General features: G+C 66.8%; 48 protein-coding genes, 1 tRNA gene, 3 rRNA genes and 1 pseudogene (2 of these 53 running past the window's edge). 37 read left to right on the top strand and 16 right to left on the bottom strand.

Going from position 1 to position 57,671, the window contains the following annotated elements:
- Nucleotides 1-121: the beginning of a cutinase family protein gene (locus N415_RS05630; protein WP_068178028.1), read on the bottom strand. 659 nt of this gene lie to the left of the window's left edge; only the first 121 of its 780 coding nucleotides appear in the window; the start codon lies at nt 119-121; its stop codon lies off the left edge, out of view.
- A gap of 107 nt (nt 122-228) precedes the next feature.
- Between N415_RS05630 and N415_RS05625 the strand changes: the two genes are divergently transcribed.
- Together N415_RS05625 and N415_RS05620 are read left to right on the top strand one after the other, a co-directional pair.
- Complete coding sequence (locus N415_RS05625) at nt 229-534, top strand: DUF732 domain-containing protein (RefSeq protein ID WP_068178025.1); 306 nt, start codon at nt 229-231, stop codon at nt 532-534.
- 222 nt (nt 535-756) lie between these two features.
- Complete coding sequence (locus N415_RS05620) at nt 757-1,002, top strand: tyrosine-type recombinase/integrase (protein ID WP_068178022.1); 246 nt, start codon at nt 757-759, stop codon at nt 1,000-1,002.
- A 144-nt stretch (nt 1,003-1,146) separates the two neighbouring features.
- On the opposite strand, the gene N415_RS05615 is transcribed toward N415_RS05620, so the two are convergent.
- The 3 genes from N415_RS05615 to N415_RS05605 form a co-directional block, all read right to left on the bottom strand.
- Complete coding sequence (locus N415_RS05615; protein WP_068178017.1) at nt 1,147-1,917, bottom strand: alpha/beta hydrolase; 771 nt, start codon at nt 1,915-1,917, stop codon at nt 1,147-1,149.
- A gap of 245 nt (nt 1,918-2,162) precedes the next feature.
- Nucleotides 2,163-2,238, bottom strand: a tRNA-Arg gene (locus N415_RS05610).
- Between the two features lie 74 nt (nt 2,239-2,312).
- Nucleotides 2,313-3,281 carry a helix-turn-helix domain-containing protein gene (locus N415_RS05605; RefSeq protein WP_068178012.1) on the bottom strand — a complete coding sequence of 323 codons (969 nt, stop codon included), beginning with the start codon at nt 3,279-3,281 and terminating at the stop codon, nt 2,313-2,315.
- Nucleotides 3,282-3,388: 107 nt separating this feature from the next.
- On the opposite strand from N415_RS05605, the gene N415_RS05600 reads away from it, so the two are divergent.
- The 24 genes from N415_RS05600 (at nt 3,389) to N415_RS05485 (ending at nt 28,103) form a co-directional block, all read left to right on the top strand.
- A complete protein-coding gene (locus N415_RS05600; RefSeq protein WP_068178008.1) occupies nt 3,389-3,835 on the top strand; it encodes a hypothetical protein in 447 nt (148 codons plus the stop codon).
- A 2-nt stretch (nt 3,836-3,837) separates the two neighbouring features.
- Nucleotides 3,838-4,974 (top strand): DSD1 family PLP-dependent enzyme, encoded by a 1,137-nt coding sequence (locus N415_RS05595; RefSeq protein ID WP_068178006.1) that lies wholly within the window; start codon nt 3,838-3,840, stop codon nt 4,972-4,974.
- Between the two features lie 93 nt (nt 4,975-5,067).
- Complete coding sequence (gene argS / locus N415_RS05590) at nt 5,068-6,720, top strand: arginine--tRNA ligase (RefSeq protein WP_068178002.1); 1,653 nt, start codon at nt 5,068-5,070, stop codon at nt 6,718-6,720.
- Nucleotides 6,717-8,135 (top strand): diaminopimelate decarboxylase, encoded by a 1,419-nt coding sequence (lysA, locus tag N415_RS05585; RefSeq protein WP_068177999.1) that lies wholly within the window; start codon nt 6,717-6,719, stop codon nt 8,133-8,135. Before argS ends, lysA begins: the two co-directional genes overlap by 4 nt.
- Before the next feature lie 3 nt (nt 8,136-8,138).
- Nucleotides 8,139-9,464, top strand: coding sequence for a homoserine dehydrogenase (locus tag N415_RS05580; protein WP_068177996.1), 1,326 nt, complete (start codon nt 8,139-8,141; stop codon nt 9,462-9,464).
- Nucleotides 9,461-10,543 (top strand): threonine synthase, encoded by a 1,083-nt coding sequence (thrC, locus tag N415_RS05575; protein ID WP_068177994.1) that lies wholly within the window; start codon nt 9,461-9,463, stop codon nt 10,541-10,543. The genes N415_RS05580 and thrC overlap by 4 nt, the downstream gene beginning before the upstream one ends.
- 3 nt (nt 10,544-10,546) lie before the next feature.
- Nucleotides 10,547-11,494 carry a homoserine kinase gene (gene thrB / locus N415_RS05570; RefSeq protein WP_152531252.1) on the top strand — a complete coding sequence of 316 codons (948 nt, stop codon included), beginning with the start codon at nt 10,547-10,549 and terminating at the stop codon, nt 11,492-11,494.
- 260 nt (nt 11,495-11,754) lie between these two features.
- Nucleotides 11,755-13,593 (top strand): transcription termination factor Rho, encoded by a 1,839-nt coding sequence (rho, locus tag N415_RS05565; protein WP_068178164.1) that lies wholly within the window; start codon nt 11,755-11,757, stop codon nt 13,591-13,593.
- A gap of 12 nt (nt 13,594-13,605) precedes the next feature.
- A complete protein-coding gene (gene fadD1, locus N415_RS05560) occupies nt 13,606-15,186 on the top strand; it encodes a fatty-acid--CoA ligase FadD1 (protein ID WP_068177991.1) in 1,581 nt (526 codons plus the stop codon).
- A gap of 143 nt (nt 15,187-15,329) precedes the next feature.
- Entirely contained in the window at nt 15,330-15,572 is a 243-nt protein-coding gene (gene rpmE, locus N415_RS05555) for a 50S ribosomal protein L31 (RefSeq protein WP_067148709.1), read from the top strand.
- 78 nt (nt 15,573-15,650) lie between these two features.
- Nucleotides 15,651-16,724, top strand: coding sequence for a peptide chain release factor 1 (gene prfA, locus N415_RS05550; protein WP_068177987.1), 1,074 nt, complete (start codon nt 15,651-15,653; stop codon nt 16,722-16,724).
- A 28-nt stretch (nt 16,725-16,752) separates the two neighbouring features.
- Complete coding sequence (gene prmC, locus N415_RS05545; RefSeq protein WP_068178161.1) at nt 16,753-17,616, top strand: peptide chain release factor N(5)-glutamine methyltransferase; 864 nt, start codon at nt 16,753-16,755, stop codon at nt 17,614-17,616.
- Nucleotides 17,613-18,266: an L-threonylcarbamoyladenylate synthase gene (locus tag N415_RS05540; RefSeq protein WP_068177984.1), complete on the top strand. Its 654-nt coding sequence runs from the start codon at nt 17,613-17,615 to the stop codon at nt 18,264-18,266. The genes prmC and N415_RS05540 overlap by 4 nt, the downstream gene beginning before the upstream one ends.
- Before the next feature lie 46 nt (nt 18,267-18,312).
- The gene (locus N415_RS05535; protein ID WP_173817323.1) at nt 18,313-19,494 is read left to right on the top strand and encodes an MraY family glycosyltransferase; all 1,182 of its coding nucleotides are present in this window, start codon (nt 18,313-18,315) and stop codon (nt 19,492-19,494) included.
- A 248-nt stretch (nt 19,495-19,742) separates the two neighbouring features.
- The gene (locus N415_RS05530) at nt 19,743-20,210 is read left to right on the top strand and encodes an ATP synthase subunit I (protein WP_068177980.1); all 468 of its coding nucleotides are present in this window, start codon (nt 19,743-19,745) and stop codon (nt 20,208-20,210) included.
- Nucleotides 20,203-20,958, top strand: coding sequence for a F0F1 ATP synthase subunit A (atpB, locus tag N415_RS05525; protein ID WP_068177976.1), 756 nt, complete (start codon nt 20,203-20,205; stop codon nt 20,956-20,958). The genes N415_RS05530 and atpB overlap by 8 nt, the downstream gene beginning before the upstream one ends.
- Before the next feature lie 46 nt (nt 20,959-21,004).
- The gene (locus N415_RS05520; RefSeq protein WP_066928722.1) at nt 21,005-21,250 is read left to right on the top strand and encodes a F0F1 ATP synthase subunit C; all 246 of its coding nucleotides are present in this window, start codon (nt 21,005-21,007) and stop codon (nt 21,248-21,250) included.
- A 9-nt stretch (nt 21,251-21,259) separates the two neighbouring features.
- Nucleotides 21,260-21,778: a F0F1 ATP synthase subunit B gene (locus N415_RS05515; RefSeq protein ID WP_068104764.1), complete on the top strand. Its 519-nt coding sequence runs from the start codon at nt 21,260-21,262 to the stop codon at nt 21,776-21,778.
- Between the two features lie 5 nt (nt 21,779-21,783).
- On the top strand, nt 21,784-23,124 hold the full coding sequence (locus tag N415_RS05510; RefSeq protein ID WP_068177973.1) for a F0F1 ATP synthase subunit B/delta: 1,341 nt from the start codon (nt 21,784-21,786) through the stop codon (nt 23,122-23,124).
- Nucleotides 23,125-23,177: 53 nt separating this feature from the next.
- Nucleotides 23,178-24,851, top strand: coding sequence for a F0F1 ATP synthase subunit alpha (gene atpA, locus N415_RS05505; protein ID WP_068177971.1), 1,674 nt, complete (start codon nt 23,178-23,180; stop codon nt 24,849-24,851).
- A gap of 6 nt (nt 24,852-24,857) precedes the next feature.
- The gene (locus N415_RS05500) at nt 24,858-25,775 is read left to right on the top strand and encodes a F0F1 ATP synthase subunit gamma (protein WP_068177968.1); all 918 of its coding nucleotides are present in this window, start codon (nt 24,858-24,860) and stop codon (nt 25,773-25,775) included.
- 19 nt (nt 25,776-25,794) lie between these two features.
- Entirely contained in the window at nt 25,795-27,261 is a 1,467-nt protein-coding gene (atpD, locus tag N415_RS05495) for a F0F1 ATP synthase subunit beta (RefSeq protein ID WP_068177966.1), read from the top strand.
- 26 nt (nt 27,262-27,287) lie between these two features.
- Nucleotides 27,288-27,653: a F0F1 ATP synthase subunit epsilon gene (locus N415_RS05490; protein WP_068104759.1), complete on the top strand. Its 366-nt coding sequence runs from the start codon at nt 27,288-27,290 to the stop codon at nt 27,651-27,653.
- A gap of 6 nt (nt 27,654-27,659) precedes the next feature.
- A complete protein-coding gene (locus N415_RS05485; protein ID WP_068104757.1) occupies nt 27,660-28,103 on the top strand; it encodes a DUF2550 domain-containing protein in 444 nt (147 codons plus the stop codon).
- A 77-nt stretch (nt 28,104-28,180) separates the two neighbouring features.
- Here the strand turns inward: N415_RS05485 and N415_RS05480 are convergent, their stop codons facing one another.
- On the bottom strand, nt 28,181-28,762 hold the full coding sequence (locus tag N415_RS05480) for a cob(I)yrinic acid a,c-diamide adenosyltransferase (protein ID WP_068177963.1): 582 nt from the start codon (nt 28,760-28,762) through the stop codon (nt 28,181-28,183).
- Nucleotides 28,763-28,834: 72 nt separating this feature from the next.
- On the opposite strand from N415_RS05480, the gene murA reads away from it, so the two are divergent.
- The 4 genes from murA to rrf all read left to right on the top strand — a co-directional run bounded on the left by murA (nt 28,835) and on the right by rrf (nt 35,566).
- Complete coding sequence (murA, locus tag N415_RS05475; RefSeq protein WP_068177959.1) at nt 28,835-30,088, top strand: UDP-N-acetylglucosamine 1-carboxyvinyltransferase; 1,254 nt, start codon at nt 28,835-28,837, stop codon at nt 30,086-30,088.
- A gap of 378 nt (nt 30,089-30,466) precedes the next feature.
- Nucleotides 30,467-31,986 (top strand): 16S ribosomal RNA (locus N415_RS05470).
- A gap of 286 nt (nt 31,987-32,272) precedes the next feature.
- Nucleotides 32,273-35,372: ribosomal RNA gene (locus N415_RS05465) — 23S ribosomal RNA — on the top strand.
- Between the two features lie 81 nt (nt 35,373-35,453).
- Nucleotides 35,454-35,566 (top strand): 5S ribosomal RNA (rrf, locus tag N415_RS05460).
- Together the 16S, 23S and 5S rRNA genes form the textbook arrangement of a ribosomal RNA operon.
- 46 nt (nt 35,567-35,612) lie before the next feature.
- Here rrf and N415_RS05455 read toward each other — a convergent pair.
- The 4 genes from N415_RS05455 to N415_RS05440 form a co-directional block, all read right to left on the bottom strand.
- Complete coding sequence (locus tag N415_RS05455) at nt 35,613-36,104, bottom strand: methylated-DNA--[protein]-cysteine S-methyltransferase (protein WP_068177957.1); 492 nt, start codon at nt 36,102-36,104, stop codon at nt 35,613-35,615.
- Entirely contained in the window at nt 36,101-37,588 is a 1,488-nt protein-coding gene (locus N415_RS05450; RefSeq protein ID WP_068177952.1) for a DNA-3-methyladenine glycosylase 2 family protein, read from the bottom strand. The genes N415_RS05455 and N415_RS05450 overlap by 4 nt, the downstream gene beginning before the upstream one ends.
- A 68-nt stretch (nt 37,589-37,656) precedes the next feature.
- Nucleotides 37,657-38,961: an amidohydrolase family protein gene (locus N415_RS05445; protein ID WP_068177948.1), complete on the bottom strand. Its 1,305-nt coding sequence runs from the start codon at nt 38,959-38,961 to the stop codon at nt 37,657-37,659.
- Nucleotides 38,962-38,973: 12 nt separating this feature from the next.
- Nucleotides 38,974-39,528 (bottom strand): pyridoxamine 5'-phosphate oxidase family protein, encoded by a 555-nt coding sequence (locus N415_RS05440; RefSeq protein WP_068177946.1) that lies wholly within the window; start codon nt 39,526-39,528, stop codon nt 38,974-38,976.
- Nucleotides 39,529-39,720: 192 nt separating this feature from the next.
- On the opposite strand from N415_RS05440, the gene N415_RS05435 reads away from it, so the two are divergent.
- Nucleotides 39,721-40,374 carry a TetR/AcrR family transcriptional regulator C-terminal domain-containing protein gene (locus N415_RS05435; protein WP_239645458.1) on the top strand — a complete coding sequence of 218 codons (654 nt, stop codon included), beginning with the start codon at nt 39,721-39,723 and terminating at the stop codon, nt 40,372-40,374.
- Here N415_RS05435 and N415_RS05430 read toward each other — a convergent pair.
- Nucleotides 40,331-41,218, bottom strand: coding sequence for a LysR family transcriptional regulator (locus N415_RS05430; RefSeq protein WP_068178158.1), 888 nt, complete (start codon nt 41,216-41,218; stop codon nt 40,331-40,333). The two genes, N415_RS05435 and N415_RS05430, sit on opposite strands and share 44 nt — an antisense overlap.
- A 90-nt stretch (nt 41,219-41,308) precedes the next feature.
- Between N415_RS05430 and N415_RS05425 the strand changes: the two are divergent.
- Nucleotides 41,309-42,517, top strand: a pseudogene (locus N415_RS05425) (MFS transporter); the annotation flags it as partial.
- 125 nt (nt 42,518-42,642) lie between these two features.
- Here N415_RS05425 and N415_RS05420 read toward each other — a convergent pair.
- Together N415_RS05420 and N415_RS05415 are read right to left on the bottom strand one after the other, a co-directional pair.
- Nucleotides 42,643-44,040, bottom strand: coding sequence for an OFA family MFS transporter (locus N415_RS05420; RefSeq protein ID WP_152531250.1), 1,398 nt, complete (start codon nt 44,038-44,040; stop codon nt 42,643-42,645).
- Between the two features lie 152 nt (nt 44,041-44,192).
- A complete protein-coding gene (locus N415_RS05415) occupies nt 44,193-45,806 on the bottom strand; it encodes an adenylate/guanylate cyclase domain-containing protein (protein ID WP_068177938.1) in 1,614 nt (537 codons plus the stop codon).
- Nucleotides 45,807-45,851: 45 nt separating this feature from the next.
- On the opposite strand from N415_RS05415, the gene nucS reads away from it, so the two are divergent.
- Both nucS and N415_RS30460 read left to right on the top strand, forming a co-directional pair.
- The gene (gene nucS / locus N415_RS05410; protein WP_068177935.1) at nt 45,852-46,523 is read left to right on the top strand and encodes an endonuclease NucS; all 672 of its coding nucleotides are present in this window, start codon (nt 45,852-45,854) and stop codon (nt 46,521-46,523) included.
- Nucleotides 46,523-46,816, top strand: coding sequence for a hypothetical protein (locus N415_RS30460; protein ID WP_081665078.1), 294 nt, complete (start codon nt 46,523-46,525; stop codon nt 46,814-46,816). Before nucS ends, N415_RS30460 begins: the two co-directional genes overlap by 1 nt.
- Nucleotides 46,817-46,903: 87 nt before the next feature.
- On the opposite strand, the gene mce is transcribed toward N415_RS30460, so the two are convergent.
- Nucleotides 46,904-47,362, bottom strand: coding sequence for a methylmalonyl-CoA epimerase (gene mce / locus N415_RS05405; RefSeq protein ID WP_068177933.1), 459 nt, complete (start codon nt 47,360-47,362; stop codon nt 46,904-46,906).
- A 78-nt stretch (nt 47,363-47,440) separates the two neighbouring features.
- On the opposite strand from mce, the gene N415_RS05400 reads away from it, so the two are divergent.
- Together N415_RS05400 and N415_RS05395 are read left to right on the top strand one after the other, a co-directional pair.
- Entirely contained in the window at nt 47,441-48,622 is a 1,182-nt protein-coding gene (locus N415_RS05400; protein WP_068178156.1) for an acetyl-CoA C-acetyltransferase, read from the top strand.
- A 135-nt stretch (nt 48,623-48,757) separates the two neighbouring features.
- Entirely contained in the window at nt 48,758-49,660 is a 903-nt protein-coding gene (locus N415_RS05395; RefSeq protein WP_068177931.1) for a tetratricopeptide repeat protein, read from the top strand.
- A 27-nt stretch (nt 49,661-49,687) separates the two neighbouring features.
- Here N415_RS05395 and glgB read toward each other — a convergent pair whose 3' ends face one another.
- Complete coding sequence (glgB, locus tag N415_RS05390; protein ID WP_068177929.1) at nt 49,688-51,883, bottom strand: 1,4-alpha-glucan branching protein GlgB; 2,196 nt, start codon at nt 51,881-51,883, stop codon at nt 49,688-49,690.
- A gap of 6 nt (nt 51,884-51,889) precedes the next feature.
- Nucleotides 51,890-53,983 carry an alpha-1,4-glucan--maltose-1-phosphate maltosyltransferase gene (locus N415_RS05385; protein ID WP_204366809.1) on the bottom strand — a complete coding sequence of 698 codons (2,094 nt, stop codon included), beginning with the start codon at nt 53,981-53,983 and terminating at the stop codon, nt 51,890-51,892.
- Between the two features lie 222 nt (nt 53,984-54,205).
- Here N415_RS05385 and glgP point away from each other — a divergent pair, with 222 nt between their 5' ends.
- Nucleotides 54,206-56,833 carry an alpha-glucan family phosphorylase gene (gene glgP / locus N415_RS05380; RefSeq protein WP_068177925.1) on the top strand — a complete coding sequence of 876 codons (2,628 nt, stop codon included), beginning with the start codon at nt 54,206-54,208 and terminating at the stop codon, nt 56,831-56,833.
- Here the strand turns inward: glgP and N415_RS05375 are convergent.
- Nucleotides 56,817-57,671, bottom strand: the 3' end of a protein-coding gene (locus N415_RS05375; protein ID WP_068177923.1) for an ATP-dependent DNA helicase. Its footprint extends 1,149 nt past the window's final position; only the last 855 of its 2,004 coding nucleotides appear in the window; the start codon falls outside the window, past its right edge; its stop codon occupies nt 56,817-56,819. The genes glgP and N415_RS05375 overlap by 17 nt on opposite strands.

Below are 57,671 nucleotides of genomic sequence, written 5' to 3'. Positions count from 1 at the left end.
GAACGTCCGGACACGGATCGGCGGAGGCGAAAGGGGTCGCAGAGGCGAGGACGGAAGCGCTGACGCCCGACGCGGCCACTACCGCAGGAGCGAGAAAACGAGGGAGCTGACGCGCGATCATGCCGCGGTGTGCCCACTCGTGCGAGTTTTAAACGCTGACTTCCAGGAGCCCGCCTACCAGGGACCGGTCCCGCGAGCGCTGACTGAGTCGGGCTACCATGCACGGTCATGAAGCGCACCGTCGCGGTGCTGGCAGCGGCCCTTTTCCTGATCGTTATTCCGACCGCTCACGCGGACGACAATGACACAGCGTTCCTGAATGCGCTCCACAATCAGGGCATCTCGAGCGCTAAGGGTGATCAGGGCCTGATCAATATGGGTCACAAGATGTGCGCTTTGCTGGCGCAGGGCCGCAGCATGGATTCGATCGTGGGTATGGTCCAGTCGCACGAGCGGAACGGTATGACCGACGACGACGTGAGGTTTTTGGTGCGAACTTCGGCCGCCTCATACTGCCCCGAATATGCGCCGTAACGGATAGTGGTGGCCGAATGATCCGCCGTTGGCTCCTGCGGGTGATCCGGCGGTGGTGTTTTTCCCGCATCATATCCGTTTCCAATCTCGTTGCTATAGGCCAGCTTTCGCCCAAAACTAGCCCCAGCGAAAATGAGGCTGTGGCGTTGGGAAATTCGCGTGGGGGGTTTTTGTTGGGGGGAAATGTTGGGAAAATCGTCGGGTAAAAGACGGCCTGACACCTTGACGCGGGCGTGGCACAAGCTGGCCCGCAAAGCCAAGGTTCGCGAGATCCGGCTGCACGATGCCCGGCATTCCTGCGGCACCGCATTGCACCTGCGCGGGGTGCTGCTGGCGGTGATCGCGAAGTGGTTAGGGCATGCCGACGCCGAGACCACGGCCCGCATCTACGCCCACAGTCAGGACGACGCGCTAAAGGCTGCCAGCGCCACGCTGGGACAGGTAATTACGCCGAGCGTGGTTTCTTAGGTCGGCGCGGCGGTAGGTCAGGCTCTACAAGGCAGCCCAGGAGGTCGGAATCGCCGACGAGCAATGGCACGCGATTAAGTACGGCGCGACGGCCTAGCCCCGTCGCAAAGGTCGATTGTTTGGGGCAGCACTCACGACAGGTTTTCAGGGCCTGGGCTGTTCGTACAAACGGCAACGCCCGACGAGGATCTCTGCCAGCCGTTCAGGTTCGCTGACCATCAGCATGTGGCAGGTGTCGATCTCGATGAGCGTCTGCACTCCGCCAAGCGCGGCAATGCACTCGTGTTGAATCTTTTTCGGGACGGCACGATCACGCCCAGTGAGTATCCACGTGCGTGGCACATCGTCGGGCATACCGCTGCGGTCAACGTTTTCTATCATCATGGAGGGTGATTCCTGACAGGACCGAGCCAGCGTGAACCTGCGTTGTGCGGGAGTCATTCCGTTGCAGAATACAAACCCCGCCAACGCAGTAGGCAAACCTCCCGGACGGACCGAACGGCCTTTCTGCACATAACGTTTCGCGGTGCGACGTGCGTACCAGCTCTGCGCCCCGGGAAGCGTGTCCACCAGGGCGCTGCCGTTGGCTGGTACCTGCGCGGTGGCCAAGATCATCTCCCGCACCCGCGCCGAGCCGAGCTTGGTGACAACACCGGGGACGATCACGCCCGCCAGCGAATGGCCGACGATCACGAAGTCGTCGAGCGCAGCATCCTCGATGTCCGACACCACCGAGTCCACCCAGCCGCCGATACAAGCGGTGATCAGGTCACCGAGCTTCCCTCGCCGCCCCGGCAGATCAACAGCGAGCACCTTTAGTTCCGGCTCCAGGCTGCGGATCACGTCGATGGTGGGCTCCCAAGAATCAGCGGCGAACCCGCCTCCGTGCACGAGGACCAATGCGGGCAACCCCATCCCGGGTCCTCCTTCAGCGTCGTCGGCCCAGGACCGCATCGTAAAAGGTCGCGACAGAGCCTGCGGGGATTTCGGCACAGACGCACGCAGGGCGCGCATTCCGTGCCGAGGTAGGCGAGAGCCGTTAGGCACAGGCAGGCTACCGGGAGTGAACAGACTTAAGGCGCAGTTGTGTCATCCTCGTGTCACTCAGGCTGCTTTCGGGTCCGACTACTGCTGTGATGGTCGCGAAAGCGCTGGTTAGGTGGTGCCCCCGGCAGGATTCGAACCTGCGGCCTTCTGCTCCGGAGGCAGACGCTCTATCCCCTGAGCTACGGGGGCGCAAAACAGGATGCTGCGCCATCGGGCCCAGCCAGAGTAACGCATCGACGTGACGGTGGTGACCCCGCCAGGGCTCAAGAGGCCCTTGCGTGGGCACTCGGACGCAGCGCCCCGGGCGATCGGCCGGTGTGCTTCTTCACCAGGCGGTGCAGCGTCGCCGGATCGGCTAACCCCACCGCGGCGGCGATCTCCTCGAGCGGCATCCGGGTCGTGCGCAGCAGATGCAGCGAGCGTTCGAGGCGAACCCGCTGCACCAGCTGCAACGGGCTGAGGCCCACGGCGTTTCGCGTCCGGCGCGCCAGCGTTCGGGTGCTGAGGCCGCACAACCGGGCCAGCGAGTCGAGCGTGTGCGATTCGTCCAACCGCGACCGCACGAAACGCTCCAGCGTCGCCACCGTCTCGTCGCGCGCCGCCAGGTGCGAGGGGATGAGGAAGCTCGCCTGCGACGTGCGCTGGTCGGCCACAAGGCGATTCGCGAGTTCGTCGGTCAGCGCCGCGCCGCCGAGATGGCGCATCAGCGCGAGCATCAGGTCGATGTGCGCGAAGGCGCTGCCGGCCGTCCAGATCGGCCCGTCGCGAACCACCATTTCATCGATGACCACGTTGGCCGCCGGCGCGACCCGGGCCAGATCGGCCCCGAGCCACCACGTCGTGACGCAGTGCCGTTGATCGAGCAGCCCGGCGCCGGCAAGGACGAACACCGCGGTGCACGACGCCGCGATCTCGGCACCGCCGCCGGCCGCCCGCGCCAACCACTCGGCGGCGACGGCCACGTCCGTGCCGCTCAGCCGAGCGGCGATCTCCTCGGGCTGGGCGGCGCCCAACCCCGGTACGACGACAACGTCCCGCGCGCCGGTGTCCGCCAGGGGTTGCGCGGCGACGGCCAGGCCACCGCGCAGGGCAACGTGGCTTTTCGGCGAGACGAACCCCAGATCGAACGCGGTTTTGCCGAGGATCCGGTTGGCCGCCGAGACCACGTCGACCGTCACGCCCACGGCGCTCGCGCTCGCGCCGTCGAGCACCAGGACGTCAAAACCGATCATGTGGCGAATTATGCAAGAAAGCTGTCCGCCCCGCCACTGGCGTCCGGGGCGGCGCTAGGGGAGATTACGAAGGCAGGAACCGACGAAAGGACCATGTCATGCCGTTAATGCGCGTAACACTCACGCCCGACGCGTTCGACGATGCGGGCAAGGAGCGCCTGGTCACGGGCCTCACCGAGGCGGCGTGCCGGGCCGAGTCGGTGCCCGACCAGCCCCAGCACCGGATGCGGGCGCTGGTCCTGCTGGACGAGCTCTCGCCCGGACGCTTCTACTCCGCCGGTGTCCCCGCCGACGCCGCGGTAGCTGGTGTGTTCATCGACTGGCAGGTCAGCACCGGGGTACTCGACGGTGCCCGCAAGGCGCGCTTCGCCGCCGACCTTCAGGAGGTGGCCGCATCGGCGGCGCACAGCAACGGCGACAGGATGGTCGTCACGTCGTGCGTCATCCATGAAGTACCCGAAGGGCAGTGGGCGCAGAACGGCGCGATCCGCCGGCTCCCCGACATCGCCCCGATTGCGGGATTCGAGCATCTGACCGCCGTCGCGTCCGGGTGACGATGCGAGCGGCAGAAGCGTTGGCGCAAGCCCTGATTGGCGAGCCCAACTCCCGCTTCCGCCTGCCCACGCCGGCGCTGATCCTGGACGAGGCGGCGCTGGAAGCCAACATCCGCCGGATGGCCGAGCGGACGCGCGACCGGGTGGCGCTGCGCCCGCACGCCAAGACGCACAAGTGCGCCTGGATCGCAAGAAAGCAGATCGCCGCCGGGGCGGTAGGGATCTGCTGCGCCAAAATCGGTGAAGCCGAGGCACTTTCGGCCGCCGGCATGCGCGGCATCCTGCTGACCTCGCCGGTCGCCGACCCGGCGATGCCGGCGCGGCTGTGCGAGGTGGCGGCGCTCGACCCTGAATTTGCCTGCGTGGTGGATCATCCCGATCCGGTGACCGCGCTGAGCGCGCAAGCGTTTCACCGCGGCATTCGCGTCAACGTCGTGATCGACGTCGACGTGGGGCTCGGGCGCACCGGCGTCTCCGGGCCCGAACAAGCGGTGGCGCTCGGCGAGCACATTCACCGGTGCGAGGGGCTGACGCTGTACGGTGTTCAAGGCTACGGCGGCCACTGGCAGCACATACCTGGCTTCCAAAAGCGTTGCGATGCAGTCCGTGTCGGCATGGAGCGCCTCGCACGCGCGGTCGACGCGCTGCGAAGCGCCGGCTACCCGGTAGGCACCGTCACCGGCGGCGGCACCGGAACCGTCGCGGCCGATCTGGACCGGGGCGTCCTCAACGAATTGCAGCCCGGCTCGTACGTTTTCATGGACGCCCAATACGCCGACGCATTGGGCGACGACGACGACGGAGCCTTCGAAACCAGCCTCTGGGTTGCGAGCCAAGTCGTGAGCGCCAACGCCGAGGCGATCGTCACCGTCGACGCGGGCCTCAAGGCGTTCGCGACGGACGGCCCCATGCCGCGCCCGACCGGCGCGCGGTTCGGCGGCTCGACCTATGGGTTCTTCGGCGACGAACACGGCGCACTCACCCGGCCCGCCGGCGCACCCGTCCGCCTCGGGGAGCGCGTGGAGTTCACCACCCCGCACTGCGACCCCACCGTCGATCGGTATGACGCCTACCACATCGTCCGCGGCGACCGGCTCGTCGACATCGTGCCCATCGAGGCCGCCCGCGCCAGCCGATAGCGACGGTCGCCGGGTCCCGAGCCGGCTAACGGCCCCGCTGCCGCCTGCAATAGATTCGGGGCAGGGGGACCCTAGCCAATAGGATGGACGCTCGTGACCCCCGCCGACCTGGCCGAGCTGCTCAAAGTCACCGCCGCCGCGGTGCTTGCCGAGCGCGGGCTCGATGCTGCCGCATTGCCGGCGACGGTCACCGTGGAGCGGCCGCGTAACCCCGATCATGGCGACTACGCCAGCAACCTGGCCCTGCAGCTGGGCAAGAAGGTCGGAGCCAACCCGCGCGAGCTGGCCGGATGGCTGGCCGAGGCGCTGGCGAAAGCCGACGGCATCGCGGCGGCCGAGGTGGCCGGGCCGGGCTTCATCAACATGCGCCTCGAGGCGTCGGCGCAGGCCGTGGTCGTCACCAACGTGATCGACGCCGGCGACGAGTTCGGTTACTCGGACGACCTGGCCGGGCAGAAGGTCAACCTGGAGTTCGTCTCGGCCAACCCGACCGGACCGATCCACATCGGCGGCACCCGCTGGGCCGCGGTCGGCGACGCCCTCGGGCGCCTGCTCACGACGCAGGGCGCCGACGTGGTGCGCGAATACTATTTCAACGACCACGGCGCCCAGATCGACCGGTTCGCCAGCTCGCTGATCGCCGCCGCCAAGGGCGAACCGGTGCCCGCCGACGGCTACGCGGGCAGCTACATCAACGACATCGCCGCGCAGGTCCTGCAGAAGGCACCCGACGCGCTGAGCCTGCCCGAAACCGAAATGCGCGAGACCTTCCGCGAAATCGGCGTCGACCTGATGTTCACCCACATCAAGGAGTCGCTGCACGAATTCGGCACCGACTTCGACGTCTACACCCATGAAGACTCGATGCACACCAGCGGCCGGGTCGAGCAGGCCATCGCCCGGCTGCGCGGCACCGGGAACATCTACGAGAAGGACGGCGCAACCTGGTTGCGCACCAGCGCCTTTGGTGACGACAAGGACCGCGTCGTGATCAAGAGCGACGGCAAGCCGGCGTACATCGCCGGCGACATCGCCTACTACCTGGACAAGCGCCAGCGCGGCTTCGACCTGTGCATCTACATGCTCGGCGCCGACCACCACGGCTACATCGCCCGGCTGAAGGCCGTGGCCGCCGCCTTCGGCGAAGACCCGGCCACCGTCGAGGTGCTCATCGGGCAAATGGTCAACCTGGTCCGCGACGGCCAGCCGGTCCGGATGAGCAAGCGGGCCGGAACCGTGCTCACGCTGGACGACCTGGTCGAGGCGATCGGCGTCGACGCCGCCCGCTACAGCCTGATCCGCTCGTCGGTGGACACGCCGATCGACATCGACCTGGCGCTGTGGTCGTCGGCGTCCAACGAAAACCCGGTCTACTACGTGCAATACGCGCACGCGCGCCTGTCGGCGCTGGCCCGCAACGCTTCTGAACTCGGCCTCATCCCCGACACCTCCCACCTCGAGCTGCTCAGCCACGACAAGGAGGGCACGCTGCTGCGCTCCATCGGCGAATTCCCCCGAGTGGTGAAAACCGCCGCCGCGCTGCGCGAACCGCACCGGATCTGCCGCTACCTGGAGGACCTCGCCGGTGACTACCACCGGTTCTACGACTCCTGCAGAGTCCTGCCGCAGGGCGACGAGCAGCCCACCGACCTGCACACCGCGCGCCTGGCGCTGTGCCAGGCCGCCCGCCAGGTGATCGCCAACGGCCTGACGATCCTCGGCGTCACCGCACCGGAGCGAATGTGAACGTCCACCCCGCCGGTCCCCGGCACGCCGACGAGACGCGGCACGCGGAAAGCCCGACGCGGCCACAATCCCCCGAGGAGCTGCTGCGGCTCGCGCCGAACGTGTGGCCGCGCAACACCACTCGCGACGACACGGGCGCGGCGGTCATCGGGGGAGTGCCGGTGACCCAGCTCGCGCAGGAATACGGGACCCCGTTGTTCGTCGTCGACGAGGACGACTTCCGCTCGCGCTGCCACGACCTGGCGACGGCGTTCGGCGGCGGCCACAACGTGCACTACGCCGCCAAGGCGTTCCTGTGCACCGAAATAGCCCGCTGGATCAACGACGAGGGCCTCTCGCTGGACGTGTGCACCGGCGGGGAGCTGGCCGTCGCGCTGCACGCGGACTTCCCGCCGGAGCGGATCACCTTCCACGGCAACAACAAATCCGTCGCGGAGTTGACGGCCGCGGTCAAAGCCGGTGTGGGACATGTCGTCCTGGATTCGATGATCGAAATCGAGCGCCTCGACGCCATCGCCGGCGAGGCGGGCATCGTCCAGGACGTGCTGGTGCGCCTCACGGTCGGGGTCGAGGCGCACACCCACGAGTTCATCTCCACCGCGCACGAGGACCAGAAGTTCGGCCTGTCGGTGGCCAGCGGCGCGGCGATGGCGGCGGTGCGCCGGGTGTTCGAAACCGACCACCTGCGGCTCGTCGGGTTGCATAGCCACATCGGCTCCCAGATCTTCGACGTCGCCGGCTTCGAGCTCGCCGCGCACCGCGTCATCGGCCTGCTGCACGAGATCGTCGACGAGTTCGGCGTCGAGAAGACGGCCCAGCTGTCGACGGTCGATCTCGGTGGCGGCTTTGGCATCTCGTACCTGGCTCCGGACGATCCGCCGCCGGTGGGCGAGCTGGCGGCCAAGCTGGGCGACATCGTGCGCAGCGAGTCGGCGGCCGTCGGGCTGCCCACCCCCAGGCTGGTGGTCGAGCCGGGGCGCGCCATCGTCGGCCCGGGGACCATCACGCTCTACGAGGTCGGCACCGTCAAGGACGTCGACGTGAGCACCACGGCGCACCGGCGCTACGTCAGCGTCGACGGCGGCATGAGCGACAACATCCGCACCGCGCTCTACGACGCGCAGTACGACGCCCGGCTGGTGTCGCGGGTCAGCGATGCGCCGGCGGAGCTGGCCCGCATCGTCGGAAAGCACTGCGAGACGGGCGATATCGTCGTCCGCGACACCTGGGTCCCCGGGGATCTGCAGCCGGGCGACCTGCTCGGGGTGGCCGCCACCGGCGCCTACTGCTATTCGCTGTCGAGCCGCTACAACATGATCGGCCGGCCCGCGGTGGTCGCCGTGCGCGGCGGGCGCGCCCGCCTGGTGCTGCGCCGGGAGACGGTCGACGATCTTTTGAGTCTGGAGGTGAGGTGACCTGTGCCCGGTGACGAAAAGCCCGTCGGCGTAGCGGTACTCGGGTTGGGCAACGTCGGCAGCGAAGTCGTCCGCATCATCGAGGACAGCTCCGCGGACCTTGCGGCCCGCGTCGGCGCCCCGCTGGTGCTGCGCGGCGTCGGGGTGCGTCGCCTGGCCGCCGACCGCGGCGTCCCGATCGGACTGCTGACCGACAACATCGAAGAGCTGGTGTCCCGTGACGACGTCGACATCGTCGTCGAGTTGATGGGGCCCGTCGAGCCCGCCCGCAAGGCGATCCTGTCCGCGCTCGAGCACGGCAAGTCCGTCGTCACGGCCAACAAGGCGCTGCTGTCCATCTCCACCGGCGAGCTGGCGCAGGCGGCCGAAAACGCCCACGTTGACCTGTATTTCGAGGCGGCGGTCGCGGGCGCGATCCCCGTCATCCGCCCGCTCACCCAATCGCTGGCCGGCGACACGGTGCTGCGGGTGGCCGGCATCGTCAACGGCACCACGAACTACATCCTGTCCGAGATGGACAGCACCGGCGCCGACTACGACAGCGCCCTGGCCGACGCCAGCGCGCTCGGGTACGCCGAGGCCGACCCCACCGCCGACGTCGAGGGCTACGACGCCGCGGCCAAGGCCGCGATCCTCGCGTCCATCGCCTTCCACACCCGGGTACACGCTGACGACGTCTATCGCGAGGGCATCACCAAGATCACCCCGGCCGACTTCGCGTCCGCGCGGTCGCTGGGCTGCACCATCAAACTGCTGTCCATCTGCGAGCGCGTCACGGGAGACGATGGCCAGCAACGGGTTTCGGCCCGCGTCTACCCGGCGCTGGTGCCGCTGTCGCACCCGCTGGCCACGGTCAGCGGGGCGTTCAACGCGGTGGTGGTCGAGGCCGCGGCCTCGGGCCGGCTGATGTTCTACGGGCAGGGGGCCGGCGGCGCGCCCACCGCGTCGGCGGTCACCGGCGACCTGGTGATGGCGGCCCGCAACCGCGTCCTGGGCAGCCGCGGACCCAAGGAGTCCCGGTACGCCCAACTTCCCATCGCGCCGATGGGCCTCATCTCCACGCGCTACTACGTCAGCATGAACGTCGCCGACGAGCCAGGCGTATTGGCCTCGGTGGCAACGGAATTCGCCAAGCGCGAGGTGAGCATCGCCGAGGTGCGCCAGGAAGGCATGGTCGACGAGGGCGGGCGCCGGGTGGGCGCCCGCGTGGTGGTGGTCACCCACACCGCCACCGACGCCGCACTTTCCGAAACCGTCGCTGCCCTCGCGGATTTGGACGTCGTGCAGAGCGTGACCAGCGTGCTGCGACTGGAAGGAAACGGCCTGTGAGCGTCCCCCGTACGGCCACCCACCAACCGTGGCCGGGAGTGATCGCGGCGTACCGCGACCGGTTGCCGGTCGGCGACGACTGGACCCCGGTCACCCTCCTCGAGGGTGGCACCCCCCTGATCGCGGCGGCCCGGCTCTCGGAAAAGACCGGCTGCACGGTCCATCTCAAGGTCGAAGGCCTCAATCCGACCGGCTCCTTCAAGGACCGGGGTATGACGATGGCCGTCACCGACGCCCTGGCCCGCGGCCAGCAGGCCGTGCTGTGCGCGTCGACCGGCAACACCTCGGCCTCCGCGGCGGCGTACGCCGCGCGCGCCGGCATCACCTGCGCGGTGCTGATACCGCAGGGCAAGATCGCCATGGGCAAGCTGGCGCAGGCGGTCATGCACGGCGCCAAGATCATCCAGATCGACGGCAACTTCGACGACTGCCTGGAACTGGCCCGCAAGATGGCCGCGGACTTCCCGACGATCTCACTGGTGAACTCGGTGAACCCCGTTCGCATCGAGGGCCAGAAGACGGCGGCATTCGAGATCGTCGACGCGCTTGGCGCCGCGCCGGACGTGCACGCGCTGCCGGTCGGCAACGCCGGCAACATCACCGCGTACTGGAAGGGCTACACCGAGTATCACCGCGAGGGCGTGATCGGCAGCCTGCCCCGGATGCTGGGCGCCCAGGCCGCCGGCGCCGCGCCCCTGGTGCTCGGCGAGCCGGTCAGCCACCCGGAGACCATCGCCACCGCGATCCGCATCGGCGCCCCGGCGTCCTGGACGGCCGCCGTCAACGCGCAGCAGCAATCCAACGGCCGCTTCCTGGCGGTCACGGACGAGGAGATCCTGGCGGCATACCACCTCGTGGCCGCCTCGGAGGGCCTCTTCGTCGAGCCCGCGTCCGCCGCCAGCATCGCGGGGCTGCTCAAGGCCGTCGACGACGGCTGGGTGGCGCGCGGCTCGACCGTCGTCTGCACGGTGACCGGCAATGGCCTCAAGGATCCAGACACGGCGCTGAAGGACATGCCGACCGTGTCCCCGTTGCCGGTCGATCCCGTCCTCGTCGTCGAACAGTTGGGTCTCGCGTAAGAAATGACCGCCCGAATGCTGCCCGCCGGGCTGGTGGCGAGCTCCGTGGTGTCGGCGTCCAGCGCCAACCTCGGTCCCGGCTTCGACAGCATCGGCCTGGCGCTGGATCTGCGCGACGAGATCGTCGTGGAGACAACCGATTCCGGCCTGGAGGTGATGGTCGAGGGGGAGGGCGCCGACCAGGTGCCGCTGAACGCCGATCATCTGGTCGTGCGCGCCGTCCGGCGCGGGCTGGACGCCGCGGGCGTCGGTGCGCCCGGCCTGGTGGTGCGCTGTCGAAACGCCATCCCGCACTCCCGCGGCCTGGGCTCGTCGGCCGCGGCCGTCGTCGGGGGCCTGGCGGCGGTGAACGGGCTTGTGGCGCAGACCAATTCGACTCCACTGAGCGTCGACGAATTGATCCAGCTGTGTTCGGAATTCGAGGGTCACCCGGACAACGCCGCGGCCGCGGTGCTGGGCGGCGCGGTGGTCTCCTGGACCGACGACACCGGTGAGCGGCCCCGGTACTCGGCGGTATCGCTGCGGCTGCACCCGGACATCCACCTGTTCTGCGCGATTCCCGAGGAACGCTCGCTGACCGCCGAGACCCGGGTGCTGCTGCCCACCCGGGTCAGCCACGACGAGGCCAGCTTCAACGTCAGCCGCGCCGCGCTGCTGGTGGTCGCGCTGACCGAGCGTCCCGACCTGCTGATGCCGGCCACCGAAGACCTGCTCCATCAACCCCAGCGCGCCCCCGCGATGCCGGGCTCGGCGGAATATTTGCGGCTGCTGCGACGTCATAAGATCGCAGCGACGCTTTCTGGGGCTGGTCCCTCGCTGATCGCACTGAGCACAGAGCCGGAGTTACCCCGGGAAGCGCTGGAGTACGGGTCCGCACACGGATTTGCCGTCACCAAGATGACCGCGGGCGAAGGAGTTCGCTGGAGCCCGGGCGTCACCGTCGCCGGTTAATCCACGGCGTGGTCGGAGGGTTTGCTTGCTTCCGACAGTGATGCAGGTTATCCTCGGAGCCGTCCAGCAATCGCAGCATCTGCATCTGCAACTGCCTTGCCGCTAGGACAACACCAATTCTTCTCGTGAACGAGGTTCGCCGTCTTCTCCGCCGATCCGGGCGATCACCGTTGCAGAGTCGATGATTGGGCGCACTCGGCGAATTGGCTGAATGCAACGAACCCCCGTATGACCTGATCAGCGGGGAAGAAAGGAACTCCGTGACAGATACGGACCTATTCACGGCTGGCGAAAACACCGATAGCAACCACGCTTCGGACGCCGTGACCACAGACGCACCCGACGTCAAAACCAACGCCTCGGCCGGCTCCCTGTCCACCATGGTGCTGCCCGAGCTGCGCGCGCTGGCCAACCAGGCCGGCGTCAAGGGGACGTCCGGAATGCGCAAGAACGAACTCATCGCCGCGATAAAGGAAATCAGGGGACAGGCCAACGGCACTTCGGCCCCCGCCGCCCCCGATACCGCCCCGGCGGACAGCGGCAAATCCGACCAATCCGACACGGCCACCGCCGCGGCGCCGGCCGAAACGCCGGCCGCCCAAGGGGAACAGAACGGTTCCACCGGCGAGGCGCCGCGCCGCGAACGACGCGGTGCCAGCCGCGAAGCGGGATCACCGTCCGAGGACGCGGACACCCAAAAAGGCGGCGCCAACCGCGAAGCCGACAAGCGCCAGGACCGCCAGCAGGACACCAAGACCGACGAGCGCGGCGGCGACCAGGGCGGCGATCAACAGGGCCAGGGCGGCCAGCAGAATCGCGGCGGGTCGAACCAGCAGGACGACGACGGCGAGGGCCGTCAGGGCCGGCGGGGACGCCGGTTCCGCGACCGCGACCGCAGGCGCCGCGGCGAACGGTCCGGCGACGGGGCCGACACCGAACTCCGCGAGGACGATGTCGTCCAGCCGGTGGCCGGCATCCTTGACGTGCTCGACAATTACGCGTTCGTGCGCACCTCCGGCTACCTGGCCGGCCCGCACGACGTCTACGTCTCCATGAACATGGTGCGCAAGAACGGCCTGCGCCGCGGCGACGCGGTGACCGGCGCGGTTCGGGTGCCCCGCGACGGCGAGCAGCCCAACCAGCGGCAGAAGTTCAACCCGCTGGTGCGCCTGGACAGCGTCAACGGCGGCTCGGTCGAAGAGGCCAAGAAGCGGCCCGATTTCTCCAAGCTGACGCCGTTGTACCCCAACCAGCGGCTGCGCCTGGAAACCACGCCGGACCGGCTGACCACTCGGGTCATCGACCTGATCATGCCGATCGGCAAGGGTCAGCGGGCGCTGATCGTGTCGCCGCCCAAGGCGGGTAAGACGACGATCCTGCAGGACATCGCCAACGCGATCACCAAGAACAACCCGGAATGCCACCTCATGGTCGTCCTCGTCGATGAGCGGCCCGAGGAGGTCACCGACATGACGCGCTCGGTCAAGGGCGAGGTCATCGCCTCGACGTTCGACCGGCCGCCGTCGGACCACACCTCGGTCGCCGAGCTGGCCATCGAACGCGCCAAGCGGCTCGTCGAGCAGGGCAAGGACGTGGTGGTGCTGCTCGACTCCATCACCCGCCTGGGCCGCGCCTACAACAACGCGTCGCCCGCGTCCGGCCGGATCCTCTCCGGTGGTGTCGACTCCACCGCGCTGTATCCGCCGAAGCGCTTCCTCGGCGCGGCGCGCAACATCGAGGAAGGCGGGTCGCTGACCATCATCGCCACCGCGATGGTCGAGACCGGGTCCACCGGTGACACGGTCATCTTCGAGGAGTTCAAGGGCACCGGTAACGCCGAGCTCAAGCTGGACCGCAAGATCTCCGAACGCCGGGTCTTCCCCGCGGTCGACGTCAACCCGTCCGGCACCCGCAAGGACGAGCTGCTGCTCTCGCCCGACGAGTTCGCCATCGTGCACAAGCTGCGCCGCGTGCTGTCGGGTCTGGACCCCCACCAGGCCATCGACCTGCTGATGTCCCAGCTGCGCAAGACCAAGAACAACTACGAGTTCCTGGTGCAGGTGTCCAAGACGACCCCCGGGTCGATGGATAACGACTAACTCAGCTGCGCCGTGGCGGAGACGCTGCAGCAACTGCTTCGCCAGCGCCTGAATCAGGACACGCCGGCGCTGAAATACGGCGACCGTGTCTGGACCTGGCGCGAGCACCTGGCCGACGCCACCACCACCGCGGCCGCCGTCATCGGGGTCGCCGACCCGGACCGTCCGCTGCACGTCGGCTCCCTGCTGGGCAACACCCCCGAGATGCTCACGGCCATGGCGTCGGCGGCGCTCGGCGGCTACGTGCTCTGCGGCATCAACGACACCCGCCGCGGCGCCGCGCTGGCCCGCGACATCGCCCGCGCCGACTGCCAGATCCTGCTCACCGACCCGGCGCACCGCGCGCTGCTGGACGGCCTCGACCTGCCCGGTGTCCGGGTCTTCGACGTGTCCGCCGAGCGGTGGCGCGCGCTGCTTGGCGGCGCCGGACCGCTGACGCCGCATCGCGAGGTCGCGCCGACCGACACCTTCATGATGCTGTTCACCTCCGGCACCAGCGGCGACCCGAAGGCCGTGCGGGTCACCCACCTCGTCGTGCTGTTCGCCGGGGCAACGCTGGTCGGGCGGTTCGAGCTCGACGCCTCCGACGTCTGCTACCTGTCGATGCCGCTGTTCCACGCCAACGCCCTGTATGCCGGGTGGAGCGTGGCGGTGACCACCGGCGCGGCCATGGCCCCCGCGACATTCTCGGCATCCGGGCTGCTGGGAGACCTGCGCCGGTACGGGGCCACCTTCATGAACTACGTCGGCAAGCCGCTGGCCTTTGTGCTGGCCACGCCCGAGCGACCCGACGACCGCGACAACCCGCTGCGGGTCGCGGTCGGCAACGAGGCGAGCGACCGGGACATCGCCGAGTTCAGCAGGCGGTTCGACTGCATCGTGTGGGACGGCTTCGGCTCCACCGAGGGCGCGATCGTCATCACCCGCGAGGACGGCTGCCCGCCCGGGTCGCTGGGCCGCGGCTTCCCCGGGGTCGCCGTCTACAACCCCGACACCTTGGCCGAGTGCCCGCCCGCCACCTTTCGCGACGGCGCCCTGACCAACCCCGACGAGGCGATCGGGGAGCTGGTCAACACCACCGGCGCCGGGCTGTTCGCCGGCTACTACAACGACTCCGAGGCCACCGACGCGCGGCTGCGACACGGCATGTTCTGGTCCGGCGACCTCGCCTACAAAGACGCCGACGGCTGGCTCTACTTCGCCGGGCGCAGCGGCGACTGGTTGCGCGTCGACGGCGAAAACATGACCACGGCGCCCATCGAGCGCATCTTGGAGCGGTTGGCACCGGTCAGCCACGTCGCGGTGTACGCGGTACCCGACGACCACTCGGGTGACCAGGTGATGGCGGCCATCGTGCTGGCCGACGGCGCGGAGCTGACGCCGGAGGAATTCGGCCGGTTCCTGGCCGATCAGCCCGACCTGTCGCCCAAGGCATGGCCCCGCTACGTCTGGCTCGCCGACCGGTTGCCGACCACGGCGACCAACAAGATCCTCAAACGCGAGCTCAGCGCGCTGGGCACCGCACCCGGCGGCGGCGTGGTGTGGACCCGCGACGCAAAAAGCCGCGTCTACCGCGACGCGTCGCGGCCCTGAGCAGCCGGGAATGCGGGCGACCAGCTCGCTGTTTGGGCTGATGTAGGTTGACCTGGCATAATCGAGGGTCGACTAACCCAGGACCAGATCAGGTTCTTGGAGTTCGCGCCCGGTCCGGGCGGCAAACGATCGAAAAGGACATCATGAAAGCTGACATTCATCCGGCGTACGGCGAGACCACCGTGCACTGCGGGTGCGGGAACACGTTCACCACGCGCAGCACCAAGCCCGGCGGCAACATCGTCGTCGAGGTCTGCTCGCAGTGCCACCCCTTCTACACCGGCAAGCAAAAGATCCTCGACAGCGGCGGCCGGGTGGCCCGCTTCGAGAAGCGCTACGGCAAGCGCAAGGCCGCGGCCGACTCGGCCGAGTCGACCGACAAATAGCTGGCTTACCGACGCCCGAACTGTGCGAGTCTGCACAGGCCGGGCGTCGGTTTTGTGTGCGGGGGCAGGAGGTGTGACGTGACGAAGCCGGTACAGACCATCGACGTGCTGCTCGCCGAACACGCCGAGCTCGAAAAGCGGTTGGCGGATCCCGAACTGCACAGCAACCCCGACGAGGCGCGCAAGGCGGGACGCCGATTCGCCCGACTGGCGCCGATCGTCGGCACCTACCGCAAGCTGGAGGCCGCGCGCGGCGACCTCGAGGCCGCGCGCGAACTGGTCGTCGACGACGAGTCGTTCGCCGACGAGGTCACCGAACTGGAGTCCCGGGTGGCCGAACTGGACAGCCAGCTCACCGACATGCTGGCGCCGCGCGACCCCCACGACGCCGACGACATCGTGCTCGAGGTCAAATCCGGTGAGGGCGGCGAGGAATCGGCGCTGTTCGCCGCCGACCTGGCCCGGATGTACATCCGCTACGCCGAGCGGCACGGCTGGACGGTCACGGTGCTCGACGAAACCACCTCGGATCTGGGTGGCTACAAGGACGCGACGCTGGCCATCGCGAGCAAGGGCGACGCGGCCGACGGTGTGTGGTCGCGAATGAAGTTCGAGGGCGGGGTGCACCGGGTGCAACGGGTTCCGGTGACGGAATCCCAAGGGCGCGTTCACACGTCGGCCGCGGGTGTGCTGGTCTACCCCGAGCCCGAGGAAGTCGGCGAGGTGCAGATCGACGAGTCCGACCTGCGCATCGACGTCTACCGCTCGTCCGGCAAGGGCGGGCAGGGCGTCAACACCACCGACTCCGCGGTGCGGATCACGCACCTGCCCACCGGAATCGTCGTCACCTGTCAAAACGAACGGTCGCAGCTGCAGAACAAGGCCCGCGCCATGCAGGTGCTGGCGGCCCGGCTGCAGGCCCTCGCGGAGGAAAAGGCGCTGGCCGACGCGTCGGCCGATCGGGCCAGCCAGGTCCGCACCGTGGACCGCAGCGAACGCATCCGCACCTACAACTTCCCGGAAAACCGGATCACCGATCACCGGATCGGTTTCAAGGCACACAATCTCGACCAAGTGCTCGATGGTGACCTCGACGCGTTGTTCGACGCGCTGAGCGCGGCGGACAAGCAGTCCCGGCTACAGCAGGCATGACGTCCCGGCGACGATGCAGAGCGAAGCGATGAGGAGGAGCGGGACAATCCAGCGCAGCCTACGTACCGCGATCGACTCGGCGACGGCGCAACTGGCCGAAGCCGGAATCGATTCCGCGCGTTACGACGCCGAGGAGTTGGCCGCCCACCTGACCGGCACCGAACGCGGACGGCTTACCCTGCTCGAGTCGCCGGGCGACGAATTCTTCGGCCGCTACCGCGAGATCGTGGCCGCGCGCTCGAAGCGAGTGCCGTTGCAGCATCTCACCGGGACGGCGGCGTTCGGGCCGGTGACGCTGCACGTCGGCCCCGGTGTGTTCATTCCGCGCCCCGAGACCGAGGCCATGCTGGAATGGGCCACCGCGCAACCCTTCCCGGCGCGGCCGGTGATCGTCGACCTGTGCACCGGATCCGGCGCCTTGGCCGTGGCGCTGGCCCGCCACCGCCCCGCCGCGCGGGTGATCGGCATCGACGACTCCGAGGCGGCCCTCACGTACGCGCGCGGCAACGCGGCGGGCACCGCCGTGGAACTCGTGCGCGCCGACGTGACCGCCCCCGGGCTGCTGTCCGAGCTGGACGGACAAGTCGACCTCGTGGTGGCCAACCCGCCCTATGTTCCCGATGACCACGCGGTGGAAGCCGAAGTGGCCCAACATGATCCGCCGCACGCGGTGTTCGGCGGCCCGGACGGGATGGCGGTCATCGCGGCCGTCGTCCGACTCGCCGGGCGCTGGCTGCGCCCGGCCGGCATGTTCGCCGTCGAGCACGACGACACCACGTCGGCCCGAACAGTCGAATTGATCGGGGCCACAGAGCTTTTCGAGGATATCGAGGCGCGCCGGGATCTGGCCGGGCGGCCGAGGTTCGTGACGGCGCGAAGGGGGCCCCGTTGACCACCGTGTTCGACTGCGGCGATCCCGACCAGCGTTCGGTCGGAATCGCGTCGGCAGCGGGTGCGGTCAAAAACGGCCGGCTCGTCGTGTTGCCGACCGACACCGTGTACGGGATCGGCGCCGACGCCTTCGACAGCACCGCGGTTGCCGCGCTGCTCGCGGCCAAGGGCCGGGGCCGGGACATGCCGGTGGGCGTGCTCGTCGGCTCCTGGCACACCATCGAGGGCCTGGTCTACACGATGCCCGACGGGGCGCGCGACCTGATCCGCGCCTTCTGGCCGGGCGCGCTGAGCCTGGTGGTGACGCAGGCGCCGTCGTTGCATTGGGACCTCGGCGATGCCCGCGGCACGGTGATGCTGCGGATGCCGCTGCACCCGGTGGCCATCGAGTTGCTGCGCGAGGTGGGGCCGATGGCGGTGTCCAGTGCCAACGTCTCCGGCCGCCCGCCCGCGGTCGACGCCGACGAGGCCCGCGACCAGCTCGGCGATCTGGTGGACGTCTACCTCGACGCGGGGCGCTCGCAGCAGCAGGCCGCCTCCACGATCGTCGACCTGACGGGGGACACCCCGCGCATCCTGCGGGCCGGCCCGGTCAGCGCCGAGCGGATCGCCGAAGTCCTCGGCATGGACCCGGCCGGCCTGATCGCCTAGCGCGAGCGCCGTCAATCCCGTCTCAGCCCGGTGCAGTACGGTTTCGTTGGTGTCCAGCCTTGCCGGTGGTCTGCTCGCCCTGTCCGATCGCGGCACCGGCGTCCCGCTGCGCGAGCTCGCGGTGGTCGGGCTGACCGCCGCGATCGTCACGTACTTCGCGACCGGACCGGTGCGCGTCCTGGCCACCCGGCTGGGCGCGGTCGCCTACCCCCGCGAACGCGACGTGCACGTCACACCCACCCCGCGCATGGGTGGGCTGGCGATGTTCCTCGGCGTGATCTCGGCCGTCTTCCTGGCCTGGCAGCTGCCTGCGCTCACCCGCGGCTTCGTCTACTCCACCGGCATGCCCGCCGTCCTGGTGGCCGCCGCGGTGATCGTCGGCATCGGCCTGATCGACGACCGCTGGGGCCTGGACGCCCTGACCAAGTTCGCCGGCCAGATCACCGCGGCCAGCGTGCTGGTCACCATGGGCGTCGCCTGGAGCGTGCTGTACATCCCGATCGGCGGCGTCGGCACGATAGTGCTGGACCAGGCGTCGTCGATCCTGCTGACCCTGGCGCTGACGGTCTCGGTCGTTAACGCGATGAACTTCGTCGACGGGCTCGACGGGCTGGCCGCCGGGCTGGGGCTCATCATGGCGATGGCGATCTGCCTGTTCTCGGTCGGCCTGCTGCGCGACCACGGCGGCGACGTGCTGTTCTACCCGCCCGCGGTCATCTCGGTGGTGTTGGCGGGCGCCTGCCTCGGCTTCCTGCCGCACAACTTCCACCGGGCCAGGATCTTCATGGGCGATTCCGGCTCGATGCTGATCGGCCTGATGATCTCCGCGGCCGCGACGACCGCGGCAGGCCCGGTTTCGCAGAACGCCTACGGCGCCCGCGACGTGTTTGCTCTACTGTCGCCGTTCCTGCTGGTGGCGGCCGTGATTTTCGTGCCGATGCTCGACCTGTTGCTGGCGATCGTGCGTCGCACCCGCGCGGGTCGCAGCGCATTCAGCCCGGACAAGATGCACCTGCATCACCGGTTGCTGCAGATTGGCCATTCGCATCGCCGGGTGGTGCTGCTCATCTATTTATGGGTGGGCATTGTCGCGTTCGGCGCCGCCAGCACAATCTTTTTCAACCCGCGCGACACCGGCGCGGTGATGCTGGGGGCGATCGTGGTCGCCGGAGTGGCGACGGCGATCCCGCTCCTGCGCCGTCGCGACGACTACTCGGACGTGGACTAGACGAGGGCTACGACACCCAGTAGTAGTGGTGTCCGTCATATGGTACGGTGCAGGTAGAACCCCAAAAAGAGACCTTGAGGGTTGCCGGCCAGCCGGCCCTTCGGACGCTTGTCCGAGCGCGCCGACTCACGACCGACAAAGGGAGCTACCCCTTGGGTGATTCCAGCGTGACGTGCGATACGCTCGGCGGGCCACCGATCGGTCGGTCGAGGGTTCCCCGCTTTACTACCTGGGATTGAGGTGCTGCAGTGACGACACCAGCGCAGGACGCGCCGTTGGTGTTCCCCTCTGTTGCTTTCCGTCCGGTTCGGCTGTTGGCGATCAGCGTCGCGGTCACCGCGCTCGCGATGCTCGCCGCGGGATTGTCGGGTCGCCTCATGCTCGGCGTGTTCTTCGGTGTCGGGTTGCTACTGGGTTTGCTCAACGCATTGTTGGTCCGGCGTTCGGTCGCGTCGATCACCGCGAAAGAGCATCCACTGAAAAGCTCGATGGCACTCAATTCGGCGACCCGACTGGCGATTATCACCGTCATCGCGCTGATCATTGCCTACGTTTTCCGGCCGAACGGCCTGGGCGCGATGTTCGGCCTGGCGCTCTTCCAGGTGCTCCTGGTCGTGTCGACCGCGGTGCCGGTCTACAAGAAGCTGCGCACGGGGGAGCCGGCCGCGGCCCTGGGCCCGGACGGGTCGGACGGAAGGAGCACCAGCGATGACTGAGACGATCCTGGCCGGTTCCCAGATCGAGGTCGGCGAGCACACCACCGCAACCTGGCTGGGCTTGACCGTCAACACCGACACCGTGCTGTCGACCGCGATAGCCGGCGTGATCGTGATCGCCCTGGCGTTCTTCCTGCGCTCCAAGATCACGTCGAGTGGCGTTCCCAGTGGGGTGCAACTGTTTTGGGAGGCGCTCACCATCCAGATGCGCAACCAGATCGAGAGCGCCATCGGGATGCGGATCGCGCCGTTCGTGCTGCCGCTGGCCGTCACCATCTTCATCTTCATCCTGATCTCCAACTGGCTCTCGGTGCTGCCGCTGCAGTACACGGACAAGTCCGGCCACACCACCGAGTTGCTCAAGTCGGCCGCGGCCGACATCAATTACGTTCTGGCGCTGGCCCTTTTCGTCTTCGTCTGCTACCACATCGCAGGCATCTGGCGCCGGGGCATCGTCGGTCACCCGCTCAAGGTGCTCAAGGGGCACGTGGCGTTCCTGGCGCCGATCAACCTGGTCGAAGAATTGGCGAAGCCGATCTCGTTGTCGCTCCGACTCTTTGGGAACATCTTCGCGGGCGGCATCCTGGTGGCGCTGATCGCGCTCTTCCCCCCCTACATCATGTGGTTGCCCAACGCGATCTGGAAGTCGTTCGACCTGTTCGTCGGGGCAATCCAGGCCTTCATCTTCTCGATCCTGACGATCTTGTACTTCAGCCAGGCCATGGAGCTGGAGGATCACCATGACTAGCCCAGCCAGATAAGCCAACAGATAGAGCTGGATAAAGGAGGAAAGAATGGACCCCACTATCGCTGCCGGTGCCCTCATCGGCGGGGGGATCATCATGGGCGGCGGCGCGATCGGAGCCGGTATCGGTGACGGTATCGCCGGTAACGCGCTGGTTTCGGGTATCGCCCGGCAACCCGAGGCGCAGGGCCGGCTGTTCACGCCGTTCTTCATCACCGTCGGTCTGGTTGAGGCGGCCTACTTCATCAACCTGGCGTTCATGGCGTTGTTCGTATTCGCCACGCCCGTCACGTAGTTCGCTGTGATGGGTGACCCGAACCCCATGGTGCTCGCCGCCGGCCAGGTGGTCGCCGAGGGAGGCAAGGGGGGCAGCAACTTCCTTGTCCCCAACGGCACGTTCTTCTTCGTGCTCGCCATCTTCCTCATCGTGCTCGGCGTCATCGGCACCTTCGTGGTGCCGCCGATCCTCAAGGTGCTGCGCGAACGCGACGCCATGGTCGCCAAGACCGTTGCCGACAACAAGAAGTCGGCCGAGCAGTTCGAAGCCGCCCAGGCCGATTACGAAGAAGCCATGAAGGAGGCCCGCGTGCAGGCGTCGGCCTTCCGTGACAACGCCCGCGCCGAAGGCCGCAAGGTCATCGAGGACGCGCGGGCCCGCGCCGAGCAAGAGGTGATGGCGACGGTGCAGCTGGCCTCCGAACAACTCAAACGGGAACGGGACGCCGTGGAGTTGGATCTGCGCGCCAACGTCGGAACAATGTCGGCGACCCTGGCCAGCCGGATCCTCGGCGTCGACGTCACCACCTCCGCCGCGACAAGGTAAGGCTGATGTCGACTTTTCTCGGACAGTTGCTTGGGTTCGCGGTCATCGTCGCGCTGGTGTGGCGGTACGCCGTGCCGCCGGTGCGCAGGATGATGGCTGCCCGGCAGGATTTGGTGCGCCAGCAGTTGGCCGATTCGGCCGCGGCCGCCGAGCGGCTGACCGAGTCGACCACCGCCCACAGCAAGGCGGTCGAGGCGGCCAAGGAAGAGGCCGAACGGGTGGTCGAGGAAGCCCGCGCGGACGCGGAACGCATCACGGAGCAGTTGCAGGCGCAGGCCGGGGTCGAGGCCGAACGCATCGCGGCGCAGGGCGCGCGCCAGGCCGAGCTGCTGCGGGCGCAGCTGACCCGTCAGCTGCGCCTCGAGCTGGGGTACGAATCCGTGCGCCAGGCAGGGGAGTTGGTGCGCAGTTACGTCGCCGACCCCGACCAGCAGTCGGCGACCGTCGACCGGTTCCTGGACGATCTCGAAGCCATGGCGCCCGCCCCCGCCGAGGTGGCGTACCCGCTGATGACGAAGATGCGCTCCGCCAGCCGCGAGGCGCTGGGCAGCCTGTCGGATCGCTTCGGCACCATTGCCAAAAACCTTGACAACAATGCGCTTTCCAAGCTTTCCGCCGAGCTGGTGTCGGTGGCCAAGATGCTGGACCGCGAAATCGTCGTCACCCGGTACCTCACCGACCCCGCCGAAGACGCGGCGCCCCGGGTCCGGCTGATCGAGCGCCTGGTGTCCGGCAAGGTCAGCGACGCCACTCTCGACGTGCTGCGGGCGGCCGTTTCCGAGCGTTGGTCGGCCAACTCCGATCTGATCGACGCCATCGAGCACATCTCGCGACAGGCGCTGCTGGAGGTCGCCGAACGCGAGGACCGCGTCAGCGAGGTCGAAGAGCAGCTGTTCCGGTTCGCACGCATCCTCGACGCGCAGCCGCGGCTGTCCATCCTGTTGGGCGACTACGCGTCTCCCGCCGAGGGACGAGTTGAGTTGCTGCGCAAGGTGCTTGCCAGCGCCAGCGGCAGGGTCAACCCGGTCGCGCGGGCGCTGCTGAGCCAGACCATCGAGCTGCTGAGGGGCGAACCGGCCGAGGAGGCCATGAAGTTCTTGGCGCAGGTCGCGGTGGCGCGCCGGGGCGAGATCGTCGCGCAGGTCGGCGCGGCGGCCGAGCTCACCGACGCCCAACGCACCCGTGTCACCGAGGTCCTCAGCCGCATCTACGACCATCCGGTGTCGGTGCAGCTGCAGATCGATCCCGAGTTGCTGGGCGGCCTGTTGATCGCCGTGGCCGACGAGGTGATCGACGGGACGCTCTCGTCTCGGCTGGCCGCGGCGAAGGCCCAGTTGCCCGACTGACCACACCATCACAACAGCATGCGAACGAAGATCAAGTAGGAAGACGAAAAGCCATGGCAGACTTGACAATCTCGGCTGACGACATCCAAAGCGCCATCGAGGAATACGTAGGCTCTTTCACCGCCGACACCGCCCGCGAGGAGGTCGGTACCGTCGTCGACGCCGGCGACGGCATCGCGCACGTCGAAGGTTTGCCCTCCGTGATGACCCAGGAGCTGCTCGAGTTCCCGGGCGGGGTCCTCGGCGTCGCGCTCAACCTGGACGAGCACAGCATCGGTGCGGTCATCCTGGGTGACTTCGAGAAAATCGAAGAGGGACAACAGGTCAAGCGCACCGGCGAGGTGTTGTCGGTCCCCGTCGGCGACGCGTTCCTGGGCCGCGTCGTCAACCCGCTGGGCCAGCCGATCGACGGGCGCGGCGACATCGACACCGACATCCGGCGCGCCTTGGAGATCCAGGCGCCGTCGGTCGTGCAGCGCCAGGGTGTGAAAGAGCCTCTGCAGACCGGGATCAAGGCCATCGACGCGATGACCCCGATCGGCCGCGGCCAGCGCCAGCTGATCATCGGTGACCGCAAGACCGGCAAGACCGCGGTCTGTATCGACACCATCCTCAACCAGCGCCAGAACTGGGAGTCGGGCGACGAGCGCAAGCAGGTGCGGTGCGTGTACGTGGCCATCGGCCAGAAGGGCACCACGATCGCGGCCGTCCGCCGCGCGCTCGACGAGGGCGGCGCGATGGACTACACCACCATCGTCGCGGCCCCCGCGTCGGACTCCGCCGGCTTCAAATGGCTTGCGCCCTACACGGGTTCGGCGATCGCTCAGCACTGGATGTATGACGGCAAGCACGTGCTGATCGTCTTCGACGACCTGAGCAAGCAGGCCGAGGCGTACCGCGCGATCTCGCTGCTGCTGCGCCGCCCGCCGGGCCGCGAGGCCTACCCGGGCGACGTCTTCTACCTGCACTCGCGGTTGCTGGAGCGCTGCGCCAAGCTGTCGGACGACCTCGGCGGCGGTTCGCTGACGGGCCTGCCGATCATCGAGACCAAGGCCAACGACATCTCGGCCTACATCCCCACCAACGTCATCTCGATCACCGACGGGCAGTGCTTCCTAGAGTCCGACCTGTTCAACCAGGGCGTCCGGCCCGCGATCAACGTCGGTGTCTCGGTGTCCCGCGTGGGTGGCGCGGCGCAGATCAAGGCCATGAAAGAGGTGGCCGGCTCGCTGCGTCTGGACCTGTCGCAGTACCGCGAACTGGAGTCCTTCGCCGCGTTTGCGTCCGACCTGGACGCCACGTCCAAGGCGCAGCTGGAGCGCGGCGAGCGGCTGGTCGAGCTGCTCAAGCAGCGGCAGTACCAGCCCATGCCGGTCGAGGAGCAGGTCGTCTCGATCTTCCTGGGCACCGGCGGCCACCTGGACTCGGTGCCCGTCGAGGACGTCAGGCGGTTCGAAACCGAGTTGCTGGACCACATGCGGGCTTCCGAGGAGAAGTTCCTGGCCGGCATCCGGGACAGCCAGAAGCTCTCGGAAGAGGGCGAGAACGAGCTGACCGAGATCATCAAGAAGTTCAAGAAGGGCTTCGCGGCCTCCGACGGCGAATCGGTGGTGCCCGACGAGCACGTCGAGGCGCTGGACTCCGAAGACCTCGAAAAGGAGTCGGTGCAAGTCAAGAAGGAAAAGCCGAAGAAGGAATCCAAGGACTCCAAGAAGGACAAGAAGTAGCTAACAATGGCGGCCACACTTCGCGAACTGCGCGGCCGGATTCGATCGGCCGGGTCGATCAAAAAGATCACCAAGGCCCAGGAGATGATCGCGACCTCGCGCATCGGTAAGGCGCAGGCACGGCTGGAATCCGCGCGCCCGTACGCATTCCAGATCACCGCGACGCTCACCACCCTGTCCGCCGAAGCGGCGCTGGACCACCCCCTGCTGGTCGAGCGGGAAAACCCGACGCGGGCCGGCGTCCTGGTGGTGTCCTCGGACCGGGGCCTGTGCGGCGCGTACAACTCCAGCGTCTTTCGTCGCTCCGAGGAGCTGTTCTCCCTGCTGAGGGAGGAAGGAAAGACGCCGGTTCTGTACACGGTGGGCCGGAAGGCGCAGAACTACTTCAGATTCCGCAACTGGGACATCACCGAGTCGTGGGCGGGTTTCTCCGAGCAACCCCAGTACGAAAACGCCGCGGAGATCGCCACCACCCTGGTTGACACCTTTATGAAGGGCACCGGGGACGACGAGGATCAGCTGTCCGACGACGACCGGGGCGTCGATGAACTGCACATCGTCTACTCGGAGTTCAAGTCGATGATGTCGCAAACGGCGGTGGCGCACCGCATCGCCCCACTGGTGGTGGAGTACGTCGAGGAAGAAGAGGAACTGCACACCCTCTACTCCTTCGAGCCGGACGCGACGACGCTGTTCGAGGCGCTGCTGCCGCGGTACCTCACCACCCGCGTGTACGCGGCGCTGCTGGAAGCGGCGGCGTCGGAGCTGGCGTCACGCCAACGTGCGATGAAGTCGGCCACCGACAACGCGGACGACCTCATCAAAGAACTGACGCTGATGGCGAACCGCGAGCGGCAGGCCCAGATCACCCAGGAGATCAGCGAAATCGTCGGCGGCGCAAACGCGCTCGCGGACGCTAAGTAGCACACGAGGAAGAAGAGACATGACTGCTACTGACGAGAAGACCAAAGACAACGGGAAGTCCGGGGACACCGACACCAGCGGCCGCGTCGTGCGCGTCACCGGTCCGGTCGTCGACGTCGAGTTCCCGCGCGGCTCCGTGCCCGACCTGTTCAACGCGCTGCACGCCGACATCACCTTCGAGGAGCTCAAGAAGACGCTCACGCTCGAGGTCGCGCAGCACCTGGGCGACAACCTGGTTCGCACGATCTCCCTGCAGCCCACCGATGGCCTGGTGCGCGGCGTGGAGGTCACCGACACCGGCAACTCGATTTCGGTGCCGGTGGGTGAGGGCGTCAAGGGCCACGTCTTCAACGCCCTGGGCGACTGCCTGGACAAGCCGGGCTACGGCGAAGAATTCGACCACTGGTCGATCCACCGCAAGCCGCCGGCCTTCGAGGAGCTCGAGCCGCGCACCGAGATGCTCGAGACCGGCCTGAAGGTCGTCGACCTGCTGACCCCGTACGTCCGCGGCGGCAAGATCGCCCTGTTCGGTGGTGCCGGCGTCGGCAAGACGGTGCTCATCCAGGAGATGATCAACCGCATCGCCCGAAACTTCGGTGGTACTTCGGTTTTCGCCGGGGTGGGCGAGCGCACCCGCGAGGGCAACGACCTGTGGGTCGAGCTCAAGGAAGCCGACGTGCTCAAGGACACCGCGCTGGTGTTCGGTCAGATGGACGAGCCGCCCGGCACCCGTATGCGGGTGGCGCTGTCCGCGCTGACGATGGCGGAGTGGTTCCGCGACGAGGCGGGCCAGGACGTGCTGCTGTTCATCGACAACATTTTCCGGTTCACCCAGGCGGGCTCCGAGGTGTCGACCCTGCTCGGCCGCATGCCGTCGGCGGTGGGCTACCAGCCCACGCTGGCCGACGAGATGGGCGAGCTGCAGGAGCGGATCACCTCGACGCGTGGGCGCTCGATCACGTCGATGCAAGCGGTTTACGTGCCCGCGGACGACTACACCGACCCGGCGCCCGCGACGACGTTCGCGCACCTGGACGCCACCACCGAGCTGTCGCGTTCGGTGTTCTCCAAGGGCATCTTCCCCGCGGTGGACCCGCTGGCGTCGAGCTCGACCATCCTCGACCCCGGTGTGGTCGGCGACGAGCACTACCGGGTGGCGCAGGAAGTCATCCGAATCCTGCAGCGCTACAAGGACCTTCAGGACATCATCGCCATCCTCGGTATCGACGAGCTGTCCGAAGAGGACAAGCAGCTGGTCAACCGGGCGCGGCGCATCGAGCGGTTCCTGTCCCAGAACATGATGGCGGCCGAGCAGTTCACCGGTCAGCCGGGTTCCACGGTGCCGGTGAAGGAGACCATCGAGGCGTTCGACAAGCTGACCAAGGGCGACTTCGACCACATCCCCGAACAGGCCTTCTTCCTGATCGGTGGCCTCGACGACCTGGCCAAGAAAGCCGAAAGCTTCGGCGCCAAGCTCGATTCCTGAGGGCATGAGTCGAAAGGCACAGTGGTATGGCCGAATTGAACGTTGAGATAGTCGCCGTCGACCGGAAGATCTGGTCGGGTGAGGCAACGTTCCTGTTCACCCGCACCACCGTCGGCGAGATCGGGATCCTGCCCCGGCACATCCCGCTGGTGGCGCAGTTGGTTGACGACGCCATGGTGCGTGTCGAACGCGAAGGCGAGGACGACCTGCGGATCGCGGTGGACGGCGGGTTCCTGTCGGTCACCGAGGAGACCGTCACGGTCCTTGCCGAATCCGCGGAGTTCGAGTCGGAGATCGACGAGAGTTCGGCCCGGGAGGACGCCGAGTCCGACGATCCCCGCATTGCCGCCAGGGGGCGCGCCAGACTGCGCGCCGTCGGCGCGATCGACTAATTGCCGATGAGCGCGCCCATGATCGGCATGGTCGTGCTCGTCGTGTTGTTAGGCGCCGCCGTCCTCGCGCTGAGCTATCGGCTGTTGAAGCTGCGCCAGGGCGGAACCGCGGGAATCATGCGGGACATCCCCGCCGTCGGCGGTCACGGTTGGCGGCACGGGGTGATCCGGTACCGCGGCGGTGAGGCCGCGTTCTACCGGCTGTCCAGTTTGCGGTTGTGGCCGGACCGCCGCCTCAGCCGGCGCGGCGTGGAGATCGTCGCCCGGCGTGCCCCGCGCGGCGACGAGTTCGACATCATGACCGACGAGATCGTCGTGTTGGAGCTGCGTGACACGACGCAGGACCGCCGGTCGGGTTACGAGCTCGCGCTCGACAAGGGCGCGCTGACCGCGTTCTTATCCTGGCTGGAGTCGCGGCCTTCGCCGCGCGCCCGCCGCCGCAGCGTTTAGCGGCCGAGCGACGTCGAAACTGCGGTGAGAGCACGGTTTTCGCGCGAATTGCGATCTGCGCGCAGACTCGATGCCGCCTACGCGTTCGCCGGGCCGCCACCGGGCCGCCACAGCACGTCCCCACCGGGGTTGGCCGCCCGCGCCAGGATGAACAGCAGGTCCGACAGCCGGTTCAGGTATTTGGCCGGCAGCGCGCTGACTCCGTCCGGGTGGGAATCGAGCGCCGACCACGCCGAGCGCTCGGCCCGGCGCACCACGGTGCGGGCGACGTGCAACAGCGCCGACAATGGCGAACCACCGGGCAGCACAAAGGAATTCAGCGCCGGCAGGGGCTCGTTATATTTGTCACACCACGCCTCGAGCCGATCGATGTAGGACTGGGCGACCCGCAGCGGGGGATGTTCGGGGTTCTCCACCACGGGGGTGGACAGATCCGCGCCGGCGTCGAACAAGTCGTTCTGGATCTGGCGTAGCACACCGGCGATCTCCTCGTCGGGTTGGCCGAGGGCGATCGCGACGCCGATCGCGGAGTTGGCCTCGTCGCAGTCCGCGTACGCCACCAGGCGGGGGTCGTTTTTGGAGACCCGTGAGAAATCGCTCAATCCCGTCGTTCCGTCGTCGCCGGTTCGGGTATAGATGCGGGTCAGGTGTATCGCCATGGGCCAAACGGTACTCGGCATGCGGCGCCCGGCTGACTGACAAGCCGATACCGCTTCACTAGACTGACGCGGGTGGCTGAGCGATTCGTGGTGACCGGCGGCACCCGGTTGTCAGGCGAAGTCGCTGTGGGGGGCGCCAAGAACAGCGTGCTCAAGCTGATGGCGGCGACCCTGCTGGCCGAGGGCACCAGCACCATCACCAACTGCCCGGACATCCTCGACGTTCCGCTGATGGCGGAGGTGTTGCGCGGCCTGGGTGCCACCGTCGAACTCGACGGCGACGTCGCCCGCATCACCTCGCCCGACGAGCCCAAGTACGACGCCGACTTCGCCGCGGTGCGACAGTTCCGCGCCTCCGTCTGCGTGCTCGGGCCACTTGTCGGCCGGTGCAAGCGCGCCAGGGTCGCGCTGCCGGGCGGCGACGCGATCGGTTCCCGGCCGCTGGACATGCATCAGGCCGGCCTGCGGCAGCTGGGCGCGCAGTGCAACATCGAGCACGGGTGCGTGGTTGCTCAGGCAGAAACGTTGCGCGGCGCGGAAATTCAGTTGGAGTTCCCCTCCGTCGGCGCCACCGAGAACATTCTGATGGCCGCCGTTGTGGCGGAGGGCGTCACGACGATCCACAACGCGGCGCGCGAACCCGACGTGGTGGACCTGTGCACGATGCTCAACCAGATGGGCGCGCAGATCGAGGGCGCCGGTTCGCCGACCATGACGATCACCGGCGTCCCGCGACTGCACCCCACCGAGCACCGGGTGATCGGGGACCGCATCGTCGCCGCCACGTGGGGCATCGCCGCCGCGATGACCCGCGGCGACATCGAGGTCACCGGCGTCGATCCGGCCCACCTGCAGGTGGTGCTGCACAAACTGCACGACGCGGGCGCGACCGTCACCCAGACCGACAACAGCTTCCGGGTCACCCAGTACGAGCGCCCGAAGGCCGTCAACGTGGCGACCTTGCCGTTCCCGGGGTTTCCGACCGACCTGCAGCCCATGGCCATCGCGCTGGCATCGATCGCCGACGGCACGTCAATGATCACCGAGAACGTGTTCGAGGCGCGGTTCCGGTTCGTCGAGGAGATGATCCGGCTGGGCGCCGACGCCCGCACCGACGGGCACCACGCCGTCGTGCGTGGCCTGCCGCAACTGTCCAGCGCCCCGGTCTGGTGTTCGGACATCCGGGCCGGCGCCGGCCTGGTGCTGGCGGGGCTGGTCGCCGACGGCGATACCGAGGTTCACGACGTCTTTCATATCGATCGCGGCTACCCGTTGTTCGTGGAAAACCTCGCGATTTTGGGAGCGGAGATCGAGCGGGTAGAGTAGTCAAAGTCAGTGCCCCACAAGGGCGGTCACCTCACGAAGATGGCCGAAACCGAGGCTTGACTCCCTCGCCGGATCGGTACTAGCCTGGCACGGCTGCCCCGCAGCGGTCACCACAATGAGATGGCCAAAACTGGGGCTTGACGCCTCCGCCAGACCGGTATTAAGCTGGCAGGGTTGCCCGGAAGCGGGCGAAGACAAGCGTGAGTGTTGTTTGAGAACTCAATAGTGTGTTTGGTCTTTTTATTTTGTTGTTGTTTTTGACCATACTTGCACCCCCCGTGTGTGGGTATGGTCGTTTTTTGATGCCAGTAATATTGGTGTCTTTTGTTAGGTCAGATTTTCTCTGATTGTAAATTCACCTCGTTATCGAGGGGTTTTTGTTTGGAGAGTTTGATCCTGGCTCAGGACGAACGCTGGCGGCGTGCTTAACACATGCAAGTCGAACGGAAAGGCCCCTTCGGGGGTACTCGAGTGGCGAACGGGTGAGTAACACGTGGGTAATCTGCCCTGCACTTCGGGATAAGCCTGGGAAACTGGGTCTAATACCGGATAGGACCCCGAGGCGCATGCCTTGGGGTGGAAAGCTTTTGCGGTGTGGGATGGGCCCGCGGCCTATCAGCTTGTTGGTGGGGTGACGGCCTACCAAGGCGACGACGGGTAGCCGGCCTGAGAGGGTGTCCGGCCACACTGGGACTGAGATACGGCCCAGACTCCTACGGGAGGCAGCAGTGGGGAATATTGCACAATGGGCGCAAGCCTGATGCAGCGACGCCGCGTGGGGGATGACGGCCTTCGGGTTGTAAACCTCTTTCAGCAGGGACGAAGCGCAAGTGACGGTACCTGCAGAAGAAGCACCGGCCAACTACGTGCCAGCAGCCGCGGTAATACGTAGGGTGCGAGCGTTGTCCGGAATTACTGGGCGTAAAGAGCTCGTAGGTGGTTTGTCGCGTTGTTCGTGAAATCTCACGGCTTAACTGTGAGCGTGCGGGCGATACGGGCAGACTGGAGTACTGCAGGGGAGACTGGAATTCCTGGTGTAGCGGTGGAATGCGCAGATATCAGGAGGAACACCGGTGGCGAAGGCGGGTCTCTGGGCAGTAACTGACGCTGAGGAGCGAAAGCGTGGGGAGCGAACAGGATTAGATACCCTGGTAGTCCACGCCGTAAACGGTGGGTACTAGGTGTGGGTTTCCTTCCTTGGGATCCGTGCCGTAGCTAACGCATTAAGTACCCCGCCTGGGGAGTACGGCCGCAAGGCTAAAACTCAAAGGAATTGACGGGGGCCCGCACAAGCGGCGGAGCATGTGGATTAATTCGATGCAACGCGAAGAACCTTACCTGGGTTTGACATGCACAGGACGCCGGCAGAGATGTCGGTTCCCTTGTGGCCTGTGTGCAGGTGGTGCATGGCTGTCGTCAGCTCGTGTCGTGAGATGTTGGGTTAAGTCCCGCAACGAGCGCAACCCTTGTCTCATGTTGCCAGCGCGTAATGGCGGGGACTCGTGAGAGACTGCCGGGGTCAACTCGGAGGAAGGTGGGGATGACGTCAAGTCATCATGCCCCTTATGTCCAGGGCTTCACACATGCTACAATGGCCGGTACAAAGGGCTGCGATGCCGCAAGGTTAAGCGAATCCTTTTAAAGCCGGTCTCAGTTCGGATCGGGGTCTGCAACTCGACCCCGTGAAGTCGGAGTCGCTAGTAATCGCAGATCAGCAACGCTGCGGTGAATACGTTCCCGGGCCTTGTACACACCGCCCGTCACGTCATGAAAGTCGGTAACACCCGAAGCCAGTGGCCTAACCCTTTGGGAGGGAGCTGTCGAAGGTGGGATCGGCGATTGGGACGAAGTCGTAACAAGGTAGCCGTACCGGAAGGTGCGGCTGGATCACCTCCTTTCTAAGGAGCACCACGAAAAGCACCCCAATTGGTGGGGTGCGAGCCGTGAGGGGTTCTCGCCTGTAGTGGGCGGGGCCGGGTGCGCAACAGCAAATGATTGCCAGACACACTATTGGGCCCTGAGGCAACACTCGGAGCGATTGAGTGCTTGTCCCCCCATCTTGGTGGTGGGGTGTGGTGTTTGAGAACTGGATAGTGGTTGCGAGCATCTAAACGAATGCGTTGCCTCCGAAATGGGGTGTGGCGGATTCGTTGAAATGTGTAATTTTTCTTTGGTTTTTGTGTTTTGTAAGTGCTTAAGGGCGCATGGTGGATGCCTTGGCATCGAGAGCCGATGAAGGACGTGGGAGGCTGCGATATGCCTCGGGGAGCTGTCAACCGAGCGTTGATCCGAGGATTTCCGAATGGGGAAACCCAGCACGAGTGATGTCGTGTTACCCGCATCTGAATATATAGGGTGCGGGAGGGAACGCGGGGAAGTGAAACATCTCAGTACCCGTAGGAGAAGAAAACAATTGTGATTCCGTCAGTAGTGGCGAGCGAACGCGGAACATGGCTAAACCGCACGCATGTGTAACCGGGTAGGGGTTGTGTGTGCGGGGTTGTGGGATTGATACGTCTCAGCTCTACCTGGCTGGGAGGTAGTCAGAAAGTGTCGTAGTTAGCGGAAGTGGCCTGGGATGGTCCGCCATAGACGGTGAGAGCCCGGTACGCGAAAACTCGGCACCTACCTTGTATCAACTCCCGAGTAGCAGCGGGCCCGTGGAATCTGCTGTGAATCTGCCGGGACCACCCGGTAAGCCTAAATACTTCTCGATGACCGATAGCGGATTAGTACCGTGAGGGAATGGTGAAAAGTACCCCGGGAGGGGAGTGAAAGAGTACCTGAAACCGTGTGCCTACAATCCGTCAGAGCCTCCTCGTGGGGTGATGGCGTGCCTTTTGAAGAATGAGCCTGCGAGTCAGGGACACGTCGCGAGGTTAACCCGTGTGGGGTAGCCGCAGCGAAAGCGAGTCTGAATAGGGCGCATCCCCTTTGGGGTGTAGTGGCGTGTTCTGGACCCGAAGCGGAGTGATCTACCCATGGCCAGGGTGAAGCGCGGGTAAGACCGCGTGGAGGCCCGAACCCACTTAGGTTGAAGACTGAGGGGATGAGTTGTGGGTAGGGGTGAAAGGCCAATCAAACTCCGTGATAGCTGGTTCTCCCCGAAATGCATTTAGGTGCAGCGTTGCGTGTTTCACCACGGAGGTAGAGCTACTGGATGGCCGATGGGCCCTACTAGGTTACTGACGTCAGCCAAACTCCGAATGCCGTGGTGTATAGCGTGGCAGTGAGACGGCGGGGGATAAGCTCCGTACGTCGAAAGGGAAACAGCCCAGATCGCCGGCTAAGGCCCCAAAGCGTGTGCTAAGTGGGAAAGGATGTGCAGTCGCAGAGACAACCAGGAGGTTGGCTTAGAAGCAGCCACCCTTGAAAGAGTGCGTAATAGCTCACTGGTCAAGTGATTGTGCGCCGATAATGTAGCGGGGCTCAAGCACACCGCCGAAGCCGCGACAACCGCAAGGTTGGGTAGGGGAGCGTCCCCCATTCAGCGAAGCCGCCGGGTGACCGGTGGTGGAGGGTGGGGGAGTGAGAATGCAGGCATGAGTAGCGATAAGGCAAGTGAGAACCTTGCCCGCCGTAAGACCAAGGGTTCCTGGGCCAGGCCAGTCCGCCCAGGGTGAGTCGGGACCTAAGGCGAGGCCGACAGGCGTAGTCGATGGACAACGGGTTGATATTCCCGTACCCGTGTGTGGGCGCCCGTGATGAATCAATTCTGCTAACCACCCAAAAGGTGGTCTATCAATCCCTTCGGGGTGCGAAGATCGCCGGCTGCGTGGGACCCGGATTGGTAGTAGTCAAGCAATGGGGTGACGCAGGAAGGTAGCCGTACCAGTCAGTGGTAATACTGGGGCAAACCTGTAGGGAGAGCGATAGGCAAATCCGTCGCTCATATTCCTGAGAGGTGATGCATAGCCGATTGAGGCGAATTCGGTGATCCTCTGCTGCCAAGAAAAGCCTCTAGCGAGCACACACACGGCCCGTACCCCAAACCGACACAGGTGGTCAGGTAGAGCATACCGAGGCGTACGAGATAACTATGGTTAAGGAACTCGGCAAAATGCCCCCGTAACTTCGGGAGAAGGGGGGCCGGAACACCGTGAACAGCCTTGCGCTGGGAGCGGGATCCGGTCGCAGAAACCAGCGAGAAGCGACTGTTTACTAAAAACACAGGTCCGTGCGAAGTCGCAAGACGATGTATACGGACTGACGCCTGCCCGGTGCTGGAAGGTTAAGAGGACCCGTTAACCCGCAAGGGTGAAGCGGAGAATTTAAGCCCCAGTAAACGGCGGTGGTAACTATAACCATCCTAAGGTAGCGAAATTCCTTGTCGGGTAAGTTCCGACCTGCACGAATGGCGTAACGACTTCTCGACTGTCTCAACCATAGACTCGGCGAAATTGCACTACGAGTAAAGATGCTCGTTACGCGCGGCAGGACGAAAAGACCCCGGGACCTTCACTACAACTTGGTATTGGTGTTCGGTACGGTTTGTGTAGGATAGGTGGGAGACTGTGAAACCCCAACGCCAGTTGGGGCGGAGTCGTTGTTGAAATACCACTCTGATCGTATTGGACACCTAACGTCGAACCCTTATCGGGTTCACGGACAGTGCCTGGCGGGTAGTTTAACTGGGGCGGTTGCCTCCTAAAATGTAACGGAGGCGCCCAAAGGTTCCCTCAACCTGGACGGCAATCAGGTGTTGAGTGTAAATGCACAAGGGAGCTTGACTGCGAGACCTACACGTCAAGCAGGGACGAAAGTCGGGATTAGTGATCCGGCACCCCCGAGTGGAAGGGGTGTCGCTCAACGGATAAAAGGTACCCCGGGGATAACAGGCTGATCTTCCCCAAGAGTCCATATCGACGGGATGGTTTGGCACCTCGATGTCGGCTCGTCGCATCCTGGGGCTGGAGCAGGTCCCAAGGGTTGGGCTGTTCGCCCATTAAAGCGGCACGCGAGCTGGGTTTAGAACGTCGTGAGACAGTTCGGTCTCTATCCGCCGCGCGCGTCAGAAACTTGAGGAAACCTGTCCCTAGTACGAGAGGACCGGGACGGACGAACCTCTAGTGCACCAGTTGTCCCACCAGGGGCACCGCTGGATAGCTACGTTCGGACAGGATAACCGCTGAAAGCATCTAAGCGGGAAACCTTCTCCAAGATCAGGTTTCTCACCCTTTTAGAGGGATAAGGCCCCCCGCAGAACACGGGTTCGATAGGCCAGACCTAGAAGCTCAGCAATGAGTGTAGGGAACTGGCACTAACCGGCCGAAAACTTACCAAACACAAACTCGCAACCACATTCCAGCGCCTGACAGAAATGTCGTGGCGCACCACACCCCCCACCAATACATTTAAATAGAGTTACGGCGGCCACAGCGACAGGGAAACGCCCGGTCCCATCCCGAACCCGGAAGCTAAGCCTGTCAGCGCCAATGATACTGCCCACTCGGGTGGAAAAGTAGGACACCGCCGAACATATACAAAAACACCCCCGGCAACGGGGGTGTTTTTGCATTCGCAATTAATCGAATAGCGTCAAATTCTCGCTGCGCTTTTCCAATTCGAGCAGGGTGCGCTTTCGGTCGAGTCCGCCGCCGAACCCGGTCAGGCTTCCGTTGGCGCCGATCACCCGGTGACAGGGGACGACGATGGCGATCGGATTGTGGCCGTTGGCCCAGCCGACGGCCCGCGCGGATCCCGGGGCCCCGATCTGGTCGGCGATTTCCCCGTACGAACGGGTCTCGCCATACGGGATCGTCAGCAGCGCATTCCATACCCGCCGCTGGAATTCGGTGCCACCCAGCTCGAGTTCGATGTCGAACTCGGTGCACTCGCCGGCGAAGTACGCGATGAGTTGTTCGACGGCGTCGTCGAAGGCCCGGGGGTCGGGCGACCAGTCGGCGCGGTCGGGTTCGTAGGTCTGGTCGACCATTCGCAGATTCGTCAGAACCGACCCATGCCCGGCCAGGGTCAGGAATCCGATCGGGCTGTCGATGGTGCGGTAGCGGATCATGCGACCTCCAGTGGTGGCCAATGGTTTACCGGATGCTCGAGGGTGGTCCAGAGATGCTGGGTGGCGTAGGAGCGCCAGGGCCGCCAACGCGCGCTGCGTTCGACGAGTCTTCGCTGATCCACGGGTAACCCGAGTTCCTCTGCGGCCAAGCGGAGTCCGAGGTCGCTGGCGGGAAAGGCATCCGGGTCGCCCAGCGCGCGCATCGCGATCACCTCCGCGGTCCAGGGACCGACGCCCGGCAGCGCCAGCAGCTGGGCGCGGGCGCTGTCCCAATCGCTGCCCGCGTCCAGGACGATGCTTCCGTCGGCGAGCCCCGCGACCAGCGCGGCGAGCGTCCGTTGCCGGGCCTTGGGGACCGCCAGGTGGATCGGATCGATCTCCGCCAGCTGTTCGACCGACGGGAAGGTGTGGGTCAGTGCGCCCGCGGGGTCCTTGATGGGGCTCCCGTAGGCCGCGACCAGCCTGCCCGCGTGTGTTCTCGCCGCCTTGGTCGACACCTGTTGGCCGAGCACGGCGCGCACGGCGAGCTCGGCCTCGTCGACGGTGCGCGGAATCCGTTGCCCCGGGGCTTTTTTCACCACTGGGGCCAGCTCGGGGTCGGCGGCCAGCCCGTCCACCACGGCTTCGGGGTCGGCGTCGAGGTCCAGCAACCGCCGGCAGCGGGCGATCGCGGTGGTGAGGTCGCGGAAGTCGTCGAGCGTCAGTTGGCAGCGCACGTGGTCGACGGCCGGCGTCAGCGTCACGACGGCGCCGCCGCGGGGCAGCCGAAGGCTGCGCCGGTAGGCGCCGTCGCGGACCTCCTCACAGCCGGGCACCATGCCGGCCGCGAGGTGACCGAATACGCCCTCGTAGGCGAACGGCGTGCGCACCGGTAGCCGGAGGCACAGCGCCCCAGGCGAATTGGTGTCCGACGTCGAGCGCGCCGCGGCGCGTTTGCGCAACGCCGTCGGTGTGACCTCGAACACCAGACGCACGGTGTCGTTGAACTGGCGGATGCTGGAAAACCCGGCGGCGAAGGCGACGTCGCCGAACGGTAGGTCCGTGGTCTCGATGAGCACTCGGGCGGTCTGCGCCCGTTGTGCGCGGGCCAGCGCCAGTGGCCCGGCGCCGACCTCGGCCTGCAGGAGGCGCTCCAGCTGACGGGTCGTGTAACCGAGGCGGCCCGCGAGTCCGCCCACGCCTTCCCGGTCCACCGTGCCGTCCGCGATCAGCCGCATGGTGCGCGCGACGACGTCACCGCGCATGTTCCATTCGGGTGATCCGGGCGACGCGTCGGGACGGCATCGCTTGCAGGCGCGGAATCCGGCTTTCTGCGCTGCCGCCGCGGTCGGATAGAACCGCACGTTGCGGGCGAAGGGTGGCCGCACCGGGCAGCTGGGCCGGCAATAGATCCGCGTCGTCAACACCGCCGTGACGAACCAGCCGTCGAAGCGGGCGTCCTTGGACTGGACGGCCCGGTAGCAGCGTTCGAAATCTTCGTGCACGGTTCCACAGTTACACCCGCCCACCGACAAAACTGGCGGAAAAGCGACATGATCGTGGACGGGCGGGCTTATCGCGTGGGGACCAGCCGTTCCCCGGATTCCAGGAGGCGGCTCCGCACATCTTCGAGGTCTGCCTCGATCAGGGAATGGTCGCGTTTGCGCCAACGGCCCGCAATCATCACGGCTTCGATGTTGACGATGCCGGCGTGGAGCGCCGCGGCGATCGGGTCACGAGCTGGCCAGAGGTTGAGCGGTCGCGTGTCAATGACGACCAGGTCCGCTTGCATGCCCGGCTCGATTCTGCCGATCCGGTCGTCCAGCCCCAGAGCGCGCGCGCCTTCGACGGTCGCCCATGCCAACGCCTGCTTACTGGTCACTGACGATGACGGGGCTATCGCACCGGTCAGCTGCCGGTGGCGCTCGTGGTCGAGACCGCGCTGATGGGCCAACGCGATGCGCGCGCCGGCCAGAATCTCCCCGGCCACGGCGGTGTCGGTGTCGGTGCCCAATGACGGTGCCGCGCAATGTCTCAACAGGTGCCCGGTGATTGGGACGCCATGGCCGTGCCCGAGCTCGCTTTCCGGTGTGACGGTGAAGCTGACGCCGGCAGCTATCAATCGGCCGAACCAGTCGTCGGTGAGACCGGCGCCGTGGACAATGTTGGTGCGCGGCCCGAACAGCCCCGCGGCGCGGACCGCTTCCCATCCGGCCCCTGGTTGGCCGCCGCTTTGGTGCATCGAGGCGACGAGGCCGCGTTCGGCGGCGGCACGTAAATCGGCCACGGCCACATCCGGCGCCGAGTATTGCGGCCCCGCGATCGCCATCCCGACGGTGAGCGAGCCGCGCGCTGGGCCGGGCCGGTCGAGAAGCCGGTCGACCTCGGCCAGCGGATGGGTGACGTCGGGGTCTCGCCGAGGCGCTCCGTGCAGAAACACGGCGCGGATGCCGGACCGTTCCAGACCTTCGATTGCCGCGTCCGTGTGCTCAGGCGTCGGGTTGTTGTGGCACCAGTCACCCAGCATCGTTGTGCCGCAATTGATTTGATTGAGAGCACCAGCGAGATTGCCGATGTAGACGTCATCGGGCGTGAACTGGTCCGCAACGCCGCCGTGCGTGTGCCGCAGGTAGTCCAGCAGTGTCCAGTCGGCGCCCGCCAAACGCAACGCGCTCTGCCACGTGTGCAAATGCGCGTTGACGAGCCCGGGCATGATCACGCGACCGGGAAGGTCGACTGTTTCGGCGTCAGTATCGTCGACGCGCTCGCCGCAGTCGATGACCTGATCGCCCTCGACGGCGATGTCGACGCGCTCGGCATCGGGGCGCGTCGGCGACATGGTGATCACCTGCGCTCCGCGCAGCACGGTGCGGTTCATAAGTGGGCTGACTCAGGCCGGGTCGGGCGCGTCCCACGGGACCGTGCCGGAAAGCCAGTGAGTGATGCGCTCTTCCTGGTCGTTGCGGTGGAGGTGTCGCGGCGGTTGACCGAATGTCGCGTAGGGGCGGCACCGAACGACAACCCGGTTTTCTTCGCGCCGCATGGCGTCGACGACCGGCCGGGCTTCTATCGGGAGCGGCTGGCCCGACATCCTGGCACCAACTTCCATCATGACGTCGCACACCAGGTCGGGATCGTCGTCGATCACCGCGTCGGCATACACCTGCAAATAGGCGAAGGGCCAACGTTCGTCGAGGACGCACAGGCTGACCTTGCCGTCCCGCGCGATGACCCGGGCCTTGCCGCGCCCGGCCATCGTCGACACCAGTAGCTCGTCCCCATCGGTGGGGACGTAGTAGACGACCGACATTCCGGGCCCGTCGTTCTTCCGGCGGTAGCCGAACACGCATGTTCGATGAGTCCGCACGAACTCGCGGCGCTCGGACGGGAGCAGGTCCCGGTCGGTGGGAACGGTGAAGGGTTCCGTGGCAAGCGGTAGCAGCATGGCAACGTGTCTTCCGGTCTGACGTGAAGGTGAATCGGGCGACTCCCCATATTTTATGGCTACACCGTATCCGTTATTGCGTGCCCGGTCAAGAGTCGCAATACTGGGCGCGTGACCCGAGGCAGCCCACCGACTCAAGACGACACTTCCGGTCGCCGGTCCCGCGGGCGCCCGCGGCTCCCGCTCGACCGCATCATCGGCACGGCCCTCCAGATCGTGGACGAGGAGGGCGCGGAGGCTCTCTCGATGCGGACCCTCGCACAGCGGCTGGAGTCCGGGACGGCCACGCTATATCGCCATTTCGCCAACCGGGGCGAGGTGGTTTCGCACGTTGTCGATCGCGTGTTCGGCGAGATCGACTGCAGCACTGAGGAACTCGCGACCATGGGTTGGCAGCCGGCCTGTGAGTCGTTCGCACGAGCCACGTTTGAGGTGTTGCGCAGCCACCCCAACGTGGCTCCGCTGCTGGTCGACCAGCTCCCGCTCGGGCCCAATGCGCTGGCGCAGCGGGAAGCGTTACTGGCGGTCCTGCTCGACAACGGCTTCACCCCGCGTCTCGCGGCCCGCTCCTATGCGACGGTGGCCCGCTATGTGCTGGGCTTCGCCATTCAGCTCGGCGGCCGCGGGCTCGATGACCGGCACGCGTCCAAGCTTTTTCGCGCGTTGGATCCGCAGTTGTTCCCCGCCACCCGCGCAGTGGCCGACCACCTGCCTGTGCCGATCGACGAAGAATTTGCACTCGGCCTCGAGCTCATCATCGGTGGTCTGGCGAAATACGCAGCAGTGCAGAGCGATACAGCACCTACGTCGCGGCCCCGTGATGGGCGCCCGCGGCGGACGCGATGAAGTCCCGCGCCGGGCGCGACAGCGGCCGGCCGGAACTCCAGATCATCCCGACGTCGCGGTAAGCGTCGGCGTCGGCCAACGGCAGGACACTCATCCCGGGTGCGTGCTCGGTGCCGTCGATGGGCACCAGGCTGATGCCCAGTCCCGCGGCAACCAGCCCGGCGGTTGTGGTCAGGTTGGCCGATTGCAGGACGATCCGCGGCTGGAATTGCGCTGCGGCGCATAGCTCATCGAGCAGCCGCCGCATGCCGAACCCGGGATGCATGGCGACGAAGGGCTCGTCGGCCAGGTCGGTCATGCACACCACCGCGGCGGCCGTGAGCCGGTGCCCGGGCGGGACGGCGACGCCGAGCCGCTGACGAAACAGGCTGCGCCAGGCGAACGCCGGCCCTCGCGGCCGCGGCGAAACCACCCCGACGTCCACCGACCCGGATTGCACGAGATCGCCGATGGATTCGGCCGCACCCTCCTCGAGCGTGAATGCCACGCGCGGTGACGCGGCGGTGAACGCCGCGATCAAGCGCGGCACCACCGTCGACCCGAACGAACTCAAGAACCCCAGCCGGATCTCGCTGACCGCCGGATTCGTCAGGTCCTCGATCGCCCGTCGGGCCGAATCGAGCTCCAGCTGTGCCCGGCGCGCGTGTTCGTAAAAAATGCGGCCGTAGGTGTTCAGCGCGAGGCGCCTGCCGCGGCGCTCGAATAGCGCGACGCCCAGCCGGCTTTCCAGGCGCGCCAACATCCGGGTGAGCGTCGGCTGCGCGATATGCAACTGTTCGGCTGCGGCCGTGACGTGCTGCAGCTCCGCGAGTGTGACGAACCACTCGTAGTCGCCTTCAACCAACGCCGTCACCTCTACTTATGCGATTGTGGCATCATAACTCAACAAACAATTCATTTCCTTTCCCAGGTGCCGGCGCGGAGCATCGTTTTCATGCCTCACGCGACCTCGAGTCCTACCGCCCACCGACTCGGAAGCAGGGGATACCGGCGGGTGACTGTGGCGCTCTACGGCGCCGGCCTGGCCAGTTTCGCCGCGATGTACTGCACCCAGGCCCTGTTGCCGGCCTTCTCGACCTATTACCGGATCAGCCCCGCCACCGCCGCGTTGACGGTCGCGCTGACCACGGGAGTGCTGGCGCTGTCGATCATCCCCGCCAGCGTGCTATCCGAGCGCTACGGGCGCATCCCCGTGATGCTGACGTCGGGGGTCGCTTCCAGCGTGATCGGGTTGCTGTTGCCGTTCAGTCCCTCGCTCGGCGTGCTGCTCGCGGGCCGCGCGCTGCACGGCGTCGCGCTCGCCGGGATACCGGCGGTCGCAATGGCTTTCCTCGCCGAGGAGGTGCACGCGTCGTCGCTCGGTTCGGCGATGGGACGGTACATCGCCGGGACCACGGTCGGTGGGCTGACCGGGCGGATCGTTCCTTCGCTGGTCGTCGACGTCAGCAACTGGCGGGTCGCGCTGTTGGTGTGCTCGGTGACGACGCTGGCGGGCACGGCCGTCTTCGCCGTCCTGGTGCCCCGGTCGCAGTTCTTCACCCCGAAGGCCACAACTGCGCGCGCCACTGCACGCAACCTCGCCGCACATCTGCGAAACCCGGTGTTGCTGAAGCTTTTCGCGTTGGGCTTCACGCTGATGGGCGGCTTCGTCACGGTGTACAACTACCTGGGCTACCGGTTGACCGCCCCGCCGTTCGGACTGGCGCCGTCGCTGGTCGGGCTGTTGTTCGTGCTGTACCTGGCCGGCACCTGGACGTCGGTGGTCGCCGGGCGGCTGGCCGACCGCCGCGGACGCGCGCTGGTGCTGGGCGGCGCCCTGCCGATCACGGTGACCGGCCTGGCGTTGACCGTGCCGCACTCGGTGGTCGCGATCGTCGTCGGGCTCGGCGTGTTCACCGGCGGATTCTTCGCCGCCCACACCGTGGCCAGCGGGTGGGTGGGCGCGGCGGCACGCCGGGATCGCGCCGAGGCGTCGGCGCTCTACCTGTTCAGCTACTACCTGGGCGGGTCGGTCGCCGGCGCTGCCGGCGGGCTGGTGTACGGCGCCGGCGGCTGGCCGGCCACAGTCTGGTTCGTGGGCGCCCTCATCCTCGGCGGCGTGGCGCTCGTGGTGCTCTTGGTGAGGGAAACCGGCTTCCGCTCAGGCGCCGAACAACTGACCGATCTTCGAAAAGAGTTGCCAGACTCCATAAGTGAACGGGACGGCGACCCACACCCAGGCCAGTGCGATGAGGGCGGGACCGATGCGACGCTCGGGGATCGGCTTAGTCATGCGTGTGCCTCCGGCTGAAGGTCGGAAATGGTCTCGGGCGCCGCGGCGTCGCCGGGCGGGGCGGACACGTGATGCTTGGCGGCCACCGGCCTGATCAGCTCGTTGCAGACCAGCCCGACGACCAGGAGGGCGATCATCACGCTGAACGACACGATGTAGAGGTCGGGTCCGTGTTTCCCGGCCGCCTTCTGCGAGTCGGCGATGGCGTTCACGATCAGCGGCCCCAGCACGCCCGCGACCGACCAGGCCGTCAGCAGCCTGCCGTGGATGGCGCCGACCTCGTGGGTGCCGAACAGGTCACGCAGGTACGCCGGAACGGTCGAGAACCCCGCGCCGTAGAACGACAGGATCAACACGGTGCACAGTAGGAAGGTCAGCTTGCTGGAATTGGTCGTCAGCGCCAACGTGAGATAGAGGAGGGCACCGCCGCCGAGGTATAGCCGGTACATGTTCTTGCGGCCCAGCGCATCCGACAACGACGACCAGCCGATCCGACCGAGCATGTTGGCCAGCGACAGCAGCGCGACGAACCCGGCGGCCGCGGAGGCCAACGCCGCCGCGCGGGGCGCCCTCGGAAAGAAGTCCTGGTAAATCGGCGAGGCCTTCTCCAGGATGCCGATGCCGGCGGTCACGTTGAAACAGAGCACCACCCACAACAGCCAGAACTGGGGCGTCTTGATCGCATTGGCCGCCGACACACCGGCCGTCGTGATCAGCGATCCGGCTTTGTGCGGCTTGGGTTTCCAGCCGTGCGGCGTCCAATCCGGCGCCGGCACCCGGATCAGCAGGCACCCCATCGCCATGAACACCGCATAGGTACAGCCCATCACCAGAAAGGTCTTGGCAACGCCGGTTGTGCTGGTGCGGCCGAACGCGTCGAGCAGGCTGTTCGTCCACGGGGACGCGATCAGGGCTCCACCGCCAAAGCCCATGATCGCCAAGCCCGTCGCCATGCCGGGGCGATCGGGAAACCACTTGATGAGCGTCGACACCGGCGAGATGTAGCCGATACCGAGGCCGACCCCTCCGACGACCCCGTATCCCACCACGACGAGCCAGTATTGGTGAACTGAAACTCCGCATCCGGCGATCAGCAACCCGCTGCAAAAGCACACGGTGGCAACCACCATGGCCCAGCGCGGTCCGTAGTGGTCCACCCGCGTGCCGAACGCCGCCGCCGAAAGGCCCAGCATCACAATGGCGACGGTGAACGGCATCGCGCTAGCGGTTCCGGAGACGTGCAGCGATTTCTCCAGCGGGATCTTGAAGACGCTCCAGGCGTAGGCCGAGCCGATGGCCAGGTGGATGGACAGCGCGGCGGGCGGCACCAGCCAGCGGTTCCATCGGGGCCCGGCGACGATTCTCGAACGATCAAGCAACGCAACGGTTGTCAAGGTGCACCCTTCTGACGCGGGCACGGAGCTCCGTCCCGTCAGCACTATTGGCGCGGTTTCACCCGGCGGTCAAGGCGCGATTTCTATTGTCCGATAACGGATTTCTATTGATACTGCTGACGGGCGTTGACCACAGGCGTTGTCAACCGGATTTACTGCGCGTCGGCAAGGAAGGCCAGCCGGGTTGGGCGCTCGTGCCCCCGAAGGGTCACCGCCTCACCCAAAGACCAACGCGCTCTTTCCTCTTCGCTCGCGCCCTCGAGCGCGTTGGCCGTCGCGAGCAATCCGCCGGGACGGGACTTGGCCAGCTCGCACAGCCGTGCGGCCTCGTTGACCGGCTCGCCGATCACGGTGTATTCGAACCGTTCCTTGGCGCCCACGTTGCCGGCGACGACCTGGCCCGCCGCCACGCCGATGCCCGCCTCGAGCTCGCACATCTCGGCGGCGAGCCGTTTCGCGATGCACCGCGCCGCGGCGAGTGCCTCGTCCTCGGGCGAGTCGAGATGGTTCGGTGCTCCGAAAATGGCAAGCGACGCATCGCCTTCGAACTTGTTGACCAGGCCGCGATGGCGGTCCACTTCGTCGACGACGATCGCGAAAAATCGGTTGAGCACTTCGACGACTTCGGTAGGGGGCTGGGTGGTTACCAGTTGGGTGGAGCCGACGATGTCGATGAAGACGACGGCGACGTGTCGTTCCTCGCCGCCCAGTTTCGGTCGCTCGCGCTCGGCCGCCAGGGCGACCTCGCGGCCGACGTGCCGGCCGAAAAGGTCGCGCACGCGTTCGCGTTCGCGCAGGCCGTCGACCATCGTGTTGAATCCGCGCTGCAGCTCGCCGAGCTCGGTGCCGTCGAAGACCACCAGGTTGCCGCGCAGGTTGCCCTGCTCGACGCGGCGCAGCGCCGCGCGCACCACGCGCACCGGGGTCGCGGTCAGCCAGGCGAGAATCCACATCAGGGCGCACCCGAAGATGAGCGTGGCGACTGAAATGATCAGCACGCCGACCGCGAACTCGGTCTCGGTCAGGTTGCGCAGCAGGATCTGGAAAATTGCCAGCAGGCCGATGCCGATGACGGGCACGCCGGACCCCAGGAACCAGACCACCATGGTTCGCCCCATGATGCCCGCCGACAACCGCCGGGGCGGTGGTCCCGCCTCGAGCGCCTGGGCGGCAATCGGGCGAAGCGCGAACTCGGCGAGCAGGTAACTGAACGTGGCCACCAGAACGCCGCAGAAGCTGACGACGAGGAGGAACCGCGGGATGAACAACGTGTTGACCAGGCCGTAGAGCGTCGTGTACACCACCGTCCCGATGCCCCACAGAACGAGGTCGTACATGGCGAGTCGCCACGGTGCCAGGAAGGTGTTGCGCTCGTCCTCGGCGGTGGGCGCGCGCTCCTCGATCGCCCAACGCAAGGAGAGCACGGTCCGGCGGGTGATCCAATACGTGCCCACCGCCAGGGCGATGGCGATGTAGGCCGGGGAGACACCGAACGTCAGCCAGGCCGGCGCGTCGTGAAAGATGCTCGGCGCGGGAATGGCGACTATCACCAACAGCAGTGCCACGCCGATGCCGATCAGGTTCGCCCCCAGAACCAGCACCGTCATGATGATCTGGATGCGGATGCGGCGGCGTCGTTGGCTTTCCGCCACCCGCCCGAGGATCAATGAGCCGTACGCAGGGGTATCCGGCAGGCGGCCGCTCTGGCGGGTGATCCGCTCGAGCACCCGGCCGATACGTTGGGCCACGCTCATTTTGGCCGACATCGTGGCGCCAGCCTAATTTGTCGCCCACGCTCTAAGGTGAGTCGGGTGCGCCTTGTCATCGCCCAATGCACCGTCGACTACGTCGGCCGGCTCACCGCACACCTGCCGTCGGCGCGACGGTTGCTGCTGTTCAAGGCCGACGGCTCGGTGAGCGTGCACGCCGACGACCGCGCCTACAAGCCGTTGAACTGGATGAGCCCGCCCTGCTGGTTGACCGAGGAGCTCGGCGGTCAGACGCCGGTGTGGGTGGTCGAGAACAAGGCTGGCGAGCAGCTGCGGATCACGGTGGAGGACATCGAGCACGACTCGAGCCACGACCTGGGCGTCGACCCCGGATTGGTCAAGGACGGCGTCGAGGCCCACCTGCAGGCGCTGCTCGCCGAGCATGTGCAACTGCTTGGGGAGGGTTACACGCTGGTGCGCCGCGAGTACATGACCGCGATTGGCCCCGTCGATCTGCTGTGTCGCGACGAACGGGGCGGCTCGGTCGCGGTGGAAATCAAGCGGCGCGGCGAGATCGACGGCGTGGAACAGCTCACCCGGTATCTCGAGTTGCTCAACCGGGACAGCGTTCTGGCACCGGTCAAAGGCGTCTTCGCTGCTCAGCAGATCAAGCCGCAGGCGCGCACCCTCGCGACCGATCGCGGAATCCGTTGCATCACACTCGATTACGACAAGATGCGCGGCATGGATAGCGACGAGTACCGGCTGTTCTGATGTGTCCGCGCCGCAAACCGCCACGTGGCCAACGGGCGATCCCGCCACCGGTGCCGAGCCGCGTGGAAATCGGCCCGGACGGTCACGAGTACGAGGTGCGGCCGATCGCGGCGGCCCGCGCGCTCAAAACCTACCGGTGTCCGGGTTGTGACCACGAAATACGTTCCGGCACATCGCATCTGGTGGTGTGGCCGACCGATTCACCACACGCTGGGCTGGAGGATCGGCGGCACTGGCACACGCCGTGCTGGACCAACCGCGCTACCCGCGGCCCGACCCGGAAGTGGTCTTGAAGCTCTGGGATGAATCGCGAATGTGCGGCTGGCCGCACACTCGGCACCGAACGTGCGGCTGGCCGCACACTCGGCGCAAGCCTGGCTTTAAGAGGCCGGCTCGACCAACTCGATCAGGACACCGCCGGCGTCCTTGGGGTGGATGAAGTTGATCCGCGAGTTTGCTGTGCCGCGTCGCGCCGCGTCGTAGACCAGGCGGACGCCCTGCTCGCGCAGCTGGTCGCAGATGGTGTCCAGATCGCTGACCCGAACGGCCATCTGCTGGATGCCCGGGCCGCGCTTCTCCATGAACTTCGCGATCGTCGACGAGTCGTCGAGCGGGGCCATCAACTGGAGCTGCGCGGTGGTGCCGGGGACGGCCAGCATCGCCTCGCGGATGCCCTGGTCATCGTTGACTTCCTCATGCACAAGGATCATGCCGAGGTGGTCGTGATACCAGGTGATTGCGGCGTCGAGGTCGGCGACCGCAATGCCGACGTGATCCAGGCCGGTCACCAAGGAGGTTGCCAGGAGGTGACGTGCATCAACTTGGTCGGTCGTCATCACACCACGGTAACGTGGCAGCAAAGATTCCGCTTCTCCAGGTAGCGGAAACGGTCGTTGGTGCAGGCTCAGGAGGAACTCGTGACGACGTCGGTGATAGTTGCTGGGGCGCGGACGCCCATCGGCAAGTTGATGGGATCGCTGAAGGATTTCTCGGCCAGCGACCTGGGCGCCATCGCGATCGCGGGGGCGCTGGAAAAGGCTAAGTTGCCGGCGAGTGCGGCCGAGTACGTGATCATGGGCCAGGTGCTGACGGCCGGGGCCGGACAGATGCCGGCCCGGCAGGCGGCGGTCGCTGCGGGCATCGGCTGGGACGTTCCGGCGCTGACGATCAACAAGATGTGCCTGTCCGGCATCGACGCCATCGCGCTCGCCGACCAGCTCATTCGTGCCGGCGAGTTTGACGTCGTGGTGGCCGGCGGCCAGGAGTCGATGACTAAGGCGCCGCATTTGCTGATGGACAGCCGGGCGGGCTACAAGTACGGCGACGTCACGGTCCTGGACCACATGGCCTACGACGGCCTGCACGACGTGTTCACCGACCAGCCGATGGGCGCGCTCACCGAGCAGCGCAACGACCTCGACAAGTTCACCCGCGCCGAGCAGGACGAGTACGCCGCGCGCTCGCACCAAAAGGCGGCCGCGGCCTGGAAGGACGGCGTCTTCACCGACGAAGTCGTGCCGGTCAATATCCCGCAGCGCAAGGGTGATCCGCTGCAATTCACCGCGGACGAGGGCATCCGGGCCAACACCACCGCGGAGTCCCTGGCCGGGCTCAAGCCGGCGTTTCGCCGTGATGGCACCATCACGGCCGGTTCGGCGTCCCAGATCTCCGACGGCGCGGCCGCGGTCGTGGTGATGAACAAGGCAAAAGCGCAGGAGCTGGGGCTTTCGTGGCTGGCCGAGATCGGCGCGCACGGCGTCGTGGCCGGACCGGATTCGACGCTGCAGTCCCAGCCCGCCAACGCGATCAAGAAAGCGCTCGGCCGCGAGGGGATTTCGGTCGACCAGCTCGACGTCGTCGAGATTAACGAGGCGTTCGCTGCGGTGGCGCTGGCCTCGACCCGCGAACTGGGCGTCGACCCCGAGCTCGTCAACGTCAACGGCGGTGCGATCGCGGTCGGGCACCCGATCGGCATGTCGGGCGCCAGGATCACGCTGCATGTGGCTCTGGAGTTGGCCCGCCGCGGCTCCGGCTATGGCGTTGCGGCCCTATGCGGGGCGGGCGGCCAGGGTGACGCGCTGATCCTGCGGGCCGGTTAGGCGATCTGCTTAAAGTTGCTGGTGCGGGCCCGTCGGGAAAGTTTGTGATCTTGGTCATAACGGCTGATCACATCCGCTCGAGCGTCTCAGCGACCGGGTGGCTCGGTATCCGAAGCGCATGACAAACTTGACGGCGTGACGCGTCCGCGACCCTCTATCGGGCCCGCACTTGCCGGTGCGGTCGATCTTTCCGGTCTCAAGCAGCGAGCCCAGCAGAGTGCTTCGTCGCCCGACGCGGGCGGGCCGGCGGCCCCCGGGGCAACCGAGGTCACCGAGGCCAATTTCGAACAGGAAGTGCTGCTCCGCTCCGACGAGGTCCCGGTGGTGGTCGCGTTGTGGTCGCCGCGCAGTGACGCGTGTGTCCAGCTCGTCGAGACGCTGGCCGGCCTGGCGGCCGAGGACGACGGCAAGTGGTCGCTGGCGACCGTCAACGTCGACGTGGCCCCCAGGGTGGCCCAGATATTCGGCGTCGACGCGGTGCCGACCGTGGTCGCGTTGGCCGCCGGGCAGCCGCTGTCCAGTTTTCAGGGTGTACAGCCGCCCGACCAGCTGCGACGCTGGGTGGACTCGCTGTTGCAGGCGACGGCCGGGAAACTAAGGGGCCCAAGCGGTTCCGAGCAGGTGGAAGTGGACCCGGAGTTGGCCCACGCCCGCCAGCAGCTCGAGGACGGCGACTTCGCCGGCGCCAAGGAGTCGTATCAGGCGATCCTGGACGCGAATCCGGCGAGCGCCGAAGCCAAGGGCGCGATCCGCCAGATCGACTTCCTCACGCGCGCAACGGCGCAGCGCCCCGACGCGGTCGCGGTGGCCGCCGCCGCTCCCGGCGACATCGACGCCGCGTTCGCGGCCGCCGACGTAGAGATCCTCAACCAGGATGTCGGAGCGGCGTTCGAGCGCCTAATCGCGTTGGTGCGCAGCACATCCGGCGACGAACGCACCCGGGTGCGCACCCGCCTGATCGAGTTGTTCGAACTGTTCGACCCCGCCGACCCCGAGGTCGTCGCCGGTCGGCGCAACCTCGCCAACGCGCTCTACTGAGTTTCCGGCTCGCGCCGCGACCGGTCCCTATTCGGGTTCCAGCCACAGCGCCGACGTGGGAGGCAGCACCATCACCGCGGAGGCGGGGCGGCCATGCCATGGGTCTTCGGTGGCGTCGACGCCGCCCATGTTGCCGATTCCCGACCCGTTGTAGATGGTCGCGTCGGTGTTGAGCACCTCGCGCCAGCGGCCGGCGTACGGCAGCCCGAGGCGATAGCCGCTGTGCTCCGAACCGGCGAAATTGAAGACGCAGGCCATTACCGAGCCGTCTTTGCCGTATCGCAGGAAACTCAGCACGTTGTTGGCCGAGTCGTTGGCGTCGATCCAGGAATAGCCCTCGGGAACGGTGTCCTGGCTCCAGAGGGCCGGGCGGCTGCGATAGATCTCGTTGATGTCGCGCACGAAGCGCAAGACGCCGTTGGAGAAGCCCTGCTCATCGAGCTGCCACCAATCCAAACCGTTCTGCTCCGACCACTCGGCACGCTGGGCGAATTCCTGGCCCATGAACAACAATTGCTTGCCCGGGTGCGCCCACTGGTAGGCGAGCAGGCTGCGCAGCCCCGCGGCCTTGACGTGGTTGTTGCCCGGCATGCGACCCCACAGGGTCCCCTTGCCGTGCACCACTTCGTCGTGACTGATCGGCAGCACATAGTTCTCGCTGAACGCGTACAGCATCGAGAACGTCATCTCGTGGTGGTGGTAGCTGCGGTAGATCGGATCGCGGCTGATGTAGTCGAGCGTGTCGTGCATCCAGCCCATATTCCACTTCATCGAAAAGCCAAGGCCGCCAAGGTTGGTGGGCCGCGTGACGCCCGGCCACGATGTCGACTCCTCGGCGATGGTGACGATGCCGGGCGCAGCCTTGTGCGCGGTGGCGTTCATCTCCTGCAGGAACTGCACGGCCTCCAGGTTTTCCCGCCCGCCGTAGATGTTCGGGGTCCAGCCGCCCTCGGGGCGCGAGTAGTCCAGGTACAGCATCGATGCGACCGCGTCCACCCGTAGGCCGTCCACGTGGTACTCCTCGAGCCAGTACAGCGCGTTGGCGACCAGGAAGTTGCGCACCTCCGCGCGGCCGAAGTCGAAGACGTAAGTGCCCCAGTCGAGTTGCTCGCCGCGCTTGGGGTCGGCATGCTCGTAGAGCGGGGTGCCGTCGAATCGGCCCAACGCCCACGCGTCCTTCGGGAAGTGCGCCGGCACCCAGTCCACGATCACGCCGATGCCAGCCTGGTGCAGGGCGTCGACCAGCGCCCGGAAGTCGTCGGGCGCGCCGAATCGAGACGTCGGGGCGTAGTACGAGGTGACCTGGTATCCCCACGACCCCGCGAACGGGTGTTCGGCGACGGGCAGCAGTTCCACATGTGTGAACCCGTGCTCCACAACGTAATCCGTCAGCTCGCGGGCGAGCTGGCGGTAGCTCAGCCCCGGACGCCAGGAACCGAGGTGCACCTCGTAGGTGCTCATCGGCTCGAACACCGGATTGCGCTGCGCGCGCCGCGCCATCCAGTCCGCGTCCTCCCAGGTGTAGGTGCTGCGCGTGACGCGGGACGCGGTGTGCGGCGGAACCTCGGTGGCGAATGCCATGGGATCGGCCCGCTCGGTCACCACGCCGTCGGCGCCGTGCACCCGGAACTTGTACAGGCCCTCCACCGGAAAGCCGGGCCAGAACAACTCCCATACCCCGGAGGAGCCGAGCACCCGCATCGGCGCGTCGTTGCCGGTCCAGCCGTTGAACTCCCCGATCAAGTTGACGCCCTTGGCGTTCGGAGCCCACACGGCGAACGAGACCCCGGTCACGACGCCGTCGGCCGTGGTGAACGAGCGGGGATGGGCGCCCAGGACTTCCCAGAGCCGCTCGTGGCGGCCCTCGTTGAACAGATGCAGGTCGACTTCGCCCAGGGTGGGCAGGAAGCGGTAGGCGTCGGCGACGACGTACGGGTCGGAACCCTCGTAGGTCACCTCGAGGCGGTAGTCGATCAGGTTGGTGAACGGCAGGGCAACGGCGAACAGGCCGGCTTCGACGTGCTGCAGCGGGAACCGGTCCTCGCCGACCAGCGCGACGACTTCCCGCGCGTGCGGGCGAAACGCGCGGATCACCGTGTGATCGCCGTACTCATGGGCACCGAGGATGCCGTGCGGGTTGTAGTGCGCGCCGGCCACCAGGCGCGCCAAGTCGGCCGGATCGGGCGCCAGATCCAGTCCGGCCAGTTCGTCGGTTCGGCTCACAGCCCGTCACCTCCTACGCAGCAGCGTGATTCGCGATTCGTAAGGTATGAGCGGCATGTTGATGATGTGTGCGACCGCCTGCCCGGGATCGAGGCGAATGTAATTGGATTGCCCCCATTGAAATTCCTGACCGCTGATCTCGTCACGCACCCAAAAACGCTCATAGGGTTCCATACCCAATGCGGCCATGTCCAACCACAGCGTCGCTTCCTCGGGCCCGAACGCGTTGAGGGTCACCACCACCAGCACGCAGTCGCCGGTGGCCGGGTCGAACTTGCTGTAGGCAAGCACCGCGTCGTTGTCCACGCCATGGAAATGGATCGTACGCAGCTGCTGAAGCGCCGGGTGCAGGCGCCGAATCATGTTGAGCCGCTTGATGAAGGGTTCGAGTGATCGGCCTTCGGCCAGCGCACCCGCGAAGTCGCGGGGGCGCAATTCGTACTTCTCGGAGTCCAGGTACTCCTCGCTGCCCTCGCGCACCGCGCGGTGTTCGAACAGCTCGTAACCGGAGTACACGCCCCAGGCGGGTCCCATGGTCGCGGCCAGCACCGCGCGGATGGCGAACATGCCCGGGCCGTTGTGCTGCAGCGTCGCATGCAGGATGTCGGGGGTGTTGACGAACAGGTTCGGCCGGCGAAAGTCGGCGAGGGCGGCGATGTCGTTGCCGAATTCGGTGAGCTCCCATTTGGACGTGCGCCAGGTGAAGTAGCTGTAAGACTGCGTGAAGCCGAGCTTGGCCAGGCCATATTGCCGGACCGGCGGTGTGAAGGCCTCCGAGAGGAAGAGCACGTCGGGGTCGGCGTCCTTGACCTGACCGATCAGCCAGGCCCAGAAATCGGGCGGCTTGGTGTGCGGATTGTCGACCCGAAAGAACTTGATGCCGTGGTCAATCCAGTGCCGGACCACGCGCAGCACTTCGTCGTAGAGACCCGCCGGGTCGTTGTCGAAGTTGATCGGATAGATGTCCTGGTACTTCTTCGGCGGGTTCTCCGCGTAGGCGATGGTGCCGTCGGGCAGTTCGGTGAACCACTGCCGGTGTTCGCGGGCCCACGGATGATCGGGCGCGCACTGCAACGCCAGGTCCAGCGCCACCTCCATGCCCAGATCACGTGCGGCGGAGACGAAGTCGTCGAAGTCGTCGATCGTGCCCAGGTCCGGGTGTATCGCGTCGTGGCCGCCCTCGTCGCTGCCGATCGCCCACGGAGATCCCACGTCGCCGGGCGCGGCCGTCGGGGAGTTGTTGCGGCCCTTGCGATGTACCTTGCCGATCGGATGGATCGGCGGGAGGTAGACGACGTCGAAGCCCATGTCCGCGATCCGCGGGAGCTGGGCGGCGGCGGTGGCGAACGTGCCGTGCACGGGCTTGCCGTTCTTATCCCAGCCGCCCGTCGAGCGCGGGAACATCTCGTACCACGCGCCGAACCGGGCCAGCGGCCGGTCCACCCACACCCCGAACTGCTCGCCGCGGGTGACCAGGTCGCGCAACGGATACTCCGCCAGGAGTTCCTCGATTTCGGGGGCCAGCGCCAGCGCGGTGCGGGTGACCGGGTCCCCGGGCGTCCGCAGCGCCTTGGCCGCCGCGAGTAGCGGGTCGCGATGCGCGCGCGGCACACCGGTCGCGGCACGCTCGAACAGCGCGGCTCCCACCAGTAGATCGTTGGACAGCTCGGTCGCGCCCTGTCCGGCGTCGAGCTTGGCGACCAGCCCGTGCCGCCACGAGTGAATGGGGTCACCCCACCCGTCGACGCGGAAGGTCCACAGCCCGACCCGGTCGGGGGTGAACACCCCGTGGAAAACGTAGGGTTCCTGGCCCTCGGTCATCGGCAGCAGCAGCGGCTTGATGCGCTGCTCGGCGGCCTTGCCGTCGAGCGCCGGTGCGGTCCGTTCGGGGGCCTGGACGGCCTTTATTCGGCGCGTTTCGGTTACCTGCGGATAGCGCTGGCCGTGATAGCGCACGACCAGGGTCGCCGCGACCGCCTCGTGGCCTTCTCTCCAGACCGCGGCGCTGACCGGGACCATCTCGCCGACCACCGCCTTGGCGGGGTACGCGCCGCAGGAGACGACGGGCTGGACGTTGTCGATCTCGACACGACCGGGCACAACCACTCCGTTTCGATTGTGTGGCGAGACCGCGCTGTGCTTCGCCGCGGAATGCCTCGCCTCTCAGAGACTTCCTGCCGTGGGACTTCATCTAACGGAACCGCATCGTTGCGGCCCCATCACTAACCGATACCCAGCCTAGTGGGCGATCACACACCGGCGAATACGAACGAGCACTCGCTGGACCTGCGAGCGGCGAAATCCTCAGTAAGGTAATGACGTGTGAAAGCCCTTCGCCGCTTTACGGTCCGTGCTCATTTGCCCGAGCGTCTCGCCGCGCTGGATCAGCTTTCGACCAACCTGCGGTGGTCGTGGAACAAGCCCACCCAGGATCTGTTCGCGACCATCGACGCGGAGCTGTGGGCGCGCTGCGGCTGCGATCCGGTGGCGCTGCTCGGTGCGGTGAGCCCGTCGCGGTTGGACGAGTTGGCGCTCGACGAAGGATTCCTGGGCCGGCTCGACGCGCTTTCCGCCGACCTGAACGATTACTTGAGCCGCCCGCTCTGGTATCAGCAGCGCCAGCATGCCGGTGCCGCAATGCCGGCCGCGATCGCCTACTTCTCGATGGAGTTCGGCGTCGCCGAGGTGCTACCCAACTATTCGGGCGGCCTGGGGATCCTCGCCGGAGACCACCTGAAGTCCGCGTCCGATCTGGGCGTCCCGTTGATCGCGGTGGGCCTCTACTACCGCTCCGGCTACTTCCGGCAGTCGCTCACCGCGGACGGCTGGCAGCACGAGACCTATCCGGCGCTGGACCCGCAGGGGCTGCCGCTGCGGCTGCTCACCGACTCCGCGCGCAATCCGGTGCTGGTGGAGCTGACGCTGCCCGACTCGGCGCAGCTGCGGGCGCGGGTCTGGGTCGCGCAGGTGGGAAGGGTTCCGCTGCTGCTGCTGGACTCCGACGTCCCCGAGAACGAGCACGAACTGCGCGGCGTGACCGATCGGCTCTACGGCGGCGACCAGGAGCACCGGATGCGCCAAGAGATCCTGGCCGGCATCGGCGGGGTGCGGGCGATCCGTGCGTTCACCGCGATCGAGGGGCTGCCCGCCCCCGAGGTGTGGCACATGAACGAGGGGCACGCCGGCTTCCTCGGGACCGAACGCATCCGCGAGCTGATCACCGATTCGGGACTGGACTTCGACACCGCGCTGACCGTCGTCCGGTCGGCCACGGTGTTCACCACCCACACGCCGGTACCCGCCGGCATCGACCGATTCCCGGTCGACATGGTGCGGCTGTATTTCGACGACGGCCTGGGCGACGGCCCGGACGGGGACGGTAAGGCCAAAGGCGCGCCCACCCTGCTGCCGGGCGTGCCGACTGCCCGGATCCTCGAGCTCGGCGCCGAGGACGATCCCACCAAGTTCAACATGGCCCACATGGGACTGCGGCTGGCGCAACGAGCCAACGGTGTCTCGTTGTTGCACGGGCGGGTCAGCCGGGCGATGTTCAACGAGCTGTGGCCGGGATTCGATTCGGCCGAGGTGCCGATCGGCTCGATCACCAACGGCGTTCACGCCCGTACCTGGGCGGCGCCGCAATGGTTGCAGCTGGGGCGCGAGCTGGCCGGGTCGGATTCGTTCGGCGATCCGGGCGTGTGGCTGCGACTCCAGGAGGTCGACCCCGGTCACCTGTGGTGGATTCGCTCGCAACTGCGGTCGCTGCTGGTCGAGGATGTCCGGCGGCGGTTGCGCCGCTCGTGGCAGGAACGGGGCGCCCCGGATGCCGAATTGGGTTGGATTGCAAAGGCTTTCGACCCCGACGTGCTCACCGTCGGGTTTGCCCGGCGGGTGCCGACCTACAAGCGGCTGACGCTGATGCTGCGCGATCCGGATCGGCTGGAACAACTGCTGCTCGACAAGGAAAGGCCGATCCAGCTGATCGTTGCCGGCAAATCGCACCCGGCCGACGACGGCGGCAAGGCGCTGATCCAGCAGGTGGTGCGCTTCGCCGACCGGCCGGAGGTGCGGCACCGCATCGCGTTTCTGCCGGACTACGACATGTCGATGGCCAGACTGCTGTATTGGGGTTGCGACGTCTGGCTGAACAACCCGTTGCGCCCCCTGGAGGCTTGCGGCACTTCGGGAATGAAGAGCGCGCTCAACGGCGGGCTGAACCTGTCCATCCGCGACGGCTGGTGGGACGAGTGGTACGACGGCGAAAACGGTTGGGAGATACCGACCGCCGACGGCGTGGCCGACGAGTCCCGCCGCGACGACCTGGAATCCACCGCGCTGTACAACCTGCTGGAGCAGTCGGTCGCGCCGAAGTTCTACGAGCGCGACGAACACGGGGTCCCGCCGCGGTGGATCGAGATGGTGCGCCACACCCTGCAGACCCTCGGCCCGAAGGTGTTGGCTTCCCGCATGGTCCGCGACTACGTCGAGCAGTACTACACGCCCGCGGCGGAATCGCTGCGCAGAACCACGGCGGCCGAAGACGGCGGCGCGGAATTCGACGCGGCGCGCGAGCTGGCCGTCTATCGCCGGCGCGCCCACGAGGCATGGCCCAAGATCACGATCACCGACGTCGACAGCACCGGCCTGCCGGACACCCCGGTGCTCGGCTCCAAGCTGACGCTGACTGCGACCGTGCAGCTGGACGGGCTGGCGCCCGACGAGGTAACGGTCCAGGCGCTGGTGGGCAGGGTGGACACCGGCGACGCGCTGCTGGACCCGGTCACCGTCGAGATGTCCTACACCGGCACCGCCGAGGGCGGCAACCAGGTCTTCTCGACGACAACGCCGCTGCCGCTCGCCGGAGCGGTCGGATACACGGTGCGGGTGCTGCCCAACAACCCCATGCTCGCGGCCAGCAACGAGCTCGGTCTCGTCACCCTGGCCCGCTAGCCGCGGGTGCGCGCAGCCGCTCCAGCGCGGCGCGGACCTGCGCCGGATTGGTGGTCTGCCAGAACGGCGGCAGCGACGCCCGCAGGTAGCCGCCGTAGCCGGCGGTAACCATCCGCGAGTCGAGGACCGCGACCACGCCGCGGTCGGTGACGCGACGCAGCAGCCGGCCCGACCCCTGGGCCAGCAGCAGCGCGGCATGGTTGGCGGCGACGGCCATGAAGCCGTTGCCGCCGCGCGCGGCCACCGCGCGCTGCCGCGCGCCCAGCAGCGGGTCGTCGGGCCGCGGGAACGGGATGCGGTCGATCAGTACCAGCGACAGCGACGGCCCCGGCACGTCGACGCCCTGCCATAGCGACAGCGTGCCGAACAGGGAGGTCTCCTCGTCGGCGCTGAACTGCTCGACCAGCGCCGAGGTGCTGTCGTCGCCCTGGCACAACACCGGCGTCGACAGCCGCCCGCGCATGGCCTCGGCGGCGGCCCGGGCGGCCCGCATCGACGAGAACAGGCCCAGGGTGCGCCCGCCCGCGGCGGTGATCAGCTCCGCGATCTCGTTCAGCTGCTCTGCCGAGCCGGTGCCGTCCCGGCCCGGCGGCGGCAGATGGGCGGCCACGTAGAGTATTCCGGCCTTGGCGTGGTCGAACGGAGACCCGACATCCAGGCCGCGCCAAGGGGCGTCGCCCTCCCCGCCGGCCAGGCCCCAGGCGGCGGCCATCGCATCGAAGGACCCGCCGATTGCCAGCGTCGCCGACGTCAACACCGTCGTCGAGCGCGAGAACACCTCGGTGCGCAGCAAGCCGGCGACCGACAGCGGCGCCACCCGCAGCACCGGCCGCACCGA

Origin of the sequence: Mycobacterium sp. UM_CSW (genome assembly GCF_000455205.1) — a bacterium.
GTDB lineage: Bacteria > Actinomycetota > Actinomycetes > Mycobacteriales > Mycobacteriaceae > Mycobacterium.
This window is presented reverse-complemented; position numbering and strand designations above follow the sequence as displayed.

Bases quoted from the DNA above. Each gene is read 5' to 3' on its own strand.
- prmC (WP_068178161.1), top strand. From the start codon at position 16,753: ATGAGGAGGAGCGGGACAATCCAGCGCAGCCTACGTACCGCGATCGAC.
- N415_RS05440 (WP_068177946.1), bottom strand. From the start codon at position 39,528: ATGCTGCTACCGCTTGCCACGGAACCCTTCACCGTTCCCACCGACCGG.
- N415_RS30460 (WP_081665078.1), top strand. From the start codon at position 46,523: ATGTGTCCGCGCCGCAAACCGCCACGTGGCCAACGGGCGATCCCGCCA.
- atpA (WP_068177971.1), top strand. From the start codon at position 23,178: ATGGCAGACTTGACAATCTCGGCTGACGACATCCAAAGCGCCATCGAG.
- atpD (WP_068177966.1), top strand. From the start codon at position 25,795: ATGACTGCTACTGACGAGAAGACCAAAGACAACGGGAAGTCCGGGGAC.
- N415_RS05515 (WP_068104764.1), top strand. From the start codon at position 21,260: ATGGGTGACCCGAACCCCATGGTGCTCGCCGCCGGCCAGGTGGTCGCC.
- N415_RS05625 (WP_068178025.1), top strand. From the start codon at position 229: ATGAAGCGCACCGTCGCGGTGCTGGCAGCGGCCCTTTTCCTGATCGTT.
- atpB (WP_068177976.1), top strand. From the start codon at position 20,203: ATGACTGAGACGATCCTGGCCGGTTCCCAGATCGAGGTCGGCGAGCAC.
- N415_RS05480 (WP_068177963.1), bottom strand. From the start codon at position 28,762: ATGGCGATACACCTGACCCGCATCTATACCCGAACCGGCGACGACGGA.
- N415_RS05600 (WP_068178008.1), top strand. From the start codon at position 3,389: ATGCGCGTAACACTCACGCCCGACGCGTTCGACGATGCGGGCAAGGAG.
- N415_RS05520 (WP_066928722.1), top strand. From the start codon at position 21,005: ATGGACCCCACTATCGCTGCCGGTGCCCTCATCGGCGGGGGGATCATC.
- N415_RS05510 (WP_068177973.1), top strand. From the start codon at position 21,784: ATGTCGACTTTTCTCGGACAGTTGCTTGGGTTCGCGGTCATCGTCGCG.
- N415_RS05455 (WP_068177957.1), bottom strand. From the start codon at position 36,104: ATGATCCGCTACCGCACCATCGACAGCCCGATCGGATTCCTGACCCTG.
- N415_RS05595 (WP_068178006.1), top strand. From the start codon at position 3,838: ATGCGAGCGGCAGAAGCGTTGGCGCAAGCCCTGATTGGCGAGCCCAAC.
- thrB (WP_152531252.1), top strand. From the start codon at position 10,547: ATGACCGCCCGAATGCTGCCCGCCGGGCTGGTGGCGAGCTCCGTGGTG.
- N415_RS05490 (WP_068104759.1), top strand. From the start codon at position 27,288: ATGGCCGAATTGAACGTTGAGATAGTCGCCGTCGACCGGAAGATCTGG.
- rpmE (WP_067148709.1), top strand. From the start codon at position 15,330: ATGAAAGCTGACATTCATCCGGCGTACGGCGAGACCACCGTGCACTGC.
- N415_RS05445 (WP_068177948.1), bottom strand. From the start codon at position 38,961: ATGAACCGCACCGTGCTGCGCGGAGCGCAGGTGATCACCATGTCGCCG.
- N415_RS05415 (WP_068177938.1), bottom strand. From the start codon at position 45,806: ATGTCGGCCAAAATGAGCGTGGCCCAACGTATCGGCCGGGTGCTCGAG.
- N415_RS05605 (WP_068178012.1), bottom strand. From the start codon at position 3,281: ATGATCGGTTTTGACGTCCTGGTGCTCGACGGCGCGAGCGCGAGCGCC.
- N415_RS05615 (WP_068178017.1), bottom strand. From the start codon at position 1,917: ATGGGGTTGCCCGCATTGGTCCTCGTGCACGGAGGCGGGTTCGCCGCT.
- N415_RS05500 (WP_068177968.1), top strand. From the start codon at position 24,858: ATGGCGGCCACACTTCGCGAACTGCGCGGCCGGATTCGATCGGCCGGG.
- N415_RS05485 (WP_068104757.1), top strand. From the start codon at position 27,660: ATGAGCGCGCCCATGATCGGCATGGTCGTGCTCGTCGTGTTGTTAGGC.